Here is a 57671-nt window from a genome sequence, read left to right on the forward strand (position 1 = left end):
TGGATCCACTCCCGCAAAACTCGCCTCTCCTTGCTGCGCAGTCTCAAATGTAAATGTAGAAGTTTGAAATAAAGGTGGTGTTAAACTTCCTTTATGTTCCTCAGATGTATAACCGTGATGAATTAACGCTGTCTCCATATGCTTCTTTTTCATAAAAACATCCCCTTTATGTTTTTATTGCCGCATATTCATCCATAAAAATTTGATGAACATTTTCCTTCATTTTATGTAAGCGTTTTATTTGTGTTTCTATCTCTTCTTCTATATTGTTTTAAATTCCTTCTTATATTAATTTCCAAAATTTATATGCATAAAACAAAAACGTACTCGCTTGACGAAACTCTGGGTAAAAGATATAATAGCGTTTGTGTAAAATAAAAAGGCAGCCTTGTAATGTGAGTTTATCGTTTGTATTTTGTTCCTCTACGGAGGTGTATCTCGTAACTCCCTGCTGCTGGAGCGAAGGTACATGAAAACAAAATGCCCGTAAATATCGATTACGTCTGTTTTTATTTTACGTAAATAAAAACATTTTTAAAGGAGGAGTCAACTATGGCTCGTTATACAGGTCCAGCTTGGAAACTGTCTCGTCGTCTTGGAATCTCTCTAAGCGGCACAGGAAAAGAATTAGAAAAACGCCCTTACGCACCAGGTCCTCACGGTCCTAACCAACGTAAGAAACTTTCAGAATACGGTTTACAATTACAAGAGAAACAAAAACTTCGTCACATGTACGGCATGACTGAGCGTCAATTCCGTCGCACATTTGACCAAGCAGGTAAAATGCCTGGTAAGCACGGCGAAAACTTCATGATCCTTCTTGAAGCTCGTCTTGACAACTTAGTTTACCGTATGGGCTTAGCTCGCACTCGTCGTGCAGCTCGCCAATTAGTAAACCACGGTCACATCATGGTTGATGGCGCTCGCGTAGATATCCCATCTTACCGTGTAAAACCTGGTCAAACTATCAGCGTTCGCGAAAAATCTAACAGCCTTGTTGTTGTTAAAGAAGCGATCGAAGTTAACAACTTCGTACCAGAATACTTAACTTTCGATGCTGACAAATTAGAAGCTACTTACACTCGTCACGCTGAGCGTTCTGAGTTACCAGCTGAAATCAACGAAGCATTAATCGTAGAGTTCTACTCTCGTTAATCTCGGTACTCTGCAAAGAGTATTATTAAAAGCCTTAGGAACCTTGTTTATCAAGGGGCCTGGGCTTTTTTTATTTGTTATTGATAATGCAAAATAAGGCATAAAAACGAATGCACCTGGGGCTAAGTGGGGCTGGTTTGGGACCAAAAATATAAAAGGCTGGCGTGTGTATAGAAATGGATAAGTACAAAAAAACACATGATAAAAGGAGTTACTTATTTTGAAAGAAACACTCACCAAGATCCCTCTTCATGTACAAGACTTTCAAGAATTAAAAATGTTATTAGGCGAATTAGTACAAGATGAAATAATGTTCATAGAGGGTCTTTCTAAGTATTCTCTAGATATTTCTTCTAAAAAATCTAAAGTCACCATTAACCTTAGAAGTGAATTTTTCCCCGATCCATACTTGGCGATTACTGCTATAAACATTATCCCAAGTAATCAAGGTAAGGGCAGTATTGTTCTTGAATGGTTTAAAACATTCGCTAAAGAAAAAGGCTTTGAACGATTAATATTACAAGAAGTTATAACTGAAGAAGGTTACCACTTTGCATTAAAAAATGGCTTTTCAAAAAAACATAGTCCATACGAGGAACTATTTGGAAGACTGAACAGTTTTGACGGGGATTATGAACTATATTTATAAAGAATAAAAAAAGTGAACGAATATTTTCCTTATGCGTTCACTTTTTTACTTGATGAATTATCCACCACAGCTTATTCTTTTCTTTCCATAAGAGCAATTCCCTCTATACTTTTAAATATTAAAATCGCTGTCAAACACATACCCGCATCCATTTGATGTTAACACAACAATTGTTGCGTTTTTAAATAACGGGAAATATTACTAACTTAAGTTAAAAATGGTAAAATGTAGTTTAAGGAGGGGGAAGAATGAGGAAACTAAAAATAACTGTTTTTATCTTATTACTGAGCATACCACTATTCCTATTAAATGGTTGCTCTACAGACACAAAACTATTAGAAAAACCAATAGGGGCTTATTTGTCCGAAAACTACGGGATAAAGAATGGGGAATTTAAAATTCTTTCTGCTAATAGTGGGTTTGGAGTTTCTGATCATAACACTTACGTGGAAATAAAAAAACCATACCACACTGTTGCTTATTTAATTACAAACAGTGAATCCCATTATGAAGTAGTTAAAAATGAAAGCGATGATGTTTTTCTAGAAATATTTAAAGGGGCTTATGTTGAACAGCATCGTGATGTTTTGAAACAATCCGATAAGATGATAAAAAAGTATAACTTATTAAGTGAATCTCCTACCGCCTATGACAAAGGGAAACAAAATTTCTATTACTATTTACATATAAATATAGATGAACAACAAGAAAAGGAATTAGTTGAAAATTTCAAACGTGATCAAAAAATAAACACTGACAACATAATGAAAACGTTAAAAGATAGTACACCTAGAGATCATGCTAATTATATAGGAGTCATCAATTTCAGTTACTATTACAATACCTACAAAAATAGTGAAACCGTTCCCAATGTTCAAAATATTATGAATGATTTTGAAAAGAGCCACGTGTTAACAGAGGGTATTTATAACATAACAGTTAAGACCATCTATTCCAGCCCTGATGTGCTAGAAGAAAGCATGGATAGTCGCAATAATAATGTCATGTTTACCGTGGATAAACAAGGGAAATTCGAAATATTAAAAACAACTGTAGATTCTAGATAAAATACGCCAATTGTTGTGTTTTAAATAAGGGGCGACTTCCCACCAGGAAGATAGCCCTTTTTTTTCTTATTACTGTTCTTGTTCTATTACTAATAACCCGGTTGTTCAAACCCACTTAGCCAAAAACGGAGACAGCTCAACTTTGAGCATACCCCACTGAAAAAGGTAAGTCCAACTTTGGACAGTCCTCCCTCCTATTTAATTACATAAGCATAGATAACTAAATCTTGTTTATCACCTTCAAACTCATCAATTCGAGTTATGCCATACTCTTTACCTCTAAACATAATGCTCAACCAAGATACCTCAAAGCGAATTGAATCAAGCCTACTATAATTTTGCAAAGACTACGATTTCAAGTGCACAAAAAAGAAATTCTCCAGGAACAGTAACTTCAAGTTTTAATCTTGAACGAAGTTTAGGGACTCAAAAGAAACTAATGTATAATAAAGGTTCAATTGGTGTTATTCCACAAGAAATTCGAAATAAGCTAATTGGAAAAAATTTCAACTCCTTTGATGATTTTAGAAAAGAGTTTTGGAAAACAGTTGCTGATTCAGACTATGCGACAGAATTTAACCAAAGAAATATAAACCTTATGAAAGAGGGTAAAGCTCCATTCGCTCCATTATCTGAGAAGGATGGTCAGCACAATCAATATATTTTGCACCATAAACAACCAATTCACCAGGGTGGAGATGTGTACAATCTCGATAACTTAATAATTGTTTCTCCTAAAATGCATCAAAATGTTTTAGATCGTTCATATCATTTCGGTAAAAAAGGTTAATGATTATGAAAGGATGGTTAGTATGACACTCAAAATGACAAAAGAAGAACTTATTGAACTTGTAACAAAGATTTGTAATCCTAAATTACCTGAAGAAGAACTTAATGAATACGTAAACCAATTTAATAATAGCGGTGTACCTCATCCCGCTCCAAGTGATATAATCTTTTGGGATTTTAGGGATTTAACACCGGAAGAAATAGTAGAGATTGCATTGAATTACAAAGAAGAAGAAAACTAAAACATGTAAAGAATAAGCCGCCCCGAAAAAACAAGCGGCTTTCTTCATTATCTAATTCATTTTATACTGTCCTATTTGTTCTAATGTTAGTATTTCTTTTCAATGCTAATACAACATTAGAATTATCATTTCTGAATTTAGCAAGTGTACCTTCTTCTAACACTTAAAAACAATACATTCTACCCCATAACTCATTTTTCTTTGCTATACTTTCTTTTTGTTAACATGATTTTTACAACGTATTTATGTGTACATTCTCTATACCTTCCCTTTTTCTATTTACATTCAACCTTAAAAACCTCTTCATCACCCGAGCATCTGAATAAGATTAAAAAAACTTAATGAACTAGTATCTCTTTAACCGTAGAATTATTAGAATATTCAATTTACAACCCCTTCCTTAAATTGGTATTATTTTCTTGTAAGGGGAGGGAAAGTTACTAGAAGGAAGATATATTTTAGAGATTCCAACATCTAATAAAAAATTCAAAAAAATAGATGGATATATCAAGCTAGCAAAAGAAAAATATGATATTGATATTAGATTTAGGGAGGAATAATTGATGGCGTATGATTTAGAACCCGAAATTAAAGAGGTACTTGAGAAAATTGATTTTATTCAGAGATATAAAGCATTATCAAAACAATTTCCAGATAGAGAAAACACATTTGAAAACTATGAAAATGAAAAAGCAATTGAAGTATTTGAGTCTCTTGGCTATAAAGCTCGTTTTATGAAAAAGGAAAACTTTTTTATTGTTGGTGAAGTAAAGAACAAGGATTTCTATACTTTCAGATTCAATATCAGCTTAAAATATGGGCTTGTTGAGTTCATTTGGTCTGCAAGGTATAATGGTGAAGTTAGAGTTGGGAATTCATGGGGTATGTTTGTAAAAGTATTATCCAATGGTTCTGAAAGATTGCCAGCAGTATGCTTCCACAGTTACGATGAACTCAAAGAAATCATGAAAATTGCCTTTGAAATGTACGAAGATTTCAAGCGAGAATTGATTCCTATCTATTCATAATGTAAAAAGCTACCGAAGACACCAAAACAGTTACTTCGAGTAGCTTTTATTTATATATATTAAAGTTATTTATTTTCCTCTTTTTGAACATATACATAAGCATCTTTCTGCTCTTTATGTATATCAACTTTCGAATTCTCTGCAAGTTGACCCGCGTTTAGCAAAGAAAAAATAATCAACGCTTCTAGTGACATTTCGTTTTACCACTCCTTTCTAATTGTTATACGTTTATCATACCGCTTACATGTGATTTCCGTATGAACTCGAAAAGGAGATTAAAACAAAAAAGCTTTGAGGAAATTCCTCAAAGCTTTTTATTTATTAGTAACGAATTAAGAAATATTTCTTCTTACCGCGGCGAATGATTGTGAATTTACCTTCGATGCGGTCGTTTTCTGTTACAACGTAGTCTAATGCTTGTGTACGCTCACCGTTTACGTAGATTGCGCCATTCGTTACATCTTCACGTGCTTGACGTTTTGATGGAGAGATTTTGCTTTCTACAAGTAAGTCGATTAATACTGTATCTTCTGCAGTACGTTCTACAGATGGTACGTCTTTGAATCCTTGCTCGATTTCGCTTGCAGTCAGTTCTGCTACAGAACCGCTGAATAATGCAGCTGAAATTTTAATCGCTTGCTCTAATGCTTCTTCGCCGTGAACAAGTTTTGTCATTTCAGAACCTAATGCCTTTTGTGCTGCACGTTTTTCTGGCGCTTCAGCTACTTGCTTTTCAAGCTCAAGAATTTCTTCATGAGATAAGAATGTGAAGTATTTTAAGTATTTAACAACGTCGCGGTCATCTGTGTTAATCCAGAATTGGTAGAACTCGTAAGGAGTTGTTTTCTCTGGGTCTAACCAAATTGCGCCGCCTTCGGTTTTACCAAACTTCGTACCGTCAGATTTAGTAACTAGTGGAATTGTTAAACCGAATGCTTTCGCATCTTCTTCTGATTTACGGATTAATTCAAGACCAGCTGTAATGTTACCCCATTGGTCACTACCACCGATTTGTAGACGGCAATTATGTTGTTGATATAAGTTTAAGAAGTCGTATGATTGTAAAATCATGTAACTAAACTCAGTGAATGAAATACCAGTTTCTAAACGAGATGCTACTGTATCTTTTGCTAACATATAGTTTAAACCGAAGTTTTTACCGATATCGCGTAAGAATGAAATTACATCTAAGCTACCAAGCCAGTCGTAGTTGTTAGCCATCGTTGCTGGGTTGTCCACGTTTTCAAACTCTAAGAAGTTTGAAAGTTGGTTTTTAATGCTTTCTGTGTAGTAAGCAACTGTATCTTTCGTATTTAATGTACGTTCTGCTTTTTTACCACTCGGGTCACCGATCATACCAGTACCACCGCCAACAAGTGCGATTGGTTGGTGACCAGCTAATTGGAAACGACGTAACATTAATACTGGTAACATATGACCAATGTGTAAGCTATCCGCTGTCGGGTCGAAACCACAGTATAATTTAACGCTTTCTTTTTCTAATAATTGCTCAAGGCCCTCAGCATCTGTTTGCTGATTAATTAGACCGCGAAATTCAAGATCTTGTAAAATACCCATATCCTACATACTCTCCTTTAAGTTCATTACTGGCGTGAAGGTTGAAAACATAAAAAAATCGCCCCTTCAAATAAGGGACGATTTTGATTATCGCGTTACCACCCTAGTTGCAGGCAAAAAAGCCTACCACCTTATTTACATAACGGCTTAGCACCGTCTTTTCCCTTTTGAATAAAATTCAATCGAAAAAAGATGCTCTAGGGGCGTAATTCGCGATCATCTATGTGCTGATTTTCACCGGCCATCAGCTCTCTAAAACAGGGAAATGATCACTACTTCTCCCTTTCCACGCTCAATTATTCATATACTTTTCTTTATACCATCATTTATATAGGCATGTCAAATAGAGGTGGAATTTCACTTCTCTCCAATCCTTTACAACGTCGCAAAGAGTAATTTATTAGACATATAAAAGCCTCCCTCATCTATTCTTTTATAACTGTATACAGACGAGGAAGGCACTTCGTTCAAATATTATTTTAGTTTTTTTATAATCTTCGCAGGATTCCCGCCAACTACTACATTATTAGGCACATCTTTCGTTACGACAGCACCAGATGCGATCACCGCATTGTCTCCAATTGTTACACCTGGATTAATAATTGCTCTTCCGCCAATCCATACGTTATCGCCAATTGTAACTGATTTTCCGTATTCTGATCCGCTTATACGCTCAATTGGATCAAGCGGGTGCGTTGCTGTATAAATGTGAACACCTGGAGCTAACATACAGTTCACTCCGATTGTTACCGGGCATACGTCTAAAATCGTACAGTCAAAGTTCGCGTAAAAATTTTCACCGACATGAATGTTATAGCCGTAATCACATCTAAAAGAAGATTCAAGATGAATATTATCTCCTGTCGTTCCGAATAATTCTTTTACGATTTCGCTACGCTCTTTCAATTGCTCTTCTGGCGTATCATTTAATTTTCTCGTTAATATACGTGCTTGCTCTCTTTCTTGTACTAAAACTGGATCAGCCGGTATGTACATTTCTCCTAGTATCATCTTTTCCTTTTCTGTTTTCATCATACTATCCCCTTTAACTTATATATATAAGTTCATGATATCATAAAAAAGAAAGGCCTGAACATTTTTCGTTCAGACCTTTCTCTCTTAATCTTCCATCGTTGATAAGTCACCTGTTGGTAAGTTTAACTCCCACGCTTTTAATACGCGGCGCATAATTTTACCACTTCTCGTTTTCGGTAATTTATCTCTAAATTCAATTTGTCGTGGCGCTGCATGAGCTGCTAGGCCTTTCTTTACAAATTGACGAATTTCTTCTTTTAATTCATCAGATGGTTCGTATCCTGCTCGAAGTGCGATAAATGCTTTAATAATTTCGCCGCGCACCGGATCAGGAATACCAATTACACCAGCTTCTGCAACAGCAGCGTGCTCAATTAATTTACTTTCTACTTCAAACGGACCAACGCGCTCACCTGACGTCATAATTACATCGTCAATACGCCCTTGGAACCAGAAGTATCCATCTTCATCCATATAGGCAGAGTCACCTGATACGTACCAATCTCCCGGCATGAAATAAGATTCATATTTTTGCTGGTTATTCCAGATCCCACGCATCATAGATGGCCAACCTTTCGCAATTGCTAAGTTACCCATTGTGTAAGGAGGCACTTCATTTCCTTCATTATCAACAATCGCTGCTTTCACACCTGGAATTGGTTTACCCATTGAGCCTGGACGGATTTCCATACAAGGGTAGTTACAAATAACTTGTCCACCTGTTTCTGTCATCCACCACGTATCATGAATACGAAGTCCAAATGCGTTCATACCCCAGCGAATTACTTCTGGATTTAACGGCTCACCAACGCTTAATACGTGGCGCACTTGTGATAAGTCATATTTTTTAATTGCGTCTTGTCCAGCTCCCATTAACATACGGAATGCTGTTGGTGCGCTGTACCAAACCGTCACACCGTAATCTTGCAGTGCTTCATACCAAGCTTCTGGACTAAAGCGTCCACCTAAAATAACGTTTGACGCTCCAACTAACCACGGTGCGAAAATACCGTAAGCTGTTCCAGTTACCCAGCCCGGGTCAGCAGTACACCAATATACATCGTCTTCTTTTAAATCTAATACCCACTTCGCCGTTTGATAGTGCTGAACCATTGCGTTTTGCGCATGAAGCACACCTTTTGGCTTACCAGTAGAACCAGACGTGTAATGTAGAATCAAGCCGTCTTCACGGCCTAACCATTCAATATGTAATTCTTTTGAAGCTTGTTCAAATAACGGATTGAACGCTACCGTTTTACCGCCTTCTTCTACATTATCTCCAACAAGGAAAACTGTTTTTAAAGCCGGTAAATCATTTAATGGTACGCGCTCTAACAATTCAGGCGTTGTAATTAACACCTTTGCTTCGCTATCTTCTAAGCGATCGCGAACTGCGCCTTCCATAAATGCTTCAAATAGCGGTCCAACAATTGCTCCTAATTTCACTGCACCTAAAAGTGCGAAATATAACTCTGGAGAACGTGGCATAAAAATAAAAACGCGATCGCCTTTTTCTACATCGCCATAATTCTTAAGGACGTTTCCTGCTTTATTAGAAAAATCCTTCATTTCCTTAAATGTATATTTCTCTTTTCGCGATCCATCTTGATAATAAAGAGCTACTTTATTCTTTCGATCGGATTTCGCATGCTTATCAATTGCCTCATACGCCATATTTACTCGGCCTGTTTCATTCCAAGTAAAGTTTTTATTAACCTCTTCCCAGTTAAAATTCGCGTATGCCTCATCATAATTCGGCAAATTATTTTCTCCTTTAATGACAGGAAGCGTTTCTACTTTCATACTTTACATCCCCCTCCTATGTATTCTATTATCTATTATAATGACATTATTTAAAATTTTCAGTATATTTGTTGATTTTTAGACAAATTTTTAATGACAAATTTCGATTCACATCGCATATATTATAAAGTACGATATTAATAGATTCACAAACCCTCAAGGTGGTGAGCAATACATTGATTCATAAAAAAATATATAATGCTAGAAACTTAAAAACAGCGAAAGGCACTTTAATTATTGAAGGTCCTGTCTCTACACATAACTTAGAAATGTATGAGTTTCATCCAGACTTAATTGCGTTTCGTCCTGCCGAGCAACAATATAAAGCAATTGTCGAAATTTCTAAATTACCAGAAGCTCGTCTCATTATTGCTAGACATGACCAAACAATTGTTGGATATGTTACATACTTGTATCCTGATCCACTTGAACGATGGTCAGAAGGAAAAATGGAAAACTTAATTGAGCTTGGGGCAATTGAAGTAGTCCCAACCTTCCGCGGGAGTTCTGTCGGAAAGAACTTACTAGAGGTTTCTATGATGGACGATTATATGGAAGATTACATTATATTGACGACTGAATATTATTGGCACTGGGATTTGAAACAAACAGGATTGAATGTGTGGGAATACCGAAAAGTAATGGAGAAGATGATGAATGCTGGCGGGTTACAATGGATGGCTACAGACGATCCTGAAATTTGTTCACATCCTGCCAACTGTTTAATGGTCCGCATCGGTAAACGCGTTGATACGGATTCTATTCAAGCTTTTGATCGTCTACGTTTTCACAATCGTTTTATGTATTAATAAAGGGGGCAACTGGAATGATTGTAGAAGAAATTATGAATCAAAATGTAGTTACATTACATCCAAACGATACAATCGAAACAGCAATCCGAACGATACGCACGAAAGGCATTCGGCACATTCCAATTGTCGATCAAAATAATCACGTCGTAGGCATTATTTCTGATCGGGATGTAAGAGATGCAAGTCCGTCTATTCTAGATGAACAAGTTTCACTCGATATGCTACAGCAACCGCTCGAACTTATTATGAAACATCCTGTTATGACTTGCCATCCTCTCGATTTCGTTGAGGAAATTGCTACTTTATTTTTTGAAAATAAAATTGGCTGTCTTCCTGTTACAAAGGCCGGGAAGTTAGTTGGAATCATTTCTGAATCTACAGTACTGCACACATTAGTAAAATTAACAGGAGCACATCAACCAAGTTCGCAAATTGAAATTCAAGTAAAAAACGAACCTGGTATTCTTGGAAAAGTCGTTGCTATTTTTAGTGATTTACAAATAAATATCGTGAGCGTTCTCGTCTACCCAGCAAAAGACGAGAATGATAAAGTACTCGTTTTCCGCATTCAAACGATGAATCCTCTAAAAGTGATTGATGCACTTGAAGCAGAAGGCTACCGCGTATTATGGCCAAACATCATGGGGATGCAAGCATGAGTAGCGCGTTTATTTATTCGGATGACTTTCGGGGCTATTCATTTAGCCCTGATCATCCTTTTAACCAACTGCGCGTCACACTTACGTATGATTTATTACAAAAGGGTGGTTTCATCTCTCCCTCTCAAATCATCTCACCACGGATGGCTACAGATGAAGAGATTGCCTACATTCATACAGAGGAGTACATAAATGCGGTAAAACGTGCTGGAGAAGGAAAGTTAGAAAAATCAATTGCGATGACATATGGACTCGGAACAGAAGATACACCGATGTTCCCAAATATGCACGAAGCAAGCGCATTGCTCGTTGGTGGTACGTTAACAGCTGTCGATGCTGTTCTTTCCGGAAAAGTAAAACACGCGCTTAACTTAGGAGGCGGCTTACATCATGGCTTCCGTGGTAAAGCATCTGGCTTTTGTATTTATAACGATAGCTCCATAGCAATGAAATATATTCAAAAGAAATACGGTTTACGCGTCTTATATATTGATACAGATGCTCATCACGGTGATGGCGTACAGTGGTCGTTTTATGATGACCCTAACGTATGCACCATTTCACTGCATGAAACTGGTCGCTATTTATTCCCTGGAACTGGCGCTGTAAACGAACGTGGACAAGGTAATGGTTATAGTTATTCTTTTAACGTTCCACTCGATGCTTTTACAGAAGATGAATCGTTCTTAGAAGCATATCGAACTGTTGTAAAAGAAGTTGCAGCGTACTTTAAACCGGATATTATTTTAACGCAAAATGGTGCTGACGCACATTATTATGACCCACTTACACATCTTTGTGCGACAATGAATATTTACCGCGAAATACCGAAGCTCGCTCGTGAAATTGCTAATGAGTATTGCGACGGTCGCTGGATCGCTGTCGGCGGTGGCGGCTATGACCATTGGCGTGTCGTACCAAGAGCATGGGCACTCATTTGGCTCGAAATGAACAACATCCAAAACATCTCAGGTTATCTCCCTCCAGAATGGATTGAAGCTTGGAAAGGACAAGCAGAAACAGAACTTCCCCTCACATGGGAAGATCCAGACAACATGTATAAACCTATCCCCCGTAAACCAGAAATTGAAGAAAAAAACGCATTAACTGTAGCGAAATCCCTTGAAATTATTCGGAATAATATGACAAAATCTTTATACTAAAAGAAAAGGAGGCTCGTTTTTGAATAGCCTCCTTTTCTTTAAAGCTTGCTATTATTGTCGTTTTCTGTCGATAAGTCGATATATTTTAATAATCGCTGATATATTCCGAGTTGCGCCGATATATTCTAATAATCGCTGATATATTTTCATTTTATAACAGTCTGGCCCAACTTTTATGAGAAAAGGTCGTGATATTATGTGGACACAACAAATAATCAACACGAAACGCGGTACATTTGAACTCTTTACAAAAGGAAATGGCGAATCGCTTTGTATTACACATCACTATTCACAATTTAATGAAACTGGTGATTACTTTGCGGATGTTTTTACTGCTACGCATCGTGTATTTCTCATTAATTTACGAGATACTGGTCGCTCTGTAACCGCCCAGTCAGAAAACGAATTAAGCATGATTGAAACAATCCACGACTTAGAAGCAATACGAGAAGCATTACAACTTCCAACATGGCATTTCGCCGGTCATTCAACAGGTGGTATGCTTGGACTTTTATATGCGATTACATATCCAAATTCCTTACAATCATTAGTCGTAGCAGGAGCTGCAGCAAGTAACTATACCGAAACACCATTTTGCATTTATCACCCAGCACATCCACAGTTTCATTATATGCAAAAACTCATCGAAAACTTAAAAACCCCTCACCTTACAAGTGAAGAACGAAAAGAACTATCTACTGAGAGAACAAAATTATCATTGTATAAACCAGAAAACTACAACTCTTATTTTTGTAAACCAATCAATAAAACAATGTCCGTTAGCCGGATGAACGCTTTCGCCAATGAATATCCTTCATTTGATTTAAGAGAGTATTTACCTTTCATCCAAACAAAGACACTTATTATATGCGGAAGATATGATGTGCAGTGTCCAGTTCAATATTCTATCGAGATACATGATGGGATACGTAATTCTATCTTCATTCCATTCGAAAACAGCAACCATTATCCTTTTTTAGAAGAAGCGACCCTGTTTACTTCTACTACTCAAATATTTTATAAATCGTTACGCCAGTACCGTTATTATTAAGGAAAGCTCACAGTCTCTATAAGACTATGAGCTAAATTTTCAGAAGAAATATTTCGTACTATATAAAAATAAAAGATAAAAGGAAAAGAGCACCAAACCTACATCAAACAACACTGACTTTTTATCTCCTTCTTTTAAACCTATCGTAATATTAAAAATGCTTCTAACTATCCAACCTAATACTAAAAATAACCAGCCGAAATGATCATTTGTATAATCTTTATCATAAAACATTTGTATTGCACCAATAATTAATAAAATAATTATAATATTAGTTCCAATCCTTAAGACCTTGTTTGATTTATTATCTTGTAATGTATCTCCCAAAATGTAGCACACCCTCTCATGCTCTACTATGTTTTATCTCTCTTTATATCTTAACACAAATTACCTATTATTTCCTTTTGACAAATAACATAAAAAACCTGCCAATTACTCGGCAGGTATATTACACATTAAAACGATAACCAGCTCCCCATACTGTTTCAATATATTGCGGGTGAGCAGGATCTCTTTCAATTTTTTCACGTAGCTTTCTAATGTGGACGACAACAGTGGCTAAATCACCAGCGGAATCTAATCCCCAAATGCGTTCAAATAACTGTTCTTTATTTAATACTTGGTTTGGATGTGTAACAAAGAATGTTAATAAATCAAATTCCTTCGTTGTAAACGCAACTTCTTCATTGTTTATAAAAACTTTTCTCGCTCGTTGATCGATAAAAATTCCGTGAATATATAACGTATCACGTTGCTTACTTACATTTCCTAATAATCTTTCATAACGGGCAATATGTGCTTTTACTCTTGCGACTAATTCACTCGGGCTAAACGGTTTCGTTATATAATCATCCGCTCCTAATCCGAGTCCGCGAATTTTATCTATATCTTCTTTTTTGGCTGAAACAAGTAGAATCGGAATATCTTTTACAGCACGTATTTGTTTACAAATTTCGAATCCGTTCATTTTCGGAAGCATAATATCTAAAATAATTAAATCATAGTCTTCTTGCAGAGCTGTTTGTAAACCTATTTCTCCTGAATGCTCTACATCAACTTGGAAATCATTAATTTCTAAATAATCTCGCTGTAATTCTGCAATACTTACTTCATCTTCTATTAATAAAATTCTTTTCAATTTACTCACCACATTCCTCTACTTTTTCCAATGAGAAGAAAATGCTTGTGCCTTTCCCAAGCTCGCTTTCCGCCCAAATTTCCCCGCCATGTTCTTCAACAATTTGCTTCGCTATCGCTAAACCAAGTCCACTTCCACCTGTGCTAGAATTCCGCGATTGTTCTGCACGATAAAAACGTTCAAAGATATACGGCAATATATCAGATTCTATACCTGATCCGTTGTCTATCACTTTCACAATAACTTTATTATTATCACTCGATACTGTTACAGTAATTTTCTTCTCTTCTTTATCCATGTATTTCACACTATTATGAATTAAATTTGATATCACTCTATTTATTTTTTCGCAATCAGCCGTTACATATAGTGGTGATGCATGTAACTGTAGGCGCACTTCTATACCTTCTTCACTTAAATCCATCTGCATCTCTTCTATTAATTCTTGCATAAACGTATTCAATTCAACTGTTTCAAACTGGAATGGAACTCGATTCAAATCGAGCTTCGAAAATAAAAATAGTTCATCAATGAGTGTGTCCATATGTTTTGCCTTCGTATGGATAGTTGTTAAATACTTATCCATTTTTTCTGGCGTATTTGCTACCCCGTCCTTTATTCCTTCTACATATCCTATAATTGATGTAATCGGTGTTTTTAAGTCATGAGAGATGTTTGAAATAAGCTCTTTTCGATTTTCTTCATACTGTGTTTGCATCTCTATCGATTCTTTTAATCTCTTCCTCATTTCCTCAAACCCTTGATTTAATTGCCCTATTTCGTCGTGTGATGTAATTGGTATTTGAAAATCTAAATTTCCTTCTTTAATTTTCTCCGTTGCGCCTTTCAATACAAAAATTGGTTTTATTACACTTCTTGAAACGAGGTAACTTAATAATCCAATGAGTAAAATGGCTAGTAGTAAGAGCGCTACGAATAAGATTGGAAATAATTTTTGTGTAAGATCTACAAATGAACTTTGCTTTTTTAATACAAATATACTTCCCTCTTCTTCCTGAGGAAAATAAAAATCAAACTTTACATATCGATAAAATGTATCGCCTAGTTCCGTTGTACCACGACTATTAATATTTGCTGATTCAAATTTCGGAAGGGCTTCTTTTAAAGAAACACTTTCAAATACGTTTGAAGCATATGAAAGTGTTTCTCCTTTTCTTACTACTATTTTCACACCCTCTTTTTCTATTGCTGAGACAAACGACTCATCTAGCAATTGAGATTGATGCTGTTTGGCTGCTGACTTCAACTCAAGATAGGCATTCTCTTCTTCTGGTGTAAGCGGCTTTTGAATGTAAGAACTTTTATAGAAATTTTTCACTGCTTCCAAGTCACCTGTTATCGAAAAAACGATTAAAAATCCCGCGACTAATATAAGCGTAATGGAAACGAGGATAACAGCAATATAAGAAAATAAAAACCTTGTTTTAATAGACATATCTTAAATCCTCACTTTATCAAACCTTATTATTTATAAGCATAAAAATATATGTCCAATTACTCAAGCGATTTTATAGTAATTTTAGCGTCAGTTTATAAAAATTTAATGTTCCTATTTTACAGTTGAAATTAGGAGGTTGAAATTCCATGTTCAAAAAAACATTAAGTATGATATGTTGCGTAATTTTTTTACAAGGATGCTCGCAAGAACAAGAAGTAAAAAAGGAGATGATAAACATGGAGACCGCACTACTAGCAGCCACTGAAAAAAATGAAACGAATACTGTTATATCTTTACTAAAACAAGGCGCAAATATAAATGCGACGGATAGTCAAGGACGCACTCCGCTTATGATTGCTACATACAAAAATGATGTAAAAACCGCAAAGGTACTTATCGAAGCTGGTGCTGACGTAAATATCCAAGATGACATGAAAAATAATCCCTTTCTATACGCCGGTGCGGAAGGTTACTTAGACATTTTAAAACTAACAATTGATGCTGGTGCAGATCCTACGATTACAAATCGTTACGGCGGAACAGCTCTTATCCCAGCCTCAGAACATGGCTATATTGACGTTATAAAGGAACTCCTCACTCGAACAAATATTGATGTAAATCATGTAAATAACCTGGGATGGACAGCTTTAATGGAAGCCATCGTACTAAGTAACGGAAACGAAACACAGCAACAAGTCATTCGCCTTCTTATTGAGCACGGTGCAGATGTAAATATTCCAGACAATGATGGTGTTACCCCGTTAGAGCATGCTCGCGCTCATCACTTTGAAGAGATAGAGAAGATTTTGTTAGAAGGCCGTAAGTAAAAAGCTAATTTTTGCCTTCCTCCCCCACCCTATGCTACATTTAAGCCGTTACATTACTATTAATAGGGTGGGAATAAACATGAACAAACCTAAAATCGGAATGATTGGACTTGGAAGTATTGCGCAAAAGGCCTATCTTCCAACACTTACAAAAGAAACTGATTGGAATTTTGTAGGGGCGTTTACACCTAATGCAGAGAAAAGAAAACAAGTTTGCCAGCAATACCGAATTCAAGACTTTCATTCTATTGAAATGTTAGCTTCGGAATGCGATGCAATCTTCGTTCATAGTTCAACTGCATCGCATTATGAAATCGTTTCTGAACTTCTAAAAAAAGGGATCGACGTTTATGTTGATAAACCGCTAGCAGCTACAGTGGAACAAGCTGAGCAACTAGTCGAGTTGAGCGAGAAGTATAACCGAAAATTAATGGTCGGATTTAATCGCAGATTCGTTCCTATGTATGTCGCTGCCAAAGAACAGGCTAATGATATTTCATGGATTCGAATTGAAAAGCATCGTACAAATAAAGTCGGGCCATATACGTACGACTTCACTATGTTAGATGATTATTTACACATTGTAGATACCGCTCGCTGGTTAGCTAATGATGACCTTAACGCCGTTCACAATATGATGCAAATCAATGAAAAGAATGAACTTCTTTACGGACATCATACATATACAACTCCAAGTGGACTGTTACTTTCTACTGCAATGCATCGCCATGCCGGTACTAATTTAGAACAAATTGAACTTGTAACGCCAGGGAAAATCATTCGCGTAAAAAATATGAATACATTTGAAATTGAACAGGAAAACTCAGTTTCACAAAGTGGTTCCCCATCATGGGATACGACGTTAAAACAACGTGGTTTTGAAGATGCTGTTCATCATTTTATTGAGTGTGTACAAGGCGATACAAAGCCCGTTGTAGATGGATTAGAAGGATTAAAAACGCAGCAACTGTTGCAATCTCTACTAGATGATGTAAACAAAAATTAAAACGGATACATTTTTCAGAATTTACTTTCATTCCCATTCCCTCTTTATTTCTCTCGTAAATTTCTATAGAATATGTTGATAGGAATTATAAATTTCATAATGAATCGTGGAAAGGATGGGATTAACACATGTGGAACGAGTTTAAAAAATTCGCTTTCAAAGGGAATGTCGTTGATTTAGCTGTCGGGGTTGTAATCGGTGCTGCATTCGGTAAAATCGTTAGTTCTTTAGTAAAAGATATCATCACACCATTACTTGGTATGGTATTAGGTGGCGTTGACTTTACAGATTTACACTTTGGATACGGTAAATCTGCTGTTATGTATGGTAACTTCATCCAAACAATTTTTGACTTCTTAATTATCGCAGCTTCTATCTTTATGTTTGTTAAAGTTTTCAACAAACTAACATCTAAAAAAGAAGAAGAAGAAAAAGAGGAAGAAATTCCAGAACCAACAAAAGAAGAAGTTCTTCTTGGCGAAATTCGCGACTTACTAAAACAGCAAAACTCTTCTAAAGATAGAGCATAATTGAACGGATAAAAAGGCATGTCCCTCGGGACATGCCTTTTCTATATGCTATAACGTTTCCGAATTCATATGAATAAATAAAATAATACCAGCAACCATAAGTACCATAATGCTACCTGCAAATAGTGTAATACCAATAAACATTAAACTTGTGCTCATATCTACTGATACACTTTCAATAAAAATAGAAATTACATACGTGATAAGGGCAATTCCTGCAAGAATACTTCCTGGAACAAATCGCTTTAAACCATTTTGTTTTAACGTCATATATGCAAAAATAGCAGTCATACAAAGCGTAATTATCCAAAGAACGATCATCTCTTTTCCCCCCTCACAAGCCTTTTCTTTCTATTATACATGACATTGCCCTATAATAGTTAAATTTGCACTTATGTGACATATAACAAGGAATAGCCCCATCTATAGCGAAGGCATTATGAAGAGAATCACAATACACTTTTTGAAGAAAGCATTATTCTTGTTAAAGCAAACAATTTAGAAGATGCTCACGAACTTGGTAAAAAAATTGCTATGCAATCTGAAGATACGTACGATAATGTGTACGGTGAGCAAATAACGTGGAAGTTCCGAAAAGTGTTGCATGTGTTTGAATTAGACGATGCACCATTTGAAACCGGAAAAGAACTGTACGCAAGATTTTTACACATTAAGAAAGACGAAATGGTAAATGCAGTCGTACAAAAATACTATCCTGAATCCGAATAAAAGCTCACAGCAAATGCTGTGAGCTTTTTTATACTTACTTCGTTGAATCTCTAAATTGGATACGGTGAGGTAATATAACAGTGTGATCTTCCACTTTTTCTTTGTTCATATACTTTGTTAATAAACGCATTGCTACTGCACCGATATCATACATCGGTTGAACAACTGTTGAAAGCTGCGGACGAACCATTAATGCAAGACGTGTATTATCGAAACCAAGTACTTCTACGTCAGTTGGTACGTTTAATCCAGCGTCTTGTGCTGCATGGATTACACCTAGTGCCATTTCATCAGAAGATACGAAGATTGCTGTTGGCTTTTCATCATTGCTCCAAAGCTTTTCGAATGCTTCGATACCTGAGTCATATGTGTAATCTCCATCGATTACAAGATTTTCATCATATGAAATACCAGCTTCTTCTAAAGCTTTTTTATAACCTTGTAACTTCTTCGCACTTCCCGCTTTATCAATGAAAGGACCAGAGACGAAACCGATACGTTTATGTCCTTGCTCGATAAAGTGCTTCATTGCATCATAAGCTGCTTGTGTATAATCAATATTTACTGATGGCGTTTCATTTTGCTCATCAAATGACGCTGCTAATACAATTGGTACTGGAGATTTTTTAAATTCTTCAATGTGAATGTCTGTAATATCTTCACCCATGAAAACAATTCCGTCCACTTGTTTTCCAAGCATCGTATTTAATAAATGGAACTCTTTCTCTTTGTTTTGATCAGAGTTACTTAAAATGATGTTATATTTGTACATTGTTGCGATATCTTCAATTCCACGTGCAAGTTCTGCATAAAACGTATTTGAGATATCAGGAATAATAACACCTACTGTAGTTGTCTTCTTACTTGCTAGTCCACGTGCTACCGCATTCGGGCGGTATCCTAAACGATCAATTGCTTCTAATACTTTCTTTCTTGTTGTAGGCTTTACATTTGGGTTACCGTTCACAACACGAGATACGGTAGCCATTGAAACGTTTGCTTCGCGCGCTACATCATAGATTGTTACGTTCATCTCATCGCACACTCCTTCTATTTTTGTTATCTATTTTTATGTATCGGTTACTTGAATGAAAAAAAGACATCAACTCTATTTGCAGATGCCACCAATCGTCCCGAGTTCTTCCTTTTACTAATGATACGATAAAAACGCAGGCTCATACAATATTTTCCCGCAAAAGTTTCGAAAAAATTCGCTTCTTTTCTCGTATTTTCGTATTTTTTATGAAAAAAGGGCATTTTTTGTAAAAAAATAGATGTTTCGTAAGTAGAAATCTTATTTTAAGCAGTACGATAGTAAATGAAATTTATATCGGCGATTTTTCGAATATATCGACTATAACTCGAAATATATCAGCGATTTTCCAAATATATCGACCGCAACTCTAATTATATCAGCGATTTTTTAAATATATCAACTTACCAACAAAAATCGACAATGACAGTCGCTATACAATAAGAGAAAGCTGTTCCAAAATCCCTTTTTGGAACAGCTCATTAAAAGTTTTTATAATTTACTTCCAAATGATTTTAATTCATTCATAAAATCATTGAACTGCGGTATATTCATTTGCTGCGCCGCATCTGATAAAGCTACAGCTGGATCTGGATGTACTTCAGCCATAATTGCATCTGCACCAATTGCCATCGCTGCTTTTGCAGTTGGTAAGAGAAGGTCACGTCGCCCTGTAGAATGCGTTACATCGACAACGACAGGTAAATGTGTTTCTTTCTTTAAAATCGGCACAGCGGAAATATCAAGCGTATTACGCGTCGCTCTTTCATACGTGCGAATACCTCGTTCACATAAAATAATGTTCCCATTTCCCTTTGCCATAATATATTCTGCCGCATTAATGAATTCTTCAATCGTTGCTGATAGACCACGTTTTAACAATACTGGTTTATTTACAGCACCAGCTGCCCTTAGCAAATCAAAGTTTTGCATATTGCGAGCACCAATTTGAATAACATCAACGTAATCTAATGACATCTCAATATCATTCGGATTTAAAATTTCACTAATAACAGCCAAATCATATTCATCTGCTACCTGGCGCAAAATTTGTAATCCCTCTAATCCAAGACCTTGAAAATCATACGGTGAAGTACGTGGTTTGAACGCACCACCACGCATTAATTTCAGACCTTGCTCTTTCATTGCTTCAGCAACTTGACGTACTTGTTCATAACTTTCCACTGCACACGGTCCCATAATAAAATGCTGATTTCCGTCACCAATTTTTTCACCATTAATTTCAACAATCGTATCTTCTGTTTTTTTCTTACGAGAAACAAGTAATGCTTTACGATGATCATCTTCTTGTAATTCTAAACCAGCTTGAAAAATTTGTTTGAAAATATGTTGTAAAGTCGAAGTTTCAAATGGACCATTATTATTCTCTGCAATTAAATCCAGCATATTTCTTTCACGTACAGGATCAAAACGTTTCACACCTTGTACTTCTTTTAAATTACCAACTTCTTGTACGAGACGACCTCTTTCGTTTAGTAACTCTAATATTTGTAAATTAAGTTGATCAATTTCAGAACGTAAACGACCTAATTGTTGTGATGCCATAAGAAAGCCACCTCTTTCAAATTCCTATATGTTACTTTTTTAAGATAACTTATTATAGCTGATACATATACGATTGTCACACGATATACAGCAATGAATTACCATCAAAAAACGTTGTATATTTTCATTTAAAATAAAAAAAGACAGTTTACATACTGTCTTTTTTACAAGAAGGAAACAAACGGTTTATCACTGTTTTTCTCTTTTATAATCACAGCCTCGATTTTACTTTCGGACTTGATCTGTAATTGTACTTTCGCATCTTTAGGCAATTTGTCTAACATACCTTGCGCAGCCAATTGGGTAAGAGCCATTAATTCTGTTTTACCGTTATATTTAATAACAATATTCATATTTAATGTATCCATTTGATCTTTCTTATAAGAAACTTTAGCGTTGACTGGAATAAAATCTCCATTAGAAAAACCTTTTATTTCCTTAGCAAAGTTATTTATTTTTGTATTATCTTCTCCATGTGCTTGTGTAAATTCATCAGAAGGATATGAATACGACTTTTCATCAATTGTACTCCAATTTCCAAGGTTCGTATCATTCTTTTGAACAGTAGCACTAGCAATATACGTACCATTTTTTAAAGAACTAGTACCTTCTTGCTTAAAGATAGCAAACGTAATTGGAGATTTGTTATACTTATCATTTTTGTTAATAGCTTCAATAAGTTGTTTAGCAACTTCAGTCCCTTTAGACATAGCTTCTTCATTCGATACACTTGAAGACATAGCTAAACCTATCATAACACCAGATAAACTTAGTTCATTTGAATTCTGTTTTCCGAAATAGTCTTGTTCTATAATATTCGTCAAAACTGGCGCTTCTACTTTCGCAACTAGTTCATCAATTAGTTTCTCTGGAATATACTGGTTTAATTGCAGTACGTGACTCTCTGTATCAAATTGCTGCGTTGCAATATTTATTAAACCATTTTCATACTCTGCTAAATCTAATTTAGAATTTGTTTTTATATTAGCTGTATTAATAACCTTTTGTTCTTTTAAAGGAATAACAGTTCTATAATAATCTTTAGAAACAGCAGTTCTCGGAATCATACTTTTTTCTTTTGTATCTTTTTGTATAACTTCATCCTTCTTACTAATCGTATTACTATTGTTACTACAAGCTCCCAGTAATAAACTTACGACTGCGAAGGATAATGCCATTTTCTTCATTACTTAAAACCTACTTTCAACAATCTAGTTATTTAGTTTGAACTATTAATAGTGTACCACTAAATATATTTCAACAAAAACAAAAAAAAGAAGCAAGCACCTTTAGCTTGCTTCTTTTTACTTTATATTCTCTTCTAAAGCATCTTTTTTAATATTCCAATGAGATGTATTCCATACTACCATCCCATCTTTTATGTATAGCACTTGCGGTGATTCATGTCTAATACTGTATTGTTCTGCAACACGATTTGACACATCTCTCGCATCTTGTACGTATAAGTAATACGCTGGCACTTCTCTTTCTTCGCTGCAATACGCTTGAAATTCTGTGTATGCACCGTGACTAATCGGGCATGTCGTACTATGTTTAAAAAGAACATACGGCTCGTTCTTTTCTACTAAGACTTCAAGCTCTTCAATTGTTTCAAGTTTTGTCATATTCATCACGATTCACCTCTCATACGAAATCTAGAGCGCTTCTCTTTCTTTTCAGCTTTTTTCTCAATTCTTTCTAATTTACGCTCTTCTTTTTCAACCTTCTTCTCTTGTCTCGACGCACGGTAATGATTGTATACTTCAATCGCCGCACTGCTCCACTGTACAACTTGCGCTACTTTATCAGCGTTATTTTCAATTTCGTCCGTTACAGAGTCCGATACATTACGAAGCTTCGTATTTAAAGATTGGATTGTCGTTCCAATCCCATCTACACCCGCTACCACTTTATTTAATGACTGTGACTTCTGGTGAATATCATCAGCTAACGCATTCGTTTTATGTAATAATTGCTCTGTCTCTACGCTAATTCCTTGCATTTGCTTTTCTAAACCTTCTAACGTGCTTGCAACGTTTTCCAACGTCTTCTGAACCGATAACAACGTTCTGCATACATACACTACTAATACTGCGAAAGCAACCGCGATAATAGCCGCACTTACATATAAAAGAACTTGCATTTCATCACTTCCTTTATCTTTTTCATACTTTCTCCTATTATACAATCATTTTCCGTTTCATTCTAATCCCTATCTCATCATTAGAATTTTCATACTTATTCGTTAACTGTAACATAAATCATTCAACAAATTCCACTAAGTAGGTTACAATAGGAGAGGATACATAATTAGTAGGGAGGCTTTACATATGAAAGATCCACGTATTGAAAAGTTAGCATACAATTTAATTAACTACTCTATCCGCTTACAAAAAGGTGAAAAAGTATTAATTGAAAACTTTGGCTTACAAAAAGAACTTGTAACTGCACTTGTAAAAGAAGCATATGCAGCTGGTGGTTTCCCATTCGTCTCTTTAAAAGATCATCAAGTAGATCGCTCTTTATTAATGGGTGCTACTGAAGAACATTTCGAACAAATCGCTGCATATGAAGCAAGCGTAATGAAAGACATGGACGCTTATATCGGCCTTCGCTCTGGCGATAATATTAATGAACAAGCTGACGTTCCAAGTGAGCGTATGAAAGTTCATGGCCAAACAGTTGGTAAAAAAGTTCATAGAGACATTCGCGTTCCAAAAACACGCTGGGTTGTTCTTCGCTACCCAAATGCTTCTATGGCACAGCTTGCTAAAATGAGTACAGAAGCTTTCGAAGACTTCTACTTCGAAGTTTGTAACTTAGACTACGGTAAAATGGATAAGGCGATGGATAGCCTTGTTACATTAATGAATAAAACAGATAAAGTTCGTTTAACTGGTCCTGGAACTGACTTAACATTCTCTATTAAAGACATTCCAGCAATTAAATGCTCAGGTCATTTAAACATTCCAGACGGTGAAGTATACTCTGCACCAGTTCGTGATTCTGTTAACGGTACAGTTTCTTACAACACACCATCTCCTTACAACGGTTATACATTTGAAAATGTACAACTTAAGTTTGAGAACGGTCAAATCGTTGAAGCAACTGCAAACGATACAGAGCGCATTAACAAAATCTTCGATACAGACGAAGGCGCACGCTACGTTGGTGAGTTCGCAATTGGCGTAAACCCATACATCTTACATCCAATGGGAGACATCCTATTCGATGAAAAAATCGATGGCAGCTTCCACTTCACTCCTGGACAAGCTTACGACGATGCATGGAACGGCAACAACTCGAACATCCACTGGGATTTAGTATGCATCCAACGCCCTGAATACGGCGGCGGCGAAATTTACTTCGACGACGTACTAATCCGTAAAGACGGACGCTTCGTTGTACCTGAACTAGAAGCTTTAAACCCAGAGAACTTAAAATAATAATAAAAACGCTCGGAATTTTCGCCGAGCGTTTTTATTTCTTTCCTACCATTTCTATTTTCACATGTGGATTTTCTTTCTCTATAAGCCCCAAGAATTCATCCATATTTTGCGGCATCGCAACGATATGCACTTTATATGCATTCGTCGTAATTTCAAGAGACTTTCCGACCTGACGTATAATTCTCACATCTTTTAATACAATATCATCATTTAAAATACCGTACTTTAATACGCCATTTTCTACTTTATGTTTTTTAATAAATACTTCCCAAACGAGTGGTACATTTACAATGAAGCATACACCCATCCCAATCAACGCTGACATCCAATGCGCTTTATTAGTGAAAAGCATGACAATTGGATATATAAACATAAACGCTAACGTAAGACAAACGAAAATGACTACTGACTTACTTCTTTGAATTGGAAAGTTCATACCTACACCCCCTAATCCAAATTATACCACTATTTCCATTTTTATTCATAGAAAAAGACCATTTCTAAATGACCTTTTACACAATGTACCTATAAAATTTCTTATCTACCTGTAGCACCGGAAAGTTTTTCGGCAACTTGTCTATACTCACACTTTCAAAACCATTCTTTTCATAAAAACGATGTGCCGCTAAAAATTTTACTGTTGTTCCTAAGTAAATATCTTTCAATTTTTTATCCTCAGCCCATGAAATTGCTGTTTGAAGCAACATATGTGATGCGCCCCATTCTTTTCCGCGAAACTCTTTCTTCACGAACATTTTTCTTAACGCTACTTGATGATTCTCAATATCTAATAAAGCTACTGTTCCAACTACTTTACCATCATAAATTGCTATCCAAAAGTTTCCGTAATCCTTTTGATAGAATGTTTCTATTTCAAGTAAATCAGGTTGCTCTTCTTTCGTAATTGAAACATTATACTCTTTTTGCTGAATATGAACGATAAGATCTACTACTTCCTCTTGAAACGTACTTTCATACGGAATAATGCGTATCTTCTCGTTCATCGAATCTCCTTCCACTCTGAAGCTAGTAAACTATATACAGCGATATCATGAAAATGATCATATAGCCATTCTTCATCTCGTAAAATACCATCTAACTTAAATCCTAAACGTTCTGGAATTGCGCGGCTCTTCGCATTTCCAACACCGCACCGAATTTCAATTTTATTCAACTTTAAATTTTCAAATGCATAGTGAAGTACAGCCTTTACGCTACGCGTCATAATACCTTTCCCGCCAGCATCTTCTGCAAGATAATACCCAAGACTCGTCGCTTTCTTCCCCCAGCTCACTGGATGAATACCTACCATCCCAACGAGCTTTCCTTTGTAACGTATGCCACTTTCAAAACCATCTCCCTCTGCAAATTTCTTTAACCACATCGGAAAAATCTCATCATAAGCATCAGCAGATTTCGTCCCATCTACCCAAGGGAGCCATTTTCGTAAATGATTACGGTTTTGATCTAATAATTGATATAATTCCTCTTTATGATGCTTCTCTAATAACTGTAATTCGATTTCATCGTCTACTCGAAGTGTGAACATATTTTTTAGTCCCCTTTTTAGTTTTCTTATTATTCTAACACTTCTAGATGTAAATTGTTAAATATTCACACTTTTTTCGGTTTTATTTGTATAAAATTAGAAGAATACAATACACCCGTAACAACTAATATCATTCCTACAGACTGTGCGAGCGTTATATTTACTCCTTCAATAAAAGAAATAATCATTGTAACAACAGGCACTAAATTAAAAAATAAAGATGTTCTGGCTGCTCCAATTTGAGCAATTCCATTATTCCACCATAAGTAACCGAACACGCTCATTCCAATTGCCATAAAAAGAATCGCTCCCCAAGCTAACAAAGGAATTTCCAAAACTGGTACGATATTTTTTTGAGTTGAAGATATGATCATAAAGGCAATGGCACCAATAGTCATTGTGTATGTCGTCGTTTGTATTGGGCTACTAGTTTTAATAAGCTTTCTGCCTAGCACACCGTATAACGCCCAGCAAATATTCCCTAATAAAATATAAAAATCTCCTTTTGAAAATGATAAGTTTTGTAGTATCGTAAACGAACCTTGTGTCAGTACAAAAACAACGCCAAGTAATGCAAGTAACATCCCAATACCTTGGCGTTTTATAATCTTTTCTCGTAAAATAAAACTTGCTAATAGCGTCGTAACGAGCGGATTCGTCGCCATAATCAGTGCACCATTCATAGCTTCTGTATGTTTCATACCTAAAAAGAAAAAGAAGTTAAAACCGAATACACCAACAATACCTAGCAAAAAGTAATAAGTCTTATTCTCCCTCCATACCTCTACCTCAAAATCTTTTCGTATTTTTAACAAACATAACATCACAAATGCAGCAATTCCAAAGCGCCATGCTGCTATATGAATTGCTTCGAAATACTGTACAGCATATTTCGAAGCATTAAATGTCCCACCAGTGAAAATCGCAAATCCAAGTAACTGAGCGTATACTTTATTTTTCATTGTCAGCCTCCGAATTTCCACCTTCTAGAAAACCGTAATAAATTTCTAGTTTCTCCTCCGTTAGCTGAACAACTTTTTGCAATTGTTCCTGCTGTTTTTTTAATCTCTCTAAGTGAGTTGTTAAAATTGAAATTCTCTTTTTTACTTTCGCCGGTACTTCCTCTTTTCTCTGCCTAATTTCCTCTATAATACATCCATCACTTGCAAACTGAGCCATCTCTTCTAATGACATTCCAGTTTGTTTTAACGAATATAAAAATTTTAAAAGGCGTACATCACCTTCTGTATATTGGCGGATCCCGCTATTTCGCGTTGGTGGTGGTAATAATCCTAATTTCTCATAGTAACGCAAAGTATGAATACCCATCCCAGTTAACTCTGCTACTTCACCGATTTTATACATGTTCTCTCCCCCTTGTTTTTACATCTTCATCTTACAACCTAGAGTTAACTCTAGGTCAATACATAAATAAAAGTTGAACACAACAAAAAAGACGCACAGCTAAGCTATGCGTCTTTTCTATTACTTCTCTGCAACTTGAACTTCTTTTACGTAAGCTGCTTCGAATTTTTGGATGTCACCTGCGCCCATGAAAATTAGAACGCCGTTTTTATGTTTCTTTAATACATCCGTTGTTGTATCTGTAATTAGCTCTGCACCGTCAATACGCTTTTGCAGATCTTCGATTGTTAATTCACCTTTATTTTCGCGCGCTGATCCGAAAATATCACATAAGTATACTTGATCAGCTTTGCTTAGGCTTTCTGCGAACTCATCTAAGAACTTTTCTGTACGTGAGAATGTGTGTGGCTGGAATACAGCGACAATTTCACGCTCTGGATGTTTTTGACGAGCAGCTTCAATCGTTGCATTAATCTCTGTCGGATGGTGTGCGTAGTCATCGATGATTACTTGCTCTCCCATCGGCTTTTCATTAAAGCGACGTTTTACGCCTTCAAAAGTTGTTAATTGATGTTTTACTGCTTCTACATCAACATTTTCATAATGGCAAAGCGCGATTACTGCTAACGCATTTAATACGCTGTGATTGCCGTATCCTGTAATTTTGAACGTATCATAGTACGTGTTACGAACGAATACATCGAATATCGTGCCATCTGTTCTCTTTTGGATGTTGCGTGCTTGGAAATCATTATCTTCTCCAAATCCATAGAAAATAACAGGTACTTTCGCTTGAATTTTTTGAAGTTCTTCATCATCTCCACATGCAATAATGCCTTTTTTCACTTGCAATGCCATCTCTTGGAATGCACTGAATACATCATTGATGTCTGCAAAATAATCTGGATGATCAAAATCAATATTCGTCATAATTGCATAGTCTGGATTATAAGACAAGAAATGACGACGATACTCACAAGCTTCAAATACAAAATACTTACTATTTTCTACCCCATGCCCTGTTCCATCTCCAATAAGGTAAGATGTCGGGTGTGCACCTTGCATTACATGGGCTAACAAACCTGTTGTTGATGTTTTTCCGTGTGCACCAGTTACAGCAACACTTGTGTATTGGCTCATCAGGTCACCTAAGAAATGATGGTAACGATGGACTGGGATGTTTAATTCTTTTGCTGCTACGATTTCTTCATGCGTATCAGGAAATGCATTTCCTGCAATAATCACTTGTCCTTCTTCTACATTATTCTTATCAAAAGGAAGGATCGAGATACTACGCTTTTCCAACGCTGTTTGTGTAAAGAAACGCTTTTCATAATCAGACCCTTGAACAGTATGCTTCATATCATGAAGAATTTGCGCTAATGAACTCATTCCTGTTCCTTTAATTCCTACAAAATGGTAAACTGTCATCTTAAAGAACCTCCAACATTTCGAACTAATACAACGGCCTATCTATAAGACAGTATATGAATCTTTTCTTATTTTGGTAATCATCATACATTTTTGATGTAGTGAAGTTATTTTTTCCCTTCACTTATCAGGATAAACTCGTACGTACTTCTTTATATGTCCATAACAAGTCCATTATAGCAAAAAAGAAGCCGCTATACTATGATAACAGAAAAACTGATAGGGTCAATCACCTATCAGTTTTTCTCTCTTTTACATCTCTTCTCTTTTTTCTAATTGAACACGCTCTAAACGTGGGTTTGGACGATATTTACGACCAGCTTTTGCTTCTGGTTTCCCATTTAATTCTACATTATCACCAGTAAAGCCAATATTCATTTTTAATAAGCTACTTCCTACCCCGTATATGTCAACAGGTACGTTTTGAGCTTCAAATTCACGAATACGCTTCTCATCAAATCCACCAGTTACAACGATGTCTACATGCTGGAATCCTTCTTCATCAAGTGCTTTACGAAGTGCGAATACAAGCGATGGGTTTACACCACGTGGATCGAATGTTCCAAGTACTTCTGGGTGGCGAATGAAGTATTGATCAATCATCGTGCGGGACGTATCTACACGTACACCTTTTAATGTTGATCCAAATTCACGCGCTACGCGAAGTGCATCTGTAATGACATCATTGTTGTAATCAATTAATACAACTAATTCATCTTCTGGGAATTTCTTATGATATGCTTTTGCCGCTTCCACAACATCACCATTAAACATTTGAATTAATGCGTGAGGCATCGTCCCCATACCACTTTTGCCCCACCATTCATTCATCGCATGCGTCGCTTGTGCGCTCATACCTCCGATGTATGCTGCATAACCGTCACCAGCTTGTTGTGTATAATGATCGTCACGATCTCCCATGAAAATAACTGGTTTTTCTTTATCTACGCTACGCGCAGCTTGGACAACGTTATATACGTTTGTCGCAACCGATGTACGACGAGCTAAAATCCCATCAATGACACCTTCTAAAAATCCGAAATTTTCATAAGGACCATGAATTGTTAACACTGTTTCAAATGGACTAATTTTATCGCCATCTTTTAAAGAATTAATCTCAAGTTCCTCAGGATTTTTAGCGAATGTTTGTAGCAATGCAATTACTTCATCCGTTCCGCAAAGAACTGCATTTTCCTTTTGGAAAAATTGCATCGTTACAACACTTTTCGGGCGAAATTCTTCGATGATTTCTCTAGTCTTTAAAAAGTAAACGGCAGAGAACCACCCTTCTCCAACACGTTCGTCAAATTTAAATGTTTTATTTGTTAGTCTATTTATTTCACCTTTTAATTTTAATTCAATTTCTTTCATGTCGCTTTACTCCCTACTTTACTATCCAACATTTTCTCTTAGTATACAGCAAAACCGTTTACTATACATTCGTTTCCTGCATAGCGGCAAATTCATCCTCAGAAATAAGGACATCTCTCGGTTTCGTTCCTCTACCTTCAGAAATAATTCCTTGCGATTCCATCTCTTCAATGAGACGTGCCGCGCGATTATAACCGATGCGGAATTTTCGCTGTACAGAAGATGTGGACGCTCCCCCTTGTTCTACAACAAATTGACATGCATCAAGGAACAATTCGTCTTCCGACTCAGCTTGTTCTGTTTTCGCTAATAAATCCTCTTGCTTAAATAAGTAATTCGGCTTCATTTGCTTTTTCACATGATCAACTGTTTTTTCAATCTCATCATCCGATACATATACACCTTGTACACGAACTGGCTTAGATGTACCGTTCCCTAAGAATAACATATCACCACGGCCAAGTAATTTCTCCGCGCCCCCAATATCAATAATCGTACGCGAATCAACTTGAGATGATACAGTAAACGCTATACGCGTTGGAATGTTTGACTTAATTAAACCTGTAATAACATCTACAGATGGACGCTGCGTCGCTACTAATAAATGAATACCACAAGCACGTGCTTTTTGCGCAATACGACAAATCGCTTCCTCAACATCACCAGGTGCTACCATCATTAAATCGGCTAACTCGTCAATGACAATAACGATATAAGGTAATGTCTCTCCTGGAATTTCTCGCTCACTTACAATCGTATTGTAGCGAGTTAAATCACGAGCACCAGCATGCGCAAACAATTCATAACGGCGTTCCATTTCCTCAACTGCCCATTTTAATGCAGCTGTCGCTGCTTTTACATCCGTAATAACAGGTGCTACAAGATGTGGAACAGAATTGTATGGTGCAAGCTCAACCATCTTCGGATCGATTAACATTAACTTCACTTCATGTGGTTTCGCTTTATATAAAATACTCGTTAAAATCGCGTTAATACACACACTTTTACCTGAACCCGTTGCACCCGCAATAAGTCCGTGCGGCATTTTTCGAATATCCGTTACAATTGGATCCCCTGAAATATCAAGCCCCAGCGCAACAGTAAGCGGTGATTCACTCTTTGTGAATACAGGACTTCTTAAAATTTCACGAAGAAATACTGGCTTACTTTCTTTATTTGGAACCTCGATTCCAATCGCACTCTTCCCTGGAATCGGTGCTTCAATACGAATATCTTTCGCAGCTAAGCTTAACTTAATATCATCACTTAAATTTGTAATTTTATTTACTTTCACACCTGGGTCTGGCTGCACCTCAAAACGAGTGACTGCCGGACCTTGCGATACATTAATAACATGTGCTCCAACGTGAAAATTATTAAACGTTGTATCTAATAATTCTTTCTGCTCCTCTAACCATTCTGTATTATCTAACGCTGATTGCTGTGGAATCGACAACAGCGCTAATGGCGGAACAGTGTATGTCGGTGGTGTGTACAATACATTTCGCATATCGTTCTCTCTTTGATTTACAACATATGCTTTCTCTTGTACTTCCGTACTTGAAATTGGCTTTTGTACTTGCTCTACCACTACTTGCTGTATTGGTTGTTCTTCCACTTGTGGCTCTGCTACTACTTGCTGCACTGGGTGCTCTTCCACTTGTGGTTCTGCTACCTCTTGCTGCACTGGGCGTTCTTCCACTTGTGGCTCTGCTACTACTTGCTGCATTGGGTGCTCTTCCACTTGTGGTTCTGCTACCACCTGCTGCATTGGGTGCTCTTCCACTTGTGGTTCTGCTACTACTTGCTGCACTGGGCGTTCTTCCACTTGTGGTTCTGCTACTACTTGTTGCACTAGGTGCTCTTCCACTTGTGGCTCTGCTACTACTTGCTGCATTGGTTGCTCTTCCACTTGTGGTTTTACTACTACTTGCTGCACTGGGTGCTCTTCCATTTGTGGTTCTGCTGCTACTTGCTGCACTGGGTGCTCTTCCACTTGTGGTTTTGCTACTACTTGCTGCACTGGGCGTTCTTCCACTTGTGGTTCTGCTACCTCTTGTTGCACTGGCTTATTCTCTACTCGTACATTAGCAGAAGGCTGCATTGCATTTGCTCTAGCTGCATGTCTTTCCATTAATCGTGTTCTATCTTGTTTCAACATAACAACATTAAATGGTACATGACGCTTTTTCTCACGTTTTGGTTCTTCTTTTTGTACAACTGGTTGTTCTTCTGCGACTGGCGCTTCTTCTACAACTGATTGCTCTTCTACGACCGGTGCTTCTTCTACAACTTGTTGCTCTTCTGCGACTGGCGCTTCTTCTACAACTGGTTGTTTTTCTGCAATTAAAACATCCGCAAAGCTTTGAACATCTTTCTTCGTTTGTTCATCAGCCTCAGCAACATGTATGAATTCACTCTTTTGTTCAATTGCTTCATCTTCTTGCTGAATGTCCTCAAGTGCTACAAATGTCTCTACTACAGGCGCGTTTATTTCTGCAATCACTTCTACTTCTTCTGACTCTTCTGCTTCCGCAATTACTCCCACTTCTTCTGACTCTTCCGTTTCTGCAATTACTTCCACTTCTTCTGACTCTTCCGTTTCTGCAATTACTTCCACTTCTTCTGACTCTTCTGCTTCCGCAATTACTTCAGCTTCTTCTGACTCTTCTGCTTCCGCAATTACTTCAGCTTCTTCTGACTCTTCTGCTTCTGCAATTACTTCCACTTCTTCTGACTCTTCTGCTTCCGCAATTACTTCAGCTTCTTCTGACTCTTCTGTTTCTGTAATTACTTCTACTTCTTCTGACTCTTCCGTTTCTGCAATTACTTCCACTTCTTCTGACTCTTCTGCTTCCGCAATTACTTCAGCTTCTTCTGACTCTTCTGTTTCCGCAATTACTTCAGCTTCTTCTGACTCTTCTGTTTCTGTAATTACTTCCACTTCTTCAGGTGCCTCTGTTTCCATAACTACTTCTTCAAACTCTTCCGTTTCTGCAATTACTTCTACTTTTGACACTTCTTCTGGTATTTCCACAATGATTGTTTCTTCAAGTTTTTCTTCTGCTTTGACAATCACTGATTCTTCTGGAGCTTGCTTTTCTACTTCAATAGTAGGTTGTTTTATTTCTGTATTACGTTTAATTTCTTCTGATAATATTGTATCCTCGTGCTCTACTTTAGAAGCTACTAATTCTTCTTGTAGATTGTTTTCGTTTAACACCACTACATCTTTTTCTAGCTTAGCACTTTCCATCTGCTCAGCTACTGTTTTATGAAGTAATTCATCCGCTGAAACTTCCTGCGGTGTACTCATTTCTTGAATCACTTCTTTTTCTTCTACTAAAGGCACTTGGCGTTCAATTTCATAACCGTTTTTCTCTAGCCATTGATCAACTACTGACTTTTCTTCCTTTTTATTCTCTTCATATTGTTGCTCTCCTTGCTGGTTAGCAGCTCTATGACTAGAAGAAGTTGGTGCTTGTCCTTCTGAGAAATCAGATAATGTATATCCTTTTTTCTCTAACCATGCATCAACGACTGATTTACCCTCTACAGATATTTCAAGGTCTTCTCTTTCCTTTACTTCCTCCTGCTTTTCTTCCTTTTTCTCTACTGAAGGACGATTATATCCATAAATTGGCGAAATCATTTCTGTTGGCCGAAATGGTCTACGGTTACTCTCTTGCGCTGGTGTAGATGCTTTCTTTACGACAGACTCCCGCACCGGTTCATATTGCACTTCCGGCTCTTCATATGTAGAAACTACCTTTTCCACATACGGTCGTCTGCTTCTTTCCACCTTTATTCCTCTTTGGGCAGTCGGTTCTTCATATGTTACTCCTTGAACAGGTTGTTCTTCGAAGCGATTTACTTCGCTTTCATCCTCTTCATCGAACCCATTATCCGGTACTAAAGGAAAACGGCATTTACCTGCATTCCTACTTGCCATTTGTGCTTCTCTTGCTTCAGTGTAGTGGTTTACACGAGGAATTTTCGGCTGACTTTCAATTTGCTTTGGTACTTCTTTATTCATCGCTGTTTGTTCTTCCTCTTTGTTAAACAGCTTTTTCATCCAATCTAACATGCTTACCACTCTTTCTACTAAATAGTAACATCCTTTATTGTATCAGCATTCGGCAAAAAGTGCAGGTAAAATTAAGCATGTCATATTTATCCATAATATTCTAATTTACGAGTGTTTTCATATAAAAAAACGCAGTCTTTCATGTAAGACTGCGTTTAAGCTTTACTCTTCCGATATTCATCTACACTATCCGTTACACTTTGCAACAAGGAATTTACATACTGCGAGTCAGATAATTTTTTATCTTCTTCAGGATTTGACATAAACCCAAGTTCTAATAGTACACCAGGTACTTTGGACCAATTAAATCCAGAAAGATCATCCCTGAATTTAATTCCATTCACTTTCACTTGTTGATTCTCTCTCATTTTATTTACAATCGTTTGAGAGATTTGAAGACTTTCCGCATAAATCTCTTTCGTATACGGACTTCCTTCTGCCGGCGTCAATACAGCGAATCCACTTTGGTTTGGATTTTCAGAACCATCTGCATGAAGACGTAAAAATAAATTAGCCTTATGATTATTTGCGAATGTCGCCCTTTCTTTATTACTTATATCAACGTCTTGTGATGTTCTCGTCATTAATACTTGTATCCCTTTTGCTTCAAGCTTTTCTTTTAATAAAAAAGCCATTTCTAATACAAGTACAGCCTCTCTCTTTTTCGTCACAACACCTGTTGTACCGTCTGTCACTTTATATTTTTGCGTTGTTGCCCCTGGTCCAATCGGCTCTAAATTTAAATTCGCTTTTTGTTGATGCCCTGGATCAATAACGACGAGAAACTTCTCTTGTTTTTCATTACTCTCTACTTTTTGTTCATTATTTTGCACTGGTTGCTCAGTCGGCTGCACTGGCGTAGTTTCTTCTTTCTTTTCATCAGATGATACTTCCTCTTGCTTATGTTCTACTTGCTCATTCGTTTGAATTGCTTGCGATTCTTCGTTCTTTTCTTGTTGCTTTTCTACCGGTGCGTCTTCTTTGGTATCTTTGTTTTTCTCTTGTATAGAAGATGTAGTTTCTTTTTTCGGCTGCCCTTGTGAACAACCGGCCATATATATTCCAATGAATGCAATCATGCTCATTATTTTTATATACTTCATACTTCTCTCCCATCACTTTGCACCGGATTCAAAGTTTTTCTTATAATTGCCCTATAATCTCATCTATATTTCCAATATAAACTGGTTGCCATTTTTCTGTACCACGTTCTGCAGTATAAAGCGGATAAGCGGCATCATCTATATTTACGAAAACTGGATCGCCCATATCCGTTTCATATCCAATTGTAATCCATTCTTCTTTCCATTTTCCGTGTTCTTCACTTATTAATGAATTTTTATGTTTATCGTATCGGTAACCGATTTGTCCTTTTTCTCATTCACTTTCACTAAACAAATATATTTCATAAGTACCTAGCTCAACATCTTGCTGTTTTGAAGTTTCAATTCGTTTTAGAAGTTCTGCGATTTTTGGTTGCTGTTTCATACTTCTATCCCCTTCTACTTTTCTAAATTTTAACTAGATTGTTTATAAAATACAATATAGATTTTAAGAAAAAAAGTGACATCCTTATCATATTAACGATTTTTTAAATATATCTATCACAACTCTCAATATATCAACGATTTAACACGAAATTTCGATTTACCGACAAAGAATGACAAAAAAAGAGAGGCTGTCCAAAAGGACAACCTCTCTTTTCTTATATCAATTAAAATTTAAACTCTTGTCCAACTTCAAAGCTATCTTCTAATACAAGAATACCTTTTTCTTGTGGAGCATCTGGAAGCTCTAATTCACGTGCAGAGCAGATCATTCCAGAAGAAGGAACACCGCGAAGCTCAGCTGGCTTGATTAACATACCGCTTGGCATTACAGCGCCGATTTTTGCAACGACAACTTTTTGTCCTGCATCAACGTTTGGTGCACCACATACGATTTGTAATGTTTCTGTACCGATTTCTACTTTACAAATGTTTAACTTATCAGCATTTGGATGTTTTTCTTTTTCAGCTACATAGCCTACAACAAATTTCGGAGAAAGATCTGCTTCTACTGTTTCTTCAAAGCCATTCTTCGCTAAAATTTCGTTGATTTTCTCTACAAGCTCTTTCGTTAATGTAAGGTTGCCTGTTTCTTTTACTTCTAAGTAAGAAGATGCATTAAAGATGTTGAATCCTGCTGTCTCGTTGCTTTCACGATCGTATACGCGTGCAACATCTCCTTTGCGATCAAAAGTACGGTTCTCTAAAGTAATATCTTGTAAGGCAACAATTAAAGTGTCACCAATTCCTTCAAGGTTGTAAAAAACGTTCACTTCGTTCATCCTTTCTCTTTTCCATCTGTCTTCTTCCGATTTTTCGCTAAAATAAAGATTGGTTCAAATTCTCCATCTTCATATACGAATGAAAGTGATGTAATCGGAACATGCCCTTCGGCAAAAAATTTCATTGTCATTTGTGCAATAATATCATAACCGATTTCGTTGACGATATCAGCAATAATTAATACATCTTGGTGAGGAACAGCAACAACCATGTCACCAGAAATCTTTTCACGCATCGATTGTAGTAACGATTCGTTTAAAATACGAGTCGCGTCATACCCATCATTTGTGTTTAAAAAGTAGAATGTATTACCCGCTACTGTGTCTTGTTTAAATTCATAACCTAATGAGCGTGCGTTGAATAATGCCATTTCACGCACTTGCTGTTCTGTAAGTTCTAATTTTTGTAATAGACGCTCGTCAATTAGTCGATACGTTTTATTCGAATCTAACGCATAGTAAATACGTGTTTCCGCCGTATGATCCGTCATAATAAACGGATTTCCTTCTTCTGCTTGTTTCGGGAAAGAAGTAGAGCGAATAACAGGTAAAATTTTCGCTCCGCTATTTTCTTCTTTATGCATCGCAATTAGCGCTTCTTGTACGTAATAAGCAACTTCTTCAATTGCCTTTTCTTTGTTCACTTCCCATTTTGCCACAACTCCTGGAAGCGATACGTTAATACCTTTTTTGGATTCTTTTTGTTCAATACGTAAAACTTCTTTCTCACTATCATACTGAAAGTCCCATTCTGGGCGAGATAATTTCTTTATTAACTCATCTTTCATCTTTTTACTTGTCATCTTCATCTCTTTTTCCTCCCTTCCAAAAAAATAACCTCCCCCGCGAAGGTAGAGGTTGTTTTACAATTCAATTGGCAAATTGCCTTATTTTAAACCTTCAATGAACTCTTCGATTTGTTCTTGTGTTTTACGATCTTTGTTTACATAGCGACCAGTTTCTTCACCTTTATTGTACGCTACAAAGCTCGGAATGCCAAATACGTCTAATTTTACGCATAGATCAATAAACTCATCGCGATCTACATAGTAAAATGAGAAATCACTATATTTCTCTTCTACTTCTGGCATAAATGGGTCTACAAAGCGGCAGTCTGGGCACCATTCTGCTGAGAACATAAAGACTACATTCTCTTCATTTTTTAACTGTTGGAATTGCTCCATGCTTTCTAATGACTTCATCTATATTTCCTCCTCTAACGGGTACATTTTTCATGTTATAATCTTTCTTTTATACTACCATACATCGCGCACGGTGCAAGGTTTATGCTTGCTTTTTGTCATACTTATATTGCCCAACTAACAACTTAACAACGTGTACAAATAATTCCGTACGGTCGACATAATCATCTGTAAAAATACCGATCGCACCTTCGTGACTACGAATATCTTTTCGCTGCACAAACTCTTCCATCACTTCGCTTAATTCCTTACCATCTTCAAGAGGTGCTAAAAAATCGTCTGGTAACGTAATACGCGCTCCTCCGGCCACAAATACTTTCCCATCACTTGTTGCTAGCGCGCCCCAGTTACACATAAATAAACCGTGCTCCGTTTTCATTACGCCGCCTTCTAGCCCAATCCCAATTGGAGCTTCTCCGTCCTCTAGCGCTCGCTTCGCTCTATTGATCGCTCCTTGCATCGTCTCTTCATCTGAGAAAGGCTGAGCTGATACTCCTGACGGAACAGAAAGAGATGTAATTTCAGCATCTTTCCAAACCTTCTCCACAGCCCCAACCTTCGTTTTATTCTTCGATCCAACTACTACTTTCATTTCGTTCACCTCTATAAAAATTCATCATTCTATTCTAATATCCGCTTCGGCACAAATTAAGTACCAACCACTACCACACACCATCAGGGAATTCCTTCTCCCCATAAAAGAAGGTCGCTTTCTACAATATTACTGGTCCTAAACACAAAAACAGGCTTCTTCTTTCTTCCTACCCGCGGTCTTCACACATCATTCGAGCACCCATTAGGCACTAACCGCCACAACTCATCGCTGGGTCATCTCTCCTACCTAAAAAAAGAAAGAGCTTTTAGCCCTTTCTTCTACGCGTTATTCTTAATTGTCTCTAACGTCGTTTTATCTGTTGTTCTTACAAGCTTCGTAATTAATTCTTTCGCCGCTGCATAATCATCAACATGTAAAATTGAAGCATGTGTATGAATATAGCGTGCACAAACACCAATTACTGCTGATGGGATACCAGAGTTACTTGTATGTACACGGCCCGCATCTGTACCACCTTGTGAAATAAAGTATTGGTACGGAATGTTGCTTGTTTCTGCTGTATCTAAAATGAATTCGCGCATCCCTCTATGTGTTACCATCGTGCGATCATAAATACGAAGAAGAGCACCTTTTCCTAATTGACCGAACTGCGTTTTGTCACCAGATGCATCGTTTGCTGGACTTGCATCAAGCGCATAAAAAATGTCTGGTTGAATCATATTTGCAGCTGTTTGCGCTCCGCGGAGACCTACTTCTTCTTGTACAGTAGCACCAGAGTATAATGTGTTTGGTAATGTTTCATCTTTTAATTCTTTTAACAATTCGATTGCAAGGCCACATCCGTAACGGTTGTCCCAAGCTTTCGCCATAATTTTCTTTTCGTTTGCCATCGGCGTGAATGGGCAAATCGGCACGATTTGTTGTCCTGGTTTTACACCAATTTCAATCGCATCTTCATAACTATCTGCACCTATATCAATTAACATATTTTTTATATCCATCGGTTTTGCACGTTGCGCGTCACTTAATAAATGAGGAGGAATAGAACCAACAACCCCAATAACAGGACCATTCTTCGTCATAACTTGTACACGCTGTGCTAATAGAACTTGACTCCACCATCCGCCTAACGTTTGAAAACGAAGCATTCCGTTTTTCGTAATTTGCGTAATCATGAAACCTACTTCATCCATATGACCTGCTACAAGAACACGCGGGCCAATTTCGTCCCCTTTTTTCAGACCAAATACGCTCCCTAAACCGTCTTGTACAATTTCATCCGCATATTTGCTTAATTCTTGTTTCATAAAACGGCGTACATCATGTTCAAAACCTGATGCACCTTGTAATTCTGTTAACGTACGAAATAATTGTAATGTCTCTTTATTCACGAAGTCCCCTTCTTTCAAACCTTAGTAGAATACCCCTTTTATTGTAACGAAATTTTCGAAATGTTTCTAGTTTCTTCTTTTTTAGCTGTATTTGCTTTATAATTATTATCGGTACACTATTTTTATTTTATAGAATTGAGGTGAATATATGAGCTGGAAAGGTTTAGTAGCAGGTCTTGGCGTTGGGTTCGCAGCTGGTTATCTCGTTGCAAACAAAGTACAAGAACAATCCCATATTTCTTCAGAAAAAGCATTGAAAATGGTGAAACAAGCATTAAGTCATAAAGGTGAAATTACTGGCTCTTGGGTACATATGGTTCCAGAGACATTTGAAAAATATGATGTCGCATATGAAGTTTATCGCGGCGGTCTTACAACAATGTTAAATGATATACAAGAACGATTTGAATTTTTAGTTGATGCTAAAACAGGTACTGTTTTAGAGGTTATAGCAGCATAAAAAGGAGGGTTCCCATTAGGTGAACCTCTTATTTTTTTGAAATTGCGGGTATTGATTAAAATTATATCAGCGATTTTCCGAATATATCGGCGCAACTCAATTTATATCAGCGATTTCCCAATTATATCGGCGCAACTCAATTTATATCAGCGATTTCCCAATTATATCGGCGCAACTCAATTTATATCAGCGTTTGTTTAAATATATCGACTTACCGACAAAACCCGACAATAAAAAAGAGGCTGCTCCAATAAATATGATGGAACAACCTCCTATTTTTATGCTTCTATACTCGTTTTCCGTTCTACTTTTTCTACGATATGCCCTTCCTCATTCCACTTCACAGCGCGATAATATGCGTCATGGTAAAACGTAAACCATGCCTCTTTTTCAGCACCATACTTCATCCACTTTTGCTTATTTTCAATCGAGGTCATCGGATAATCGTCGTATGCCATTACCCATAATACATTTTGATGTGCGTGCGTCGGTAATAGGTCTGCTAAATGAAGCATCGTTTCCCCATGGCTTTCTAAAGCAATAACTGCATGTCCATCACTATGACCACCTGTATGCACCATTTTTATTTCATCTGTAATTTCTATTTCTTGCTGGAACGTAACAACTTGATCTACAATCGGCTCCCAATTTTCCTTCCAATATGTATTACGGGATCTAATATTTGGGTTCCTCATTTCATTCCACTCTGTTTCACTTACGTAAACTTTCGCGTTCGGAAACGCTGGTACAAGGTGATCACCTTCCCATTTTGTTAAACCAGATGCATGATCAAAATGAAGGTGCGTCATTAAAACATAGTGAATATCTTCTGGCTTTAATCCTAGTTTTTCTAATGATTCATAAACCGATGATTCTTCTGTTACACCTTGATTCCGCTTCATCTTCTCATTCAATTTACCGTTTCCTATTCCGGAATCAATGAGCATATTTCCGTCTTTCGTTTGCAAAAGTAACGGATCTGTTCGTAAATAAATATGATTTGTATCATTATGTTTATACTTACGTGACCAAAGTACTTTCGGCACAACACCAAACATCGCTCCCCCGTCTAAATGTGTATTCCCGCCTTTTAACCACGTTACTTTTATATCTCCAATTTGTAACTGTTCCATTACACATCCCCCTTTCAATTAATCTTAACATAAAATTCTGATTATTTTAGATGTAAAAAAACCTATGCATTACTGCATAGGCTCTGTACGATATTTTGCTTCAACTCGGTAAATACGATGACCTTTACTAGAGAATTTCTCTTCGTATTCAGTCATGATGTTACCTTCAAAGTCGCTGTTATGAAGATCTAAGCTTAAGTACGTTAGTAACATACCATACTCAGCCATACTCATAAGAGAATATTCAAATAGACCTTGGTTATCTGTTTTGAAATGAATTTCTCCGCCTTCTACTAACACTTCTTCGTAATTACGTAAAAATGTTTTATACGTTAAACGACGCTTCGTATGACGTTTCTTTGGCCATGGATCTGAGAAGTTTAAATAAACGCGATCAATTTCACCTTTCGCAAAGAAAACTGTTAAATCTTCAGCATCTTTATTAATTAACTTTAAGTTTGGTAATTCTTCTTCAATTAATTTATCAAGTGCATCTACAACAACACTTGTGAATTTTTCAATTCCAATATAATTAATATGTGGATTCGCTTTTGCCATATCATACATGAAGCGGCCACGACCTGTACCTACTTCAATGTGAATTGGTTGTTCGTTTCCAAATACTTCTTTCCAGCTACCAGCGCGCTCCTCTGGGTTTCCGATTACGATATGTGAATATTCATTAATTCGATCCATTGCATACGGTTTATGTCTTAAACGCATAGATGTTTCCCTCTCTTTACATAGCTATTTTAAAGGAATAATTCCTTCTTTCTTTTTTAATCAATCTACCAAACAAAAAACCAAGTACGTACGAGCACTCGGTCCGTTTCTTTCAAGTATAAGATGTACCATTTTGATAAAAACTACATACAGCATTAAACATTCCATGACGAAACAGCTTTTTCTCTTACATTTGAAGAGAAAAACAATCGAAAGGATGATCCGTTCATGCCAATTAATCAACAACATCAATTAGAAGTGCTGAAAGATATTTTAGTCAACCACCAAAGTGATTGCTGCGGGACAGTTTCAGAATGCGAGCAATTAGAGCGCCTCATTCAATCGTTACTCGCAAACGATAATATAAGTAGTGACGCTAAAACAATGCTAAACGATGTATATTCTTATAGTCAATCGGGTAAATCTTCCTCTAATTTGGACAACCATATTTCCAATAATCAAGAACAACTTACTCAGTGGATTGCTGGAATGGACAATTTTTCTTAAGTATTATTCTGAAGCAAGTAGTTGCTGTAAATATTGATGCCAATATTCAGCTTCTGCTTGCTGTTTTTTTGTTGTATGCCATTGAATAGACAAAATCGTTTGTGCTATCACATACCATCTCATACGCCTAAGCAGCGATTCATCCATTTCAATATCATAATAACCGAGCCACTCACTCCACTCCTGGCGCGGAATGTACCAATATAATAACATACCGAGGTCTAGAGCTGGGTCAGCAATTACAGCTCCATCCCAATCAATTAAAAACAATTCATCTTCATCCGACAATAGCCAGTTGTTATGGTTTACATCACAATGGCATACAACGAATTCATTGTATTCAATAGCTTTTAATGAATCCATTAAATATTGAAGGCCTTGCTGAATTGTTTCATCATCCCTTATATCTCCTCTTAAAACGAGTTGCAGTTGTTGTAATAACTCTTGTGCGTGAAGCGGCTGCTTCCCAAGTCTTTGAATCATCTGTACAAGCGCTTTAGAGGAGTGTATTTTCTTCAAAAGTTTCGCAACACGTTCTAGTTTCATATCCTCTGGCTCTAGCTTCTGTCCCGGAAGCCATTTTTGAGCAGAAATTACATCACCATTCGTTACCCTTCTTGTCCAAAGTAATTTTGGAACAATTCCTTCTGCTGACAATACCGCTAAAAAGGGCGATGTATTCCGCTTTAAAAATAACTTCTGTTGTCCGTTTTGCGCAATATATGCATCGCCCGTTACTCCACCAGCCGGTACAAGACTCCACTCTTTTCCTAATAATTGTTCCAACCATTCCATATTCATTACCCGTTAACAAATCCTTATCTTTTATAGTTATGAAAAGAAAAACCGCAACATTTCTACACATGTTGTGGATTCATATATTTTACTGTAAATGAAAAGAAAAATTAGCCTAAGCCAAAAATCCTCTATTTTATTTTACAAAACCTGTCATAGAATGACAACTTATCAAAATCGTCACCTTTGTCAATTCTACATTTATTACATTCTCATCGTCAAGTAGCGATTTGTCACATTATCGTCAATATATACGTGCTAATTGGAGCGAGCCTAAGTTCCTTTCCTCTAAATGAAGAAATTGGCTCTATTTTCGCTTCGTTTTCGTTTACTAACACATGCCACGTTGCTTCTTTCGGAAGTTGCACAGTTTTAGCTTCTAAACCGCTATTAAATAAGACGATAATCTCTTTCCACGGCCCAAACGATTCTGCATGCTCTAGGTGATATGCAAGTACTTCTGTAGATGTTTGTAAAAAAGTCATATGTTTTTTTATAAGGTCTGCATTTTGTAATCGGAATGCCCCATGCTCTTTACGAATCGCAATTAAACCTTTTATATAGTTAACGGTTTCTATCTCTTTCTCTTTTTGATCCCAATCTAATTGATTGATCTCATCATTTGCATTATAACTATTTTCATTTCCTTTCTTCGTACGATAAAACTCTTGCCCTGCGTGTAAGAAAGGAATGCCTTGTGAAAGAATAACCATTGCGCTCGCTAATAGGTGACGTTTTTTCAAAATCGTTTCTGATTCTTCATTACTGCGCACTAGTTTATCCCACATCGTCATATTATCATGACATTCTACATAGTTAATGCTTTGCGCCGGCTCTAAAAACAGCCCTGTTTCTTTCATACTTAAAAGACTTCCTGCTGCAATATACTGCAAATGATTACAGTCTACATGCCCACCAAATGCAAAACCACGCTTATTTATATGAAATGTACTCCCTTTTATCCCATCACGAAATTGATCATTAAACTGCGCGATATGTGGCATTTTCTTCGCATTATTTAACGTTGCTTTTTCCTCAAGAGGAAGCGGTGTTTGTAAATCCCATCCTTCTCCTAATAACAAAGCATCTCGTTTTATGTTTCGCACTTCTTTCTCTATCATATTCATTGTATCAACATCTAAAATTCCCATTAAATCGAATCGGAATCCATCGACATTGTATTCAGTAAGCCAATATAAAATAGACTCTACAATGAATTTCCTCATCATTTTCCGTTCAGATGCTATATCATTTCCGACTCCCGTCCCATTAGAAGGCATACCATCTTCACCATGACGAAAATAGTATCCTGGAACAAGCTTCTCAAATGATGATAGCTCTCTTTCATAAACATGATTATATACAACATCTATAATCACCCTAATACCTTGTTCATGAAATGTTTCAATTAGTTGTTTGCACTCAACTATCCTGTTATACGGATCAGAGGGGTTTGTAGCATAATATCCTGTTGGTGCATTGTAATATAATGGATTGTACCCCCAATTATAGGCAGAAGAAGGATTCGCCTCATCCACACCACCGAAACAATATAAAGGCAATAATTCAACATGCGTAACGCCTAAATCTTTTATATGAGACAAACCTGTCAATGTCCCATTTCGTCCTGTTGTTCCTTCTTCCATTAGCCCTTTATACGTCCCTTTTTTACTCACTCCACTGTTCGGATGAATAGTAGCATCACGAATATGCAATTCATACAATATGGCATCTGTCATTGCTTGTAATGGTGGTAATTGCTCTCGTTTCGTTACAGTCGTCTTTTCTAAATCGATAACAATGCCATACTTTCCATTTACAGTCACTGACTTTGCGTAAGGATCCACCGCTTCGTTCCATATTAAATTAATACAAACAAGAAATGTATAGCGTGCTCCGTCTAAATCACCTTGTAATGTTTGAATCCAAACTCCGTTTTCTCCCCTGTACATTTCATGATCGGCATATTCTTTATCGCTCTTATAAATTCTTACTTTCGCGAGCCTTGCAGTTGGGGCCCATACTTTAAATGTCGTTTCTTGTTTTTGATACACAGCACCTAAATCTGTACCTTCGTAATAATACTTTTCATCGAAAATTTTTGTTCGAATAACAGCACCTATTTGTAAATCAGTTTCTTCATTCCGTTCATCTCGTACTGTATAATACTTCCCCACATCTAGCGGCTCTTCTATAAAGCACTCATACTTCGTTGCATCTGGAAGCGCAATAGTATGAGCAATCGGTAAATCTTTCACATTACTTCCTTCTTGCAAACGAAATGTCCGACTTGTTCCATACGCATGTGGGAGCAAAATTGTAATTTTATTCATTTCATCTAAATAGGCATCAAATGGACGTTTTACTTTCAACATAAAAAAATCACCATCATTCTCAAAGTTAAAATAAAGTGAAACTTTAATGAGCGAGAAAATTTTTCCATCCTCACTTATTATTAGCCTTCACCAATTAGGCGAGATAAAATGAGCTGCAAATGATAAGGCTTTTCTTATCAACAAGACTCTATACAGTAACTCCATTCTTCTCTATAGTATATTCACCTGCATAAAAAACGTTTTCAACATTCTATTTTTGTAATTTTATTTCAGCAATCGATTTATACTTCGGGGTTTCTTTCACGTGGGATTCGTATAAAGTAATTGTATCTGCTTGAAATGATATTTCAGGCACTTCTTTTATACTTTCTAAACGAAACTTTTCTTCTCCTATCCATTTACGAGCAACGGTAATATGTGGGTGATACGGGCGTATTTCTAGAGAAAATCCATTTTCTTCACAAATGGCATGTACTTGCTTTTGCAACTGAAACAAATCGTGATTCTCACTTACCTTCGCCCAAAAAATACGGGGCTGATCTTCCCTACCAAACGTTGAAAAACCTTGTAACGTGAACGATAGTTCTTTTGTTTCTGCAACTGTTTGTAATCCATTTTTTATTCCCTCTAATTGTTCCTCCGTTGCACTCCCTAAAAATGAAAGGGTAATATGATAGTCTTCTTTATGTACCCATGAACGAAATTGTAATTCCTCTTGCATGTCCTTTTTATAGTTATACAGCATTTCTTTTATATGATTCGGTAACGTAATTGCGACAAAATAATGCAGTTCCATGTACATCTTCTCCTTCTTTCTATTGTTGCTTTTCTTTCTTATCTCATTCAGGTAAAAAGAAGCCGCTCTCCAAAATAGAGAGCGGACATTATTTATATATCCATTACTTCGCTAATTCATGAATTGCTTGCGCGTAAATTGCTGTTGCTTTTAATAAGTCTTCAATTTCGATATACTCATCTTTTTGATGCGCAAGTTCTTCTTTTCCAGGGAATAGCGGGCCAAATGCCACACCAGCTTTTAATGAACGAGCATAAGTACCGCCGCCGATTGCTAATAGTTCTGCTTTTTCACCTGTTTGTTCTTCATACACACGTTGTAACGTACGGATTAATACGTGATCTTTATCGACGTGATGTGGGCGAGAATTAGAATAGTCAGCCACTTCAAAACCATGCGTACCAACATATTCTTTCAACTTCACAATTGTTTCTTCAAAGTTAGTTGTAACTGGGTAACGTACGTTTAGCCCTAAGTTACCACCGTTTTCTTTCGTATAAGAAATGCGACCGACATTCACTGTTAACGGACCGCTAATTTCATCTTTATAAGCAATAGTAGCTTTTTCACCAAAAATATCACCAGTAAATGTTTCTGTTGCAAATGTCGCAAATGCAGTTGCTTTTCCATTAAGTGAAACTGTAGTTAAGAAGTTTGCTAATAATAAACCTGCATTTTCTCCTTTTTCAGGAGTAGATCCGTGCGCTGAAATTCCTTCTATTTGCAACGTCACTGCATTTCCTTCTATAGTCGATTTCCCTATTTTTTTAGCAGTTTGTAAATACTCTTCATATGCTACTGTAAGTGCATTTACATCTTCTCCTGTAATAACCGCTTCTGCAAAATCAGGAACCATATTTAAACGGCGCCCTGAATCAAATGAAACAAGTTCATATGTACCTTTTTTCTCTTCACTACCATTTTGCACAACTTGTATATCAGAAATTCCTTTTTCTGCATTAATAATTGGAAAGTCTGCATCTGGTGCAAAACCGATTGTTGGCATTTCTTCATTTTTAAAGTAGTGATCTACACATTTCCAATTACTTTCCTCATCTGTTCCTATAATCATACGAACACGTTTTGAAAGAGGTAAGCCTAATTCTTTCACAATTTTCATCGCATAATATGCTGCCATCGTTGGGCCTTTATCGTCAATTGCACCACGTGCAAAAATCTTTCCATCGCGAATATCCGCACTATATGCAGGAGTCGTCCAGCCATCTCCTTCTGGTACAACATCAACGTGACAAAGAATGCCTACTAACTCTTCTCCTTGTCCCATTTCAAGATGACCTGCATATCCTTCTAAATTTTTAGAAGCAAAACCTTCAGTTTCTCCTTTATGTAACATGAAAGATAAAGCTTTTTCTACACCTTCACCGAATGGTGCGCCCTCTTTCGCCGATTCTTCTTCCCATACACTTTTAATTTGTAAAAATTGTTGTGTATCACGAATTAAATCATCTTTTCGTTTCGCAACTTCTTCTGTCCAATTAATTGCTGACATCACGCATCCATCCTTCACTATATTGTTTCTTTCATCATAACAAACCGAAATCTCTTATGCCATACACGAAAACTAAATACCGAACAATTGTAATATTTCAGATATTTCTTATTAGTTTTTCTTTTATTTTTTCAAAAAAATTTGCAGGAATTTGGCGTTTTACGTAGAATTTTATGTGTTAGTTGACTGACCATATATACAATGTCAACTACCAATATTTTTCTATATGAATATTTGTTAAATTTCTGTAAAATTTAAGTAGATTAAAGCATGAATTTTATCATGTAGAGTACAATGGTAGTAACGACCTTCTTTCCTGAATGGGGTCAAAAAAACTAGTAGAGGAGTGGTTTTCTCTTGAAACCTACAACTACTCGTATGCTAACACGCATTAAATCAATTTATATGTACATCAATGAAAACGGAACGGTAACGACGAAAGACCTTGTAGATGAGTTCGGGATCACACCGCGAACGATACAACGTGATCTAAATGTGTTGCAGTTTAATGAACTCGTGTATAGCCCTTGCCGCGGTAAGTGGACAACAACAGGAAAGAAAGTGAGAATGACCTCATAATGAAAAATAATTGTATGTAAATAAATACATACCCCTTTCTAATAATTAGAAAGGGGTCTTTTCTGCGCCTATAAAGGTACTACTTTTCAGTATCTACTTGATATGTTTTTAACATTTCTACTTCTTCATCTGTTAGCTCTCGGTATTGTCCAAGTTCTAGTTCTTCATCTAATACTAACGGACCCATCTCTGTTCTCTTTAGGTAGACTACTTTTTTCCCTACCGCTTCAAACATACGCTTCACTTGATGGAATTTCCCTTCCGTAATCACAAGCTCAATTTCAGAAATATCATCGCTTTTCAATATTGTAAGTGCACCTGGCTTTGTTTCATAGCCATCATCTAAAATAACACCTTTAGCAAACTCTTTTACATCCTCTTCTGTTACTACTCCTGCAACGTGTGCATAATATTTTTTCGGCACATGCTTTTTCGGAGATAATAATTGATGTGATAACTTCCCATCATTTGTTATCAATAAGAAACCTTCCGTATCGATATCAAGTCGTCCAACTGGGAACGGATCAAAGATTGCATCTTCTAATTCTAATAAATCTATTACTGTTTCATGATTATCATCTTCCGTCGCTGAAATAACACCTTGTGGTTTATGCATCATTAAGTAAACAAATTCTTTGTATTCCACAACTTCACCGTGAATCATAACTTCTTGCTCTTCTACATTTACATGAACTTTCGCATCTTTTACTGGCGTTCCATCAATTTTCACAACGCCGTCTTTCAATAATTTCTTTACTTCTTTTCTACTTCCATATCCCATATTTGCTAATAATTTATCTAATCTCACGTTTTTCACCTTCTTTATTTATCATAGAAAAGGGGACGTAATTACGCCCCTCTTGATTTCAACTTTATTTTAAATCTACTACCAAGTTTACGTTGAATTTTATCTAATGCTTCTCCGCCAAATACTCTTTCAAGTACTCCTGTGCGAATTGCTAACAATCCGTAAACAAGACCGCCAATACCTGCACAAATTGCAACTGTTATAAGAGCACCAATACGGCCATCAGGCGAAATCATGAAGGATAGAAGCCATTGTGATAGTTTTACAGCAACGACCATTATAAGTGTTAGTACTGCAATTTGGAATGTTCTTTTATATACAACACCGAATGAATAGTGTGCGTATTTTTTAATTTGTTGATTTGTGTACCAAACAGAAGCTAAGAAACCAACTGCTGTTGCTAGAATTGCTCCTACTGTACCGAAATAACGAATAAAGATTACGTTACATACAAATTTCAAAATAACGCCCATTATAAGCGCAATAATCGCATGCTTCTGCTGGTTAATACCTTGCAGGATTGCCGCTGTTACTGTAAATAAAGCGAATAACAACGCAACTGGTGCATACCACATTAATACTTGTCCACCTAGTGGATCTGAATCGTAAAACGCAGTATAAATTGGATATGCCAGTGAAGAAATACCGACAACTGCTGGCAATGTTAAAAACATATTCGCCTGGAATGTTTGTGTAATTTGTAATTTCAAATAACGGTATTGTTTTTCAGTAAATGATTTTGTAATTGCTGGTACAAGCGTTAAACTAAACGCTGTTGCAAGTGATACAGGAATCATAATTAACTTATGCGTCCACATTGTGAAAATACCGAGAGCTCGCTCTGCGATATCCCCTTGACCAATCGCCTGCATAATTGAGTTAAATGTCAATGTATCAATTTGTTGATATAAAGGAATTGTTAACCCAATTACAACGTAAGGAATCGCATATGCAAATAACTCTTTAAACAATTGAACGGTGCTTACTGTTGATTCTGGTACAGTTTGTTCAATTAAATATTGATCCAAATATTTTTTACGTTTTAGCCAGTACCAAATTAACACACCGAGTGCTCCAACCGCTGAAACGAACGCAGCAAATGTCGCTACTCCAACTGCTGTTGCAACTGTACCGCCAAGTACTTTAATAACGATAAAACTACCTGCTAATAAAAAGACGATACGAATAATTTGTTCAATAATTTGTGAAACGGTAGTTGGTCCCATAGACTGGTGACCTTGGAAATAACCACGAATTAAACTCGCTGCTGGTACAACAATAAGTGCGAAACTTACAAGACGAATGATCGTCGTAACTTCTCCTACATTATTGTGTATACTTTGTTTACCAAGCATCGCTTCTGCAAACAATGGCGCCGTCATGTACAGTACTAGGAACGAAAGAACTCCTGTTACTATCATCATAACCATTCCCGAGCGGAACATTCTCCGGCTCGTTTTATAATCGCCAAGCGCATTATATTTGGAAACAAATTTTGAAACAGCAAGTGGCACACCTGCCGTTGCGATACTTAAAAAGATCGTATATGGAATGTATCCATATGTATAGAGCGTTCCGCCTTCTGTTCCTACTAATGCATGAAACGGAAAGACGTAAATCATGCCTAAGAACTTTACTAAAAATGTCCCTAGCGTAACAATAAGCGTTCCGCGCAGAAATTTCGAATCGGACATACAAAAATCCTCCTACATCTACATAAAGTGAAACTATAATTAGTTGGAGACTTCTCTCCTACTCCTTATTAGTTGAACCATTCGAGCATTTACAGGCTAACAGACTCCCTATTTACTTCTCCTAAATCTTGAGGTTTTAGTCTTATCGCCTACAAATGGCAGGATAGTGCTGAACTCTAACTTTTGTATTGTACCACAATTCTCTCATTAAGCAGTACTTCACTCTATTTTTCTTTTAAGGGAAAACATGCTATTCTTTTAGGCAGGAAATGTAGAAAATGAGGTCGATATATTATGCATTATGATGTTATTGTCATCGGCGGCGGTCCTTCTGGGCTAATGGCTGCAATTGGTGCTGCAGAAGAAGGCGCAAATGTCTTACTTCTTGATAAAGGAAATAAACTTGGGCGTAAACTTGCAATTTCTGGTGGCGGACGCTGTAACGTAACGAACCGTCTACCACTTGATGAAATTGTTAAACATATACCAGGAAACGGTCGCTTCTTATACAGCGCTTTTTCTATTTTTAATAATGAAGATATTATTACATTCTTCGAAAATCTTGGTGTTAAATTGAAAGAAGAAGACCACGGTCGCATGTTCCCTGTGTCAAACAAAGCACAATCTGTTGTAGACGCACTTTTAACACGATTAAAAGACTTAGGTGTAAAAATTCGTACAAATACGCCTGTTGAAACGATTGAATATGAAAATGGTCAAACGAAAGCAGTTATACTGCAAACAGGTGAAGTGTTAGAAACAAATCACGTCGTTATCGCTGTTGGCGGAAAATCAGTTCCTCAAACTGGATCTACTGGAGACGGATATGCTTGGGCTGAAAAAGCGGGTCATACAATCACAGAATTATTCCCAACAGAAGTACCTATCCTTTCAAACGAGCCGTTTATACGTGACCGCTCATTACAAGGCCTTGCTTTACGTGATATAAACTTAAGTGTATTAAACCCGAAAGGAAAAGCTATCATTTCTCACAAAATGGACATGCTCTTCACTCATTTCGGCCTATCCGGACCCGCTGCTCTTCGCTGTAGTCAATTCGTCGTGAAAGCACTGAAAAAGTTTAAAACGAATACAATACAAATGAGTATTGATGCATTGCCAGAGGAAAATAGTGAGCAACTATTCCAGCGCATGCTGAAACAAATGAAAGAAGATCCGAAAAAAGGAATTAAAAACGTTTTAAAAGGTTATGTTCCTGAACGTTACTTCCTATTCTTATTAGAAAAAAATGAAATTGACGGTAGCGAACAAGCTGGACAAGTTTCTCACGAAAAGATTCGTGCACTTGTGAAAGACTTTAAAGAGTTTACTGTGAATGTAAATGGTACGCAGTCAATTGAAAAAGCATTCGTTACTGGCGGCGGTGTATCCGTGAAAGAAATTAACCCGAAAGAAATGTCTTCTAAATTTACGAACGGCTTATATTTCTGCGGAGAAGTTCTTGATATTCACGGTTATACTGGTGGCTATAATATTACATCAGCCCTTGTTACTGGTAGAATTGCCGGAACGACAGCTGGAGAAAACGCGAAAATGCAGTATTAAAAAAAGAAACAGGGATTCCTGTTTCTTTTTTTATAGGTACATGAAATTATACGAGCAATTCCACAAATATATCAGCGATTCCGCAAATTTATCAGCGATTCTGCAACTTATATCGGCGATTTTCCAAATTTATCGACTTACCGACAAGAAGCGACAAATATCTGCTCCATGTAACTTTCCATTGCTTTTTTGTTGCTTTATTTACCTTAGTACCTTTATATTTTATATTGTTGAATATTTAAAAAAGGGTAAGGGGAAAACAAATGAGAAAAAAAGTCATGATGTCTTTAATGTTAATGACGTTTCTTTCTGCGGTAGAAGGAACGATTGTTAGTACAGCAATCCCTCGTATAACGAGTGATTTGTCAGGCGTCGAACTTGTTAGTTGGGTATATGCAATTTATATGCTTGCAACAGCTGTTTCGACTCCAATATACGGAAAGCTCGCTGATTTATTTGGCCGTAAAAAAGTTTTACTGATCGGAGCTACAATCTTTTTAGTCGGTTCTGCACTTTGCGGAGTCGTTACATCGATGGAACAATTAATCTTTTTCCGCGCGCTTCAAGGTATCGGTGCTGGTGCTGTTATGCCAATCACAATGACGATTATTGGAGACTTATATAGCGAAGCGAAAGACCGCGCGAAAGCACAAGGTTGGATGAGTGCCGTTTGGGGTGTATCCGGTGTTATCGGACCGTTAGTAGGTGGATTTTTAGTTGATTCCCTTTCTTGGCGCTATATTTTCTTCCTAAACGTTCCATTCGGAATTATCGCTTGCTTAATGATTGCAATTTACTACAAAGAATCTATTAAACCTGCTAAGCATCATATCGATTATCTTGGTGCAACAGTCTTCTCATTAAGTACAATCGCTCTACTATATGCATTATTAACAGGTAGCAGTAAGCAAAACTGGGGAGACATGACAATTATCGGCCTATTAATCTTTGCCGCTATTTCATTTATTATTTTCTTATTCATCGAGAAAAAATCTCCAGAACCATTAATTCCGCTAGCACTTTTCTCTAACCGTACATTATCTACGATAAATATATTAACTCTTATTGCTGGCGCAATGATTATTAGTATTACAATGTACCTTCCAATTTGGAGCCAAGGTGTATTAGGGAAAAATGCTACAGAAGCTGGACTTATTTTAATGCCAATCCCTGTTATGTGGACATTTGGCGCTATTTTCTCTGGTAACTTAGTAGGCAAATTAAAAACGAAACAAATCATTTTACTTGGAGCTAGCATTTTATCAGTCGCTACGTTCTTATTATTTACACTATCAACAAATTCACCATCGTTCCTTATTTATGTAGCAGTCGGATTATTCGGCTTAGGAATGGGGCTTGTGACACCGATTTACATGGTAACAATTCAAGCAGCCGTACCAGCTCATACACGCGGAACAGCCGTTGGTTTAAACACATTTATTAATACATTCAGTCAAACGTTAGGTGCTGCAATCTTTGGAACAATCTTTAATACGATGATTCATGCACGCGGCATTAAAAACCTTGATCTTGTATCTGGTGGACACGGCGGGACTACAGCAAGTGTAGCCACTGAATCACAATCCGCATTAGCTGCAAGTGTACACGTTATTTATATGAGCACTTTCGTATTAGCAGTATGTACATTAATTATCGGTTGGCTTTTATTAAAGCCAGCTACACAAACAAGTGAGCAACAATAAAAAGGATGACCATTTTGGTCATCCTTTTTTTATTCTTCATTCTCCACAATATGTTTCAGCATGGATAATTTATTATCCCAAAAACGTTCATAATATGAGAGCCACTGTTGTAATTCTTCTAATGGTTCTGGATGCAAACGATATATCTTCTCTCTTCCGCTTTTTCTTCCACTTACTAAATTCGCTTCCGAAAGAATATGAAGGTGCTTTACAACCGCAGTACGACTCATCGGAAAATGATCCGTTATTTTGGAAATCGGTAACTCTTTGTCACTTAATAACCGTATTACTTCTCGGCGGGTTGGATCAGCAATTGCTTGAAATACATCATATTTCGCTGCTGACGAGGACACTTAGCCTTCGACAACCTTTTTCAGTTTTTCATTTACAATCGCTACCCAACCACCGCTCATTCTATCGCGAATAATAGAGCTCTTCGCATTTGCTTTCGGAAGAATTTCATCAGGATGTTTCCAGCCGCCGTGAATTAACGTAAATTCTGTTTTGTTATCTCCTAAGTCTTTCAAATTAAATGAAACAACCCAGCCATCTGTATCCCATGAGAAAGATAAATAGTTTGGCTCATCAATCTCTAACACTTTACATGGTGATGGCCCAAATGGTGATTGCACATGAAATTCATGTCCTACCTCTAATACAAAATCATTTGGCATAAACCATGACGCAATCCCTTCTGCAGTTGATACTACACTCCATACCTTTTGAATAGACGCGTTAAAAACAATTGTTTGTTTAATATCATTTAATGTATTTTGTTGTTCCATTTTCATTCTCCTTTACTCGGCGTTACAACATAACACCTTTTGGTTATACTTCGATAATATAACACCTTTTAGTTTCATGTCAACGCCAATTCTTTTACTGTTGAGAAATTCTCAACATTTTTTCAACAGGACAAACACCCTCTTAGCATTCCCTCATAATATACTCACAAAGGCAATACAAAATAAAAACTTCTCTCAACATGAAACTCCATCATTCATATTGAAAGAAGCGCCTTACTTATATCATGCGTACTTCGTCTCTCCTCCTTCCCTCAAGGGACAATACGCGAGATATGACAAATCAGAAGGAATATGCCCACCATTTGAGTAGGTAGTTATTTCTCTTCTCCTCAACATTTCCTCAGGAGCGAAATGACTACCGACTCACTTTTTTCAAACAAAAATAAAAAGGGGATGAAAGCTATGTTCTATTGCATTAACTGCTCTGATATTCATCATGAAAAACATCCGAATGATAAAGTATTCAAAAACGGTTTTTATATTGATCCATTTTTAGGTGATCGTTATCACCTTGGTATGTGTAAAGATGCCCAAAATCATGAAACAGGGGAGCCTCTTTTAACGACAAAGAAATTAGGCACACCCCAATCTATTATGAACGTATTACCGACACATGTTGTCCCAACATAAAACATAAAAAAGAGCTGGGTGAGCCAGCTCTTTTTTATGCTTTATAAACGATCATTGCTGAAAAACAATAAATTTGGTTTTCATCGTCGTTAATGGAAACACCAACTTGATACTTAATATCTACAAAGTTGCTATCATCAATCTTTTTCAAAAACACATTCACAGCGTCTTCTAAGTCTTTTTCGTGACTTTCATCAAAAACTTTCACACGAATCATGTTAACACCATCCTAGATCGCAGCCCTCCGCCGCTTGATTATTGCCACGGTGCGTATCTATGATGCGATAAAACTTTCCATTCTCATATATATATCCGTCTTCTAACACATATTTTTTATCTTCAGTATAGACATAAAACTTACCTATCATAAATTTACTCGTATATAATTCCAAATAATTTGGTCTAAATTTAGCTACAACTTTATTTGTAATATCAATTTTTATTGTGCGCCCCACCTTCTCTCCCTCCTTTGCAAAGAACGGATTTAGGTATATTGTATTAGCGCTTTTACATTTTATGCTTAAAAATAAGTGGATATGCCCTCTTTCTCACCTGTACTATTTTTCTAAAAAAATCACTATAAAGTGAAACTTTAATCAGCCCGACCACCCACCTAACTTCTTTGCTTTCGCTGAATTTTGAGGTGGGGGTCTTATTGCCCGTTAATGCGGGATAAATAAGTTCAAAAAAAACATAAAAAAAAGCACTTCACCTTATTGACTCTAATATAAATGTTATGTTATTATATAAAATTTGACATTTTTACATACGTATGCTATCATTAAAAGTGGTTACCACATATGGAGGTGGATGATTTGTTTCAAATTGGTGATAAAATCGTTTATCCAATGCACGGTGCAGGAATTATCGAAGCAATTGAAGAGAAAGAAATATTAGGTACTTCACGTCAATATTGTGTGATACGCATCATTAGTAAAGATATGCAAGTAATGCTTCCGATGGAACAATTAAAAAAATCAGGTATTCGTTATATCGTTGATCGAGGTACGTTAGATGATATACTTCTTGAATTTCAAAACGGGGAGTCAGACCCATCACTCTCATGGAAACAAAGATATACAATGAATATGGAAAAAATGAAAAATGGCAATTTACAAGATAGCGCAGAAGTGGTTCGGGATTTACTTCGCCGTAATAAAGAGAGAACATTAAATGCGAGCGAAAAACAAATGCTAGATAATGCACGAAAAATGATGATCAGCGAAGTCGCGCTCGTACAAAATGTTACTGAACATCAAGCAACAGAATTTCTTCAAGATACAATTAATCATTAAATTTAAAATAGCTGAACGCTATTTTTTTTGTAAAAAAGGACAAAGAGATAACACTCTTTGTCCTTTTCATATTACCCACGCCCAGCTTGAAACGATGGGTATAAAGTCATTCCACCATCTGCAAATAACGTAATTCCAGTTACGTAACTCGCCTCTGATGAAGCAAGCCAAGTTGCTACTGCTGCGATTTCTTCAGGTTTTCCAATATAGCCCATCGGTATCATACTTTCTACGTCAGCACGTTTTTTAGGATCAGCAAACTTTTCGGCATTAATTGGCGT

At 36.7% G+C, this 57671-nt stretch carries 61 protein-coding genes, 4 pseudogenes and 1 other annotated feature (2 of these 66 running past the window's edge); of the genes and pseudogenes, 22 read left to right on the top strand and 43 right to left on the bottom strand.

Annotation, left to right across the window (positions count from 1 at the left end; genetic code table 11):
• A protein-coding gene (megL, locus tag BHV55_RS23235) for a methionine gamma-lyase (RefSeq protein WP_000726606.1) crosses the window boundary here: on the bottom strand, positions 1-153 show its 5' portion. The gene continues 1023 nt to the left of window position 1, outside the view; the window shows 153 of its 1176 coding nt (coding positions 1-153); its start codon is at positions 151-153; its stop codon lies off the left edge, out of view.
• A gap of 399 nt (positions 154-552) precedes the next feature.
• Between megL and rpsD the strand changes: the two genes are divergently transcribed.
• From rpsD to BHV55_RS23250, 3 genes are all read left to right on the top strand, one after another.
• Positions 553-1155, top strand: coding sequence for a 30S ribosomal protein S4 (gene rpsD, locus BHV55_RS23240; RefSeq protein WP_000135317.1), 603 nt, complete (start codon positions 553-555; stop codon positions 1153-1155).
• A gap of 220 nt (positions 1156-1375) precedes the next feature.
• Positions 1376-1804 (top strand): GNAT family N-acetyltransferase, encoded by a 429-nt coding sequence (locus tag BHV55_RS23245; protein WP_070756995.1) that lies wholly within the window; start codon positions 1376-1378, stop codon positions 1802-1804.
• A 248-nt stretch (positions 1805-2052) separates the two neighbouring features.
• Positions 2053-2871 (top strand): hypothetical protein, encoded by an 819-nt coding sequence (locus tag BHV55_RS23250; protein WP_070756996.1) that lies wholly within the window; start codon positions 2053-2055, stop codon positions 2869-2871.
• Positions 2872-3065: 194 nt separating this feature from the next.
• On the opposite strand, the pseudogene BHV55_RS27955 reads toward BHV55_RS23250, so the two are convergent.
• Positions 3066-3158: pseudogene (locus BHV55_RS27955) on the bottom strand (phage head closure protein); the annotation flags it as partial.
• Between the two features lie 8 nt (positions 3159-3166).
• Here BHV55_RS27955 and BHV55_RS23255 point away from each other — a divergent pair.
• The 3 genes and pseudogenes from BHV55_RS23255 to BHV55_RS23265 all read left to right on the top strand — a co-directional run.
• A pseudogene (locus tag BHV55_RS23255) lies at positions 3167-3661 on the top strand (T7SS effector LXG polymorphic toxin); the annotation flags it as partial.
• A 22-nt stretch (positions 3662-3683) separates the two neighbouring features.
• Positions 3684-3902 (top strand): bacteriocin immunity protein, encoded by a 219-nt coding sequence (locus BHV55_RS23260; protein ID WP_000172895.1) that lies wholly within the window; start codon positions 3684-3686, stop codon positions 3900-3902.
• Between the two features lie 563 nt (positions 3903-4465).
• Positions 4466-4930 (top strand): hypothetical protein, encoded by a 465-nt coding sequence (locus tag BHV55_RS23265; protein ID WP_070756997.1) that lies wholly within the window; start codon positions 4466-4468, stop codon positions 4928-4930.
• Between the two features lie 65 nt (positions 4931-4995).
• Here BHV55_RS23265 and BHV55_RS23270 read toward each other — a convergent pair whose 3' ends face one another.
• The 4 genes from BHV55_RS23270 to acsA all read right to left on the bottom strand — a co-directional run bounded on the left by BHV55_RS23270 (position 4996) and on the right by acsA (position 9346).
• Complete coding sequence (locus BHV55_RS23270) at positions 4996-5124, bottom strand: hypothetical protein (protein ID WP_000050940.1); 129 nt, start codon at positions 5122-5124, stop codon at positions 4996-4998.
• Between the two features lie 127 nt (positions 5125-5251).
• Entirely contained in the window at positions 5252-6508 is a 1257-nt protein-coding gene (gene tyrS / locus BHV55_RS23275; RefSeq protein WP_000512092.1) for a tyrosine--tRNA ligase, read from the bottom strand.
• 70 nt (positions 6509-6578) lie between these two features.
• Positions 6579-6806: a binding site (T-box leader), on the bottom strand.
• Positions 6807-6982: 176 nt separating this feature from the next.
• Positions 6983-7543, bottom strand: coding sequence for a maltose acetyltransferase domain-containing protein (locus tag BHV55_RS23280; RefSeq protein WP_002005819.1), 561 nt, complete (start codon positions 7541-7543; stop codon positions 6983-6985).
• Positions 7544-7627: 84 nt separating this feature from the next.
• Positions 7628-9346, bottom strand: a complete 1719-nt coding sequence (gene acsA / locus BHV55_RS23285; RefSeq protein ID WP_000862049.1) for an acetate--CoA ligase — start codon at positions 9344-9346, stop codon at positions 7628-7630.
• A gap of 176 nt (positions 9347-9522) precedes the next feature.
• On the opposite strand from acsA, the gene acuA reads away from it, so the two are divergent.
• The 4 genes from acuA to BHV55_RS23305 all read left to right on the top strand — a co-directional run bounded on the left by acuA (position 9523) and on the right by BHV55_RS23305 (position 13031).
• The gene (acuA, locus tag BHV55_RS23290; protein WP_070756998.1) at positions 9523-10155 is read left to right on the top strand and encodes an acetoin utilization protein acetyltransferase AcuA; all 633 of its coding nucleotides are present in this window, start codon (positions 9523-9525) and stop codon (positions 10153-10155) included.
• Between the two features lie 17 nt (positions 10156-10172).
• Positions 10173-10817: an acetoin utilization AcuB family protein gene (locus BHV55_RS23295; RefSeq protein ID WP_000634583.1), complete on the top strand. Its 645-nt coding sequence runs from the start codon at positions 10173-10175 to the stop codon at positions 10815-10817.
• A complete protein-coding gene (acuC, locus tag BHV55_RS23300; RefSeq protein ID WP_000092808.1) occupies positions 10814-11980 on the top strand; it encodes an acetoin utilization protein AcuC in 1167 nt (388 codons plus the stop codon). The genes BHV55_RS23295 and acuC overlap by 4 nt, the downstream gene beginning before the upstream one ends.
• Before the next feature lie 175 nt (positions 11981-12155).
• A complete protein-coding gene (locus tag BHV55_RS23305; protein ID WP_139147404.1) occupies positions 12156-13031 on the top strand; it encodes an alpha/beta fold hydrolase in 876 nt (291 codons plus the stop codon).
• 39 nt (positions 13032-13070) lie between these two features.
• On the opposite strand, the gene BHV55_RS23310 is transcribed toward BHV55_RS23305, so the two are convergent.
• The 3 genes from BHV55_RS23310 to BHV55_RS23320 form a co-directional block, all read right to left on the bottom strand.
• Positions 13071-13358, bottom strand: coding sequence for a hypothetical protein (locus BHV55_RS23310; RefSeq protein WP_000502934.1), 288 nt, complete (start codon positions 13356-13358; stop codon positions 13071-13073).
• A 121-nt stretch (positions 13359-13479) separates the two neighbouring features.
• On the bottom strand, positions 13480-14169 hold the full coding sequence (locus tag BHV55_RS23315; protein ID WP_070757043.1) for a response regulator transcription factor: 690 nt from the start codon (positions 14167-14169) through the stop codon (positions 13480-13482).
• A 1-nt stretch (position 14170) separates the two neighbouring features.
• Entirely contained in the window at positions 14171-15625 is a 1455-nt protein-coding gene (locus BHV55_RS23320; protein ID WP_070757000.1) for a sensor histidine kinase, read from the bottom strand.
• A 149-nt stretch (positions 15626-15774) separates the two neighbouring features.
• Between BHV55_RS23320 and BHV55_RS23325 the strand changes: the two genes are divergently transcribed.
• The 3 genes from BHV55_RS23325 to mscL all read left to right on the top strand — a co-directional run bounded on the left by BHV55_RS23325 (position 15775) and on the right by mscL (position 17991).
• Positions 15775-16455: an ankyrin repeat domain-containing protein gene (locus BHV55_RS23325; RefSeq protein ID WP_061138916.1), complete on the top strand. Its 681-nt coding sequence runs from the start codon at positions 15775-15777 to the stop codon at positions 16453-16455.
• 79 nt (positions 16456-16534) lie between these two features.
• The gene (locus BHV55_RS23330) at positions 16535-17461 is read left to right on the top strand and encodes a Gfo/Idh/MocA family protein (protein ID WP_070757001.1); all 927 of its coding nucleotides are present in this window, start codon (positions 16535-16537) and stop codon (positions 17459-17461) included.
• Positions 17462-17589: 128 nt separating this feature from the next.
• A complete protein-coding gene (gene mscL / locus BHV55_RS23335) occupies positions 17590-17991 on the top strand; it encodes a large conductance mechanosensitive channel protein MscL (RefSeq protein WP_000267010.1) in 402 nt (133 codons plus the stop codon).
• A gap of 48 nt (positions 17992-18039) precedes the next feature.
• Here mscL and BHV55_RS23340 read toward each other — a convergent pair whose 3' ends face one another.
• On the bottom strand, positions 18040-18312 hold the full coding sequence (locus BHV55_RS23340; RefSeq protein ID WP_000636589.1) for a DUF3917 domain-containing protein: 273 nt from the start codon (positions 18310-18312) through the stop codon (positions 18040-18042).
• Between the two features lie 114 nt (positions 18313-18426).
• Here BHV55_RS23340 and BHV55_RS23345 point away from each other — a divergent pair.
• A pseudogene (locus tag BHV55_RS23345) lies at positions 18427-18720 on the top strand (DUF4288 domain-containing protein); the annotation flags it as partial.
• 34 nt (positions 18721-18754) lie between these two features.
• Here BHV55_RS23345 and ccpA read toward each other — a convergent pair.
• From ccpA to BHV55_RS23370, 5 genes are all read right to left on the bottom strand, one after another.
• Positions 18755-19753: a catabolite control protein A gene (ccpA, locus tag BHV55_RS23350; RefSeq protein ID WP_001103297.1), complete on the bottom strand. Its 999-nt coding sequence runs from the start codon at positions 19751-19753 to the stop codon at positions 18755-18757.
• Between the two features lie 492 nt (positions 19754-20245).
• Positions 20246-21319 carry a bifunctional 3-deoxy-7-phosphoheptulonate synthase/chorismate mutase gene (locus BHV55_RS23355; protein ID WP_000168204.1) on the bottom strand — a complete coding sequence of 358 codons (1074 nt, stop codon included), beginning with the start codon at positions 21317-21319 and terminating at the stop codon, positions 20246-20248.
• 164 nt (positions 21320-21483) lie between these two features.
• On the bottom strand, positions 21484-22506 hold the full coding sequence (locus tag BHV55_RS23360) for a CamS family sex pheromone protein (protein WP_070757003.1): 1023 nt from the start codon (positions 22504-22506) through the stop codon (positions 21484-21486).
• Between the two features lie 117 nt (positions 22507-22623).
• The gene (ytxJ, locus tag BHV55_RS23365) at positions 22624-22950 is read right to left on the bottom strand and encodes a bacillithiol system redox-active protein YtxJ (protein ID WP_001057469.1); all 327 of its coding nucleotides are present in this window, start codon (positions 22948-22950) and stop codon (positions 22624-22626) included.
• Complete coding sequence (locus BHV55_RS23370; RefSeq protein ID WP_083320106.1) at positions 22950-23462, bottom strand: DUF948 domain-containing protein; 513 nt, start codon at positions 23460-23462, stop codon at positions 22950-22952. The genes ytxJ and BHV55_RS23370 overlap by 1 nt, the downstream gene beginning before the upstream one ends.
• Before the next feature lie 187 nt (positions 23463-23649).
• Between BHV55_RS23370 and BHV55_RS23375 the strand changes: the two genes are divergently transcribed.
• On the top strand, positions 23650-24765 hold the full coding sequence (locus BHV55_RS23375; protein ID WP_000654731.1) for an aminopeptidase: 1116 nt from the start codon (positions 23650-23652) through the stop codon (positions 24763-24765).
• A gap of 34 nt (positions 24766-24799) precedes the next feature.
• Here the strand turns inward: BHV55_RS23375 and BHV55_RS23380 are convergent, their stop codons facing one another.
• The 15 genes and pseudogenes from BHV55_RS23380 to BHV55_RS23450 all read right to left on the bottom strand — a co-directional run bounded on the left by BHV55_RS23380 (position 24800) and on the right by BHV55_RS23450 (position 40049).
• Positions 24800-25204, bottom strand: coding sequence for a PH domain-containing protein (locus BHV55_RS23380; protein ID WP_070757005.1), 405 nt, complete (start codon positions 25202-25204; stop codon positions 24800-24802).
• A 76-nt stretch (positions 25205-25280) separates the two neighbouring features.
• Positions 25281-25772, bottom strand: a complete 492-nt coding sequence (locus BHV55_RS23385; protein WP_070757006.1) for a GNAT family N-acetyltransferase — start codon at positions 25770-25772, stop codon at positions 25281-25283.
• Positions 25769-26317 carry a GNAT family N-acetyltransferase gene (locus BHV55_RS23390; protein ID WP_000494681.1) on the bottom strand — a complete coding sequence of 183 codons (549 nt, stop codon included), beginning with the start codon at positions 26315-26317 and terminating at the stop codon, positions 25769-25771. The genes BHV55_RS23385 and BHV55_RS23390 overlap by 4 nt, the downstream gene beginning before the upstream one ends.
• 65 nt (positions 26318-26382) lie before the next feature.
• Positions 26383-27279, bottom strand: a complete 897-nt coding sequence (locus tag BHV55_RS23395) for a DMT family transporter (protein ID WP_070757007.1) — start codon at positions 27277-27279, stop codon at positions 26383-26385.
• Positions 27269-27682, bottom strand: a complete 414-nt coding sequence (locus tag BHV55_RS23400) for a MerR family transcriptional regulator (protein ID WP_000276603.1) — start codon at positions 27680-27682, stop codon at positions 27269-27271. The genes BHV55_RS23395 and BHV55_RS23400 overlap by 11 nt, the downstream gene beginning before the upstream one ends.
• A 120-nt stretch (positions 27683-27802) precedes the next feature.
• Positions 27803-29113 (bottom strand): UDP-N-acetylmuramate--L-alanine ligase, encoded by a 1311-nt coding sequence (murC, locus tag BHV55_RS23405; RefSeq protein WP_000219468.1) that lies wholly within the window; start codon positions 29111-29113, stop codon positions 27803-27805.
• A 252-nt stretch (positions 29114-29365) separates the two neighbouring features.
• Complete coding sequence (locus BHV55_RS23410; protein WP_000658370.1) at positions 29366-30484, bottom strand: nicotinate phosphoribosyltransferase; 1119 nt, start codon at positions 30482-30484, stop codon at positions 29366-29368.
• Between the two features lie 61 nt (positions 30485-30545).
• Positions 30546-34571 (bottom strand): DNA translocase FtsK, encoded by a 4026-nt coding sequence (locus tag BHV55_RS23415; protein ID WP_070757008.1) that lies wholly within the window; start codon positions 34569-34571, stop codon positions 30546-30548.
• A gap of 155 nt (positions 34572-34726) precedes the next feature.
• Positions 34727-35674, bottom strand: a complete 948-nt coding sequence (locus BHV55_RS23420) for an N-acetylmuramoyl-L-alanine amidase (protein ID WP_000874054.1) — start codon at positions 35672-35674, stop codon at positions 34727-34729.
• Positions 35675-35714: 40 nt separating this feature from the next.
• A pseudogene (locus tag BHV55_RS23425) lies at positions 35715-36059 on the bottom strand (thiamine transporter).
• A 226-nt stretch (positions 36060-36285) separates the two neighbouring features.
• Positions 36286-36900, bottom strand: coding sequence for a YtpR family tRNA-binding protein (gene ytpR / locus BHV55_RS23430; RefSeq protein WP_001006761.1), 615 nt, complete (start codon positions 36898-36900; stop codon positions 36286-36288).
• Positions 36897-37709 carry a DUF1444 domain-containing protein gene (locus tag BHV55_RS23435; RefSeq protein WP_000784589.1) on the bottom strand — a complete coding sequence of 271 codons (813 nt, stop codon included), beginning with the start codon at positions 37707-37709 and terminating at the stop codon, positions 36897-36899. The genes ytpR and BHV55_RS23435 overlap by 4 nt, the downstream gene beginning before the upstream one ends.
• A gap of 78 nt (positions 37710-37787) precedes the next feature.
• Positions 37788-38102, bottom strand: coding sequence for a thioredoxin family protein (locus BHV55_RS23440; RefSeq protein WP_000838193.1), 315 nt, complete (start codon positions 38100-38102; stop codon positions 37788-37790).
• 82 nt (positions 38103-38184) lie between these two features.
• Positions 38185-38694, bottom strand: a complete 510-nt coding sequence (locus tag BHV55_RS23445) for a DUF84 family protein (RefSeq protein ID WP_000869937.1) — start codon at positions 38692-38694, stop codon at positions 38185-38187.
• A 281-nt stretch (positions 38695-38975) separates the two neighbouring features.
• The gene (locus BHV55_RS23450; protein WP_070757044.1) at positions 38976-40049 is read right to left on the bottom strand and encodes a M42 family metallopeptidase; all 1074 of its coding nucleotides are present in this window, start codon (positions 40047-40049) and stop codon (positions 38976-38978) included.
• A gap of 148 nt (positions 40050-40197) precedes the next feature.
• Between BHV55_RS23450 and BHV55_RS23455 the strand changes: the two genes are divergently transcribed.
• On the top strand, positions 40198-40509 hold the full coding sequence (locus BHV55_RS23455) for a PepSY domain-containing protein (RefSeq protein ID WP_000118543.1): 312 nt from the start codon (positions 40198-40200) through the stop codon (positions 40507-40509).
• Between the two features lie 278 nt (positions 40510-40787).
• Here the strand turns inward: BHV55_RS23455 and BHV55_RS23460 are convergent, their stop codons facing one another.
• Together BHV55_RS23460 and trmB are read right to left on the bottom strand one after the other, a co-directional pair.
• Positions 40788-41642, bottom strand: a complete 855-nt coding sequence (locus BHV55_RS23460) for a YtnP family quorum-quenching lactonase (protein ID WP_000436862.1) — start codon at positions 41640-41642, stop codon at positions 40788-40790.
• Positions 41643-41711: 69 nt separating this feature from the next.
• Positions 41712-42365 (bottom strand): tRNA (guanosine(46)-N7)-methyltransferase TrmB, encoded by a 654-nt coding sequence (gene trmB / locus BHV55_RS23465; RefSeq protein ID WP_001239385.1) that lies wholly within the window; start codon positions 42363-42365, stop codon positions 41712-41714.
• A gap of 228 nt (positions 42366-42593) precedes the next feature.
• Between trmB and BHV55_RS23470 the strand changes: the two genes are divergently transcribed.
• Complete coding sequence (locus BHV55_RS23470; RefSeq protein ID WP_001122235.1) at positions 42594-42872, top strand: YtzH-like family protein; 279 nt, start codon at positions 42594-42596, stop codon at positions 42870-42872.
• A gap of 3 nt (positions 42873-42875) precedes the next feature.
• Here the strand turns inward: BHV55_RS23470 and BHV55_RS23475 are convergent, their stop codons facing one another.
• The 4 genes from BHV55_RS23475 to pepV all read right to left on the bottom strand — a co-directional run bounded on the left by BHV55_RS23475 (position 42876) and on the right by pepV (position 48309).
• Positions 42876-43673, bottom strand: a complete 798-nt coding sequence (locus BHV55_RS23475; protein ID WP_001986674.1) for a phosphotransferase family protein — start codon at positions 43671-43673, stop codon at positions 42876-42878.
• 227 nt (positions 43674-43900) lie between these two features.
• Positions 43901-46042 carry a type I pullulanase gene (gene pulA, locus BHV55_RS23480; protein ID WP_048568523.1) on the bottom strand — a complete coding sequence of 714 codons (2142 nt, stop codon included), beginning with the start codon at positions 46040-46042 and terminating at the stop codon, positions 43901-43903.
• A 211-nt stretch (positions 46043-46253) separates the two neighbouring features.
• On the bottom strand, positions 46254-46799 hold the full coding sequence (gene thpR, locus BHV55_RS23485) for an RNA 2',3'-cyclic phosphodiesterase (protein ID WP_000418996.1): 546 nt from the start codon (positions 46797-46799) through the stop codon (positions 46254-46256).
• Between the two features lie 103 nt (positions 46800-46902).
• A complete protein-coding gene (gene pepV, locus BHV55_RS23490; RefSeq protein ID WP_048568524.1) occupies positions 46903-48309 on the bottom strand; it encodes a dipeptidase PepV in 1407 nt (468 codons plus the stop codon).
• Between the two features lie 357 nt (positions 48310-48666).
• Between pepV and BHV55_RS23495 the strand changes: the two genes are divergently transcribed.
• The gene (locus BHV55_RS23495) at positions 48667-48888 is read left to right on the top strand and encodes a DeoR family transcriptional regulator (protein ID WP_000805512.1); all 222 of its coding nucleotides are present in this window, start codon (positions 48667-48669) and stop codon (positions 48886-48888) included.
• A 79-nt stretch (positions 48889-48967) separates the two neighbouring features.
• On the opposite strand, the gene BHV55_RS23500 is transcribed toward BHV55_RS23495, so the two are convergent.
• Both BHV55_RS23500 and BHV55_RS23505 read right to left on the bottom strand, forming a co-directional pair.
• On the bottom strand, positions 48968-49696 hold the full coding sequence (locus tag BHV55_RS23500) for a pseudouridine synthase (protein WP_001234947.1): 729 nt from the start codon (positions 49694-49696) through the stop codon (positions 48968-48970).
• 41 nt (positions 49697-49737) lie between these two features.
• A complete protein-coding gene (locus BHV55_RS23505; protein WP_001284029.1) occupies positions 49738-51390 on the bottom strand; it encodes a putative polysaccharide biosynthesis protein in 1653 nt (550 codons plus the stop codon).
• Between the two features lie 294 nt (positions 51391-51684).
• Between BHV55_RS23505 and BHV55_RS23510 the strand changes: the two genes are divergently transcribed.
• Both BHV55_RS23510 and BHV55_RS23515 read left to right on the top strand, forming a co-directional pair.
• Positions 51685-52956 carry a BaiN/RdsA family NAD(P)/FAD-dependent oxidoreductase gene (locus tag BHV55_RS23510; protein WP_000558859.1) on the top strand — a complete coding sequence of 424 codons (1272 nt, stop codon included), beginning with the start codon at positions 51685-51687 and terminating at the stop codon, positions 52954-52956.
• 263 nt (positions 52957-53219) lie between these two features.
• The gene (locus BHV55_RS23515) at positions 53220-54659 is read left to right on the top strand and encodes an MDR family MFS transporter (protein WP_001228022.1); all 1440 of its coding nucleotides are present in this window, start codon (positions 53220-53222) and stop codon (positions 54657-54659) included.
• Positions 54660-54688: 29 nt separating this feature from the next.
• On the opposite strand, the gene BHV55_RS23520 is transcribed toward BHV55_RS23515, so the two are convergent.
• Both BHV55_RS23520 and BHV55_RS23525 read right to left on the bottom strand, forming a co-directional pair.
• On the bottom strand, positions 54689-55012 hold the full coding sequence (locus BHV55_RS23520; RefSeq protein ID WP_000098837.1) for an ArsR/SmtB family transcription factor: 324 nt from the start codon (positions 55010-55012) through the stop codon (positions 54689-54691).
• Positions 55013-55444, bottom strand: a complete 432-nt coding sequence (locus tag BHV55_RS23525) for an SRPBCC family protein (protein WP_000437770.1) — start codon at positions 55442-55444, stop codon at positions 55013-55015.
• 423 nt (positions 55445-55867) lie between these two features.
• Between BHV55_RS23525 and BHV55_RS23530 the strand changes: the two genes are divergently transcribed.
• Positions 55868-56095 carry a DUF3973 domain-containing protein gene (locus BHV55_RS23530; RefSeq protein ID WP_000498988.1) on the top strand — a complete coding sequence of 76 codons (228 nt, stop codon included), beginning with the start codon at positions 55868-55870 and terminating at the stop codon, positions 56093-56095.
• 34 nt (positions 56096-56129) lie between these two features.
• Here BHV55_RS23530 and BHV55_RS23535 read toward each other — a convergent pair whose 3' ends face one another.
• Together BHV55_RS23535 and BHV55_RS23540 are read right to left on the bottom strand one after the other, a co-directional pair.
• Positions 56130-56312 (bottom strand): sporulation protein Cse60, encoded by a 183-nt coding sequence (locus tag BHV55_RS23535; protein ID WP_000621751.1) that lies wholly within the window; start codon positions 56310-56312, stop codon positions 56130-56132.
• A 1-nt stretch (position 56313) separates the two neighbouring features.
• Complete coding sequence (locus tag BHV55_RS23540; RefSeq protein WP_000533804.1) at positions 56314-56550, bottom strand: DUF2553 family protein; 237 nt, start codon at positions 56548-56550, stop codon at positions 56314-56316.
• 345 nt (positions 56551-56895) lie between these two features.
• Here BHV55_RS23540 and BHV55_RS23545 point away from each other — a divergent pair, with 345 nt between their 5' ends.
• A complete protein-coding gene (locus BHV55_RS23545) occupies positions 56896-57390 on the top strand; it encodes a CarD family transcriptional regulator (protein WP_000451446.1) in 495 nt (164 codons plus the stop codon).
• A 71-nt stretch (positions 57391-57461) separates the two neighbouring features.
• On the opposite strand, the gene BHV55_RS23550 is transcribed toward BHV55_RS23545, so the two are convergent.
• Positions 57462-57671 carry the 3' end of a glucose 1-dehydrogenase gene (locus BHV55_RS23550; RefSeq protein WP_000286673.1) on the bottom strand. Its footprint extends 576 nt past the window's final position, so 210 of the gene's 786 nt are visible here — the last part of the coding sequence; its start codon lies off the right edge, out of view; it ends in the stop codon at positions 57462-57464.

Source organism: Bacillus sp. RZ2MS9 (assembly GCF_001816185.2).
Lineage (GTDB): Bacteria > Bacillota > Bacilli > Bacillales > Bacillaceae_G > Bacillus_A > Bacillus_A cereus.

Excerpts from the sequence above, each read along its gene's own strand:
- BHV55_RS23505 (WP_001284029.1), bottom strand. The coding sequence starts at position 51,390 with ATGTCCGATTCGAAATTTCTGCGCGGAACGCTTATTGTTACGCTAGGG.
- BHV55_RS23460 (WP_000436862.1), bottom strand. The coding sequence starts at position 41,642 with ATGGAACAGTTACAAATTGGAGATATAAAAGTAACGTGGTTAAAAGGC.
- pepV (WP_048568524.1), bottom strand. The coding sequence starts at position 48,309 with ATGTCAGCAATTAATTGGACAGAAGAAGTTGCGAAACGAAAAGATGAT.
- BHV55_RS23320 (WP_070757000.1), bottom strand. The coding sequence starts at position 15,625 with ATGTCTATTAAAACAAGGTTTTTATTTTCTTATATTGCTGTTATCCTC.
- acuC (WP_000092808.1), top strand. The coding sequence starts at position 10,814 with ATGAGTAGCGCGTTTATTTATTCGGATGACTTTCGGGGCTATTCATTT.
- thpR (WP_000418996.1), bottom strand. The coding sequence starts at position 46,799 with ATGGAACTGCATTATTTTGTCGCAATTACGTTACCGAATCATATAAAA.
- BHV55_RS23340 (WP_000636589.1), bottom strand. The coding sequence starts at position 18,312 with ATGATCGTTCTTTGGATAATTACGCTTTGTATGACTGCTATTTTTGCA.
- BHV55_RS23360 (WP_070757003.1), bottom strand. The coding sequence starts at position 22,506 with ATGAAGAAAATGGCATTATCCTTCGCAGTCGTAAGTTTATTACTGGGA.
- BHV55_RS23385 (WP_070757006.1), bottom strand. The coding sequence starts at position 25,772 with ATGAACGAGAAGATACGCATTATTCCGTATGAAAGTACGTTTCAAGAG.
- BHV55_RS23475 (WP_001986674.1), bottom strand. The coding sequence starts at position 43,673 with ATGAATATGGAATGGTTGGAACAATTATTAGGAAAAGAGTGGAGTCTT.
- BHV55_RS23265 (WP_070756997.1), top strand. The coding sequence starts at position 4,466 with ATGGCGTATGATTTAGAACCCGAAATTAAAGAGGTACTTGAGAAAATT.
- BHV55_RS23510 (WP_000558859.1), top strand. The coding sequence starts at position 51,685 with ATGCATTATGATGTTATTGTCATCGGCGGCGGTCCTTCTGGGCTAATG.
- BHV55_RS23530 (WP_000498988.1), top strand. The coding sequence starts at position 55,868 with ATGTTCTATTGCATTAACTGCTCTGATATTCATCATGAAAAACATCCG.
- BHV55_RS23515 (WP_001228022.1), top strand. The coding sequence starts at position 53,220 with ATGAGAAAAAAAGTCATGATGTCTTTAATGTTAATGACGTTTCTTTCT.
- BHV55_RS23270 (WP_000050940.1), bottom strand. The coding sequence starts at position 5,124 with ATGTCACTAGAAGCGTTGATTATTTTTTCTTTGCTAAACGCGGGTCAA.
- BHV55_RS23325 (WP_061138916.1), top strand. The coding sequence starts at position 15,775 with ATGTTCAAAAAAACATTAAGTATGATATGTTGCGTAATTTTTTTACAA.
- trmB (WP_001239385.1), bottom strand. The coding sequence starts at position 42,365 with ATGCGTTTAAGACATAAACCGTATGCAATGGATCGAATTAATGAATAT.
- ccpA (WP_001103297.1), bottom strand. The coding sequence starts at position 19,753 with ATGAACGTAACAATCTATGATGTAGCGCGCGAAGCAAACGTTTCAATG.
- BHV55_RS23330 (WP_070757001.1), top strand. The coding sequence starts at position 16,535 with ATGAACAAACCTAAAATCGGAATGATTGGACTTGGAAGTATTGCGCAA.
- BHV55_RS23375 (WP_000654731.1), top strand. The coding sequence starts at position 23,650 with ATGAAAGATCCACGTATTGAAAAGTTAGCATACAATTTAATTAACTAC.
- rpsD (WP_000135317.1), top strand. The coding sequence starts at position 553 with ATGGCTCGTTATACAGGTCCAGCTTGGAAACTGTCTCGTCGTCTTGGA.
- BHV55_RS23470 (WP_001122235.1), top strand. The coding sequence starts at position 42,594 with ATGCCAATTAATCAACAACATCAATTAGAAGTGCTGAAAGATATTTTA.
- BHV55_RS23260 (WP_000172895.1), top strand. The coding sequence starts at position 3,684 with ATGACACTCAAAATGACAAAAGAAGAACTTATTGAACTTGTAACAAAG.
- BHV55_RS23535 (WP_000621751.1), bottom strand. The coding sequence starts at position 56,312 with ATGATTCGTGTGAAAGTTTTTGATGAAAGTCACGAAAAAGACTTAGAA.
- BHV55_RS23355 (WP_000168204.1), bottom strand. The coding sequence starts at position 21,319 with ATGGCATCACAACAATTAGGTCGTTTACGTTCTGAAATTGATCAACTT.
- BHV55_RS23390 (WP_000494681.1), bottom strand. The coding sequence starts at position 26,317 with ATGTTCACACTTCGAGTAGACGATGAAATCGAATTACAGTTATTAGAG.
- BHV55_RS23545 (WP_000451446.1), top strand. The coding sequence starts at position 56,896 with ATGGAGGTGGATGATTTGTTTCAAATTGGTGATAAAATCGTTTATCCA.
- BHV55_RS23250 (WP_070756996.1), top strand. The coding sequence starts at position 2,053 with ATGAGGAAACTAAAAATAACTGTTTTTATCTTATTACTGAGCATACCA.
- BHV55_RS23410 (WP_000658370.1), bottom strand. The coding sequence starts at position 30,484 with ATGAAAGAAATTGAATTAAAATTAAAAGGTGAAATAAATAGACTAACA.
- BHV55_RS23370 (WP_083320106.1), bottom strand. The coding sequence starts at position 23,462 with ATGCAAGTTCTTTTATATGTAAGTGCGGCTATTATCGCGGTTGCTTTC.
- BHV55_RS23455 (WP_000118543.1), top strand. The coding sequence starts at position 40,198 with ATGAGCTGGAAAGGTTTAGTAGCAGGTCTTGGCGTTGGGTTCGCAGCT.
- pulA (WP_048568523.1), bottom strand. The coding sequence starts at position 46,042 with ATGTTGAAAGTAAAACGTCCATTTGATGCCTATTTAGATGAAATGAAT.
- BHV55_RS23420 (WP_000874054.1), bottom strand. The coding sequence starts at position 35,674 with ATGAAGTATATAAAAATAATGAGCATGATTGCATTCATTGGAATATAT.
- tyrS (WP_000512092.1), bottom strand. The coding sequence starts at position 6,508 with ATGGGTATTTTACAAGATCTTGAATTTCGCGGTCTAATTAATCAGCAA.
- BHV55_RS23525 (WP_000437770.1), bottom strand. The coding sequence starts at position 55,444 with ATGGAACAACAAAATACATTAAATGATATTAAACAAACAATTGTTTTT.
- mscL (WP_000267010.1), top strand. The coding sequence starts at position 17,590 with ATGTGGAACGAGTTTAAAAAATTCGCTTTCAAAGGGAATGTCGTTGAT.
- acsA (WP_000862049.1), bottom strand. The coding sequence starts at position 9,346 with ATGAAAGTAGAAACGCTTCCTGTCATTAAAGGAGAAAATAATTTGCCG.
- BHV55_RS23400 (WP_000276603.1), bottom strand. The coding sequence starts at position 27,682 with ATGTATAAAATCGGTGAAGTAGCAGAGTTAACTGGGATGGGTATTCAT.
- BHV55_RS23445 (WP_000869937.1), bottom strand. The coding sequence starts at position 38,694 with ATGAAAGTAGTAGTTGGATCGAAGAATAAAACGAAGGTTGGGGCTGTG.
- BHV55_RS23395 (WP_070757007.1), bottom strand. The coding sequence starts at position 27,279 with ATGAAAAATAAAGTATACGCTCAGTTACTTGGATTTGCGATTTTCACT.
- BHV55_RS23435 (WP_000784589.1), bottom strand. The coding sequence starts at position 37,709 with ATGAAGATGACAAGTAAAAAGATGAAAGATGAGTTAATAAAGAAATTA.
- BHV55_RS23280 (WP_002005819.1), bottom strand. The coding sequence starts at position 7,543 with ATGATGAAAACAGAAAAGGAAAAGATGATACTAGGAGAAATGTACATA.
- ytpR (WP_001006761.1), bottom strand. The coding sequence starts at position 36,900 with ATGAACGAAGTGAACGTTTTTTACAACCTTGAAGGAATTGGTGACACT.
- BHV55_RS23415 (WP_070757008.1), bottom strand. The coding sequence starts at position 34,571 with ATGTTAGATTGGATGAAAAAGCTGTTTAACAAAGAGGAAGAACAAACA.
- murC (WP_000219468.1), bottom strand. The coding sequence starts at position 29,113 with ATGACAGTTTACCATTTTGTAGGAATTAAAGGAACAGGAATGAGTTCA.
- BHV55_RS23440 (WP_000838193.1), bottom strand. The coding sequence starts at position 38,102 with ATGAAGTCATTAGAAAGCATGGAGCAATTCCAACAGTTAAAAAATGAA.
- BHV55_RS23295 (WP_000634583.1), top strand. The coding sequence starts at position 10,173 with ATGATTGTAGAAGAAATTATGAATCAAAATGTAGTTACATTACATCCA.
- ytxJ (WP_001057469.1), bottom strand. The coding sequence starts at position 22,950 with ATGAATATGACAAAACTTGAAACAATTGAAGAGCTTGAAGTCTTAGTA.
- BHV55_RS23380 (WP_070757005.1), bottom strand. The coding sequence starts at position 25,204 with ATGAACTTTCCAATTCAAAGAAGTAAGTCAGTAGTCATTTTCGTTTGT.
- BHV55_RS23305 (WP_139147404.1), top strand. The coding sequence starts at position 12,156 with ATGAGAAAAGGTCGTGATATTATGTGGACACAACAAATAATCAACACG.